Here is a 55,235-nt window from a genome sequence, read left to right on the forward strand (position 1 = left end):
AGCAGGCGTCGAACATCGACCCGTGTTTCGGACAGATGATCTGGCCGTCGCGCATCGCGACCCCGCGGCCCGTATCGAGCCGCTGTGCTTCGTGCGTGCAGCGGTTGATCCACGCTTCGACCCCGTCGTCGGGAGCGTCAGCGACCGAGGGCTCGGAAGACGCGGAGCGCCTTCCGGTGTCGTCGTCCCCGGACCGACTGCCTGTCGAACCGTGCTCGACACCGTCTTCGCAGGGAACGAGGACCACTTCGTCGGGCTCTCCGTACTGATCTCGAACCGTGAACAGCCACGAGCGATTCTCGTAGACCGTCTCGACGGTCGTGAGTCGTGTTCGCACGCTCATCTCGAGCGGACGGTACGTGCGTCGCATGGAAATACGCTCGGCATCCCCCGACATTTCGTATAGCGGTTATCGGTTCATGTCTGATTTTGACGGGGACACTGTCGGCGAAAACGTCAGCGTTACGGCGGGCCGACGGCCAGTTCGCGTATGGAAGTCCCGTGCGTTCGCGTCGCGCCCGAGAACGGAGAAGCCACGCGCACGGCGCTCGCCGACGCGGACCTGATCGACGACGAGTACGAAATCGCCGTCGAGGACGGCTGGCTCTACATTCCGGTCATCGATCCCGATTCCGTTCGGGACGTACTCGAGGACGCCGACGTCGTCTCGCGCACGGTCGCCGAGCGCGAGAGTCAGACGACGCCCGCCGATCTCCTCGCGTTCGACCCGACTTACGAGCGCCTCGGCGAGGCCGCGCTCATCGACGAGGACGATTCAGAACGCGCGCGCGCAATCGCGGACGCCGTTCTCGAGTCCGATCTCCCCGCGGAGACGGTTCTGAACAAGGCCTCGAAGGTCAAAGGCGAGACGCGAGTCCGAGACTGGGAGCTGCTCGCGGGCGAGAACACGGAGGTCGTCCACCGCGAGTACGGCTGTGAGTTCCTGCTGGATCTTGCCGAGGTCTACTTCTCGCCGCGGCTCGCGACCGAACGACACCGCGTGGCCGAGCAGGTCGATGCGGGCGAGCGCGCCTTCGATATGTTCGCCGGCGTCGGTCCGTTCGTGATCCCGTTCGCGAAACGCGGCACGGAGTGCGTCGGGGTCGATATCAACGCGGACGCGATCGACTACCTCCGCGAGAACGCGCGCCGAAACGGCGTCGACGATCGGGTAACCGCGATCAACGACGACGTCCGCGAGGTCGCCGCCGAGTACGAGGGCTGGGCCGACCGAATCGTGATGAACCTCCCCCACAGCGCGGACGAGTTCCTCGAGTCAGCCGTGACCCTGGCGAGCGAGGACTGTACGCTCCACTATTACGACATTCAACACGAGGATGACCCCTTCGGGCCGGGCGAACGCGCGATCCGCGCGGCCGCGCAGCCGGAGTACGAGGTCACCGTCGAAACCCGCCACACCGTCCGGTCGTACGCCCCACACGAGCTGAACGTCTGTCTTGACGTCCGACTCGAGCGATAACCGGGCGTCTGAGCTCGGTTCTCGAGTCGCGTAACTCACTCACACGACCGGATCGATTCGCAACCCTTATGGACGATATCGATCGTACAAATGAATGCGCGCCGGTGTAGCTCAGACTGGCAGAGCGAATCCTTCGTAAGGATTAGGTCGAGGGTTCAAATCCCTCCACCGGCTTATTCTGTCGCGAACAAACTCGTGAGCGACGAATATGCCCTGGAGGGATTTGAATCAGGGAGCAGCTTTGCTGCGACCGTGGTTCATAATCCCCTCCACCGGCTTTCCTCGGTTTCTACACTACTCAGCGGGCAGCCTCTCATTCGAGCGGGTAGTCTCTCGATTTCCGTCGGAATCGCTGTGTAACCGGATAATTGCAACTGAGATGTGACCGATCTCGAGCGCCACCCGGTCGCCGGCTCGAGCGAGGCGATCGCGACGAGACCGGAGGCCTCGAGTAACGGACTGAAATCGGGATGTAGACACGCTGTCCGGCAGGTTCAATTTAGTAGAGCGATCCAAGTCGGGCTTGTAGAGAAGGGACAGCGACCCCGTTCAACACGGCTATAAACTGGATACGGCGATATCAAATCGTACGAACCGGACGATCGGTGCATCATAGCCGATCGCGGAAATCGGACGAGAGGAGTCTCTCACAACCGGTCTGGACCGTCGAGAACGGCCGACGGACAGTCGAAATCCGCGATAGCAGGGGCTGAAGCAGTGATCGTCGCGAGAAGGGGAGTATGGGGGGTACGACGGCAGGACGTGCGTGTATGGCGCGGTGATGATGTGGCTTCCTGCCGTACTCTCGAGTATATGCTCGATCGGCATAGGGGTCTCTCCAAACACGTTTGGTCCGTCGATGGTGACGGTCTTCGGCGGAAGAGTGACGACCGTTTCGGTCGTTCCGAGACGGTCCCCCGGCATGACGGCCAGGGAACTGACGTTGTCCCTCGAGTTCGAGAGGAGCTGAGATAGGTTCGCCGTCAGACGAACGCGGAGCACGCGAGGGTGACCGCGAGGACGAGCACAGGGTAGTCGGCCCGCGAGAAGGTCAGCGGCGGGAGGGTGGGGTTCCACGCGAAGCATCTCGCTTGCAGCGCGAGCGAGAGTCGATCGGCACGGTCGAAGGCCCGTGTCAATCCGAGCACGCCGACCGTGCTGGCGCGGTCGACCACCCCGCGTTCGGTCCCCAGCCGGGCGGCCATCGCCTCGCGGATCGTCCGGAGGTCGCCCCGAAGCACGGGGAGAAATCGGAAGACGAGCCCGACGCCGATGCCGAGTATCTGCCCCGGTTTGCCGGGAATCGTTCGCTGAATCGCCGCTCGAGAGTCCCGAACCGGGGTCGAGCGAACGTAGGCCGCACTGACGAGCAGGATGAGCAGGACTCGGTAGCTCGCCAGCGCCGATGTCGTCGCGGCCGAACGATCGAACCAAGGCGCGCCGAGCGTCACCCCTGAGAGCAGCGGTGCGAGCGCGAGGATGAACAGCGCGAACCGGTAGGCCGAGAGCGCGCGGCCGAGCGGAACGCGCGCCGCGACCAGCGCGACCGCCGTCACCGCCGAGAGGACGAGCAACGCTCGCGGCGTCGGATGCGCCAGGGCGGTGGCGGCGAACCCGATCTGCACTGCCAGCTTCGTCCGGGGATCGAGCCGGTGTGCGAACGTGTCGTCGGGGTCGTAGGTCAACATCGGTTCTCGCTCACTCGCCGCGTCGGCAGGTCGGTTGGCCCGCTTCGATCGCCCGCGGAACGCGCCGTCATCGGCCGGGAACCCGCACCTTGAGGCCCTCGAGTGCCCCCAGCGCGTCCTCGGGCGGTCCGTCGATGGCGACGCGGCCGTCGCGCATGGCGATCACGCGATCGGCGAGCCCGCAGACGTCTCTGAGGTCGTGGGTCGCGAGCAAGACGCCGGTGCCGTCGGCCGCCAGCGCTTCGAGTCGCTCGAGGACCGAGCGTCGGGCCGGTTCGTCGAGCCCGGTGAAGGGTTCGTCGAGGACGAGGTGGGTCGGCTCCATCGCGAGCGTGCCCGCGATCGCGACGCGGGACTGCTCGCCGCCCGAGAGGGCGTCGATCCGGTCGTCGTCTCGGCCGGTCATGTTCACCGCCTCGAGCGCGGCCGCGACGCGGCGATCGATCTCGTCGCGCTCGAGGCCGAGGTTCTCGGGACCGAAGGCGACGTCCGCGCCTACGGTCGCCGAGACGAACTGGTCCCGTGGGTGCTGGAAGACCATGCCGACGCTCGAGCGGGCGGCGATCAGATCGTCTTCGACGGGCGTGCCGTTGACACGAACCACCCCGGAATCGGGGGTCAGCAGGCCGTTGCAGTGGCGCAGCAGCGTCGTCTTCCCGCTGCCGTTGGCCCCCGCCAGCAGGACGAACTCGCCGTCGTCGATCGACAGCGAGACGTCCTCGAGGACGGGAACGTCGTCGAACGAGTGGGAAACTGACTGAAACTCGATCATCGAGCCGACTCCCGTAGGGTCGCCATCACGTTGGATCGATGCGGCCGCTTTTGACGATCGCGATCGCGGCGGCGATCTTGAGCAGGTCGCCCGGGATAAACGGAACGACGGCGAGTTGGACGGCTTCGATCGTGCCGAGCTCGAGAACGTATCCGAGCCAAGTCGTCCCGAGCGCGTAGATGATGACGAGCGCCGCGAGTAACACCGCGGCGAGGACCGGGGTCGAGGTCTTGGTCGGGTTCTCGAGGTTCCCGCGGCCGTGGACCAGGGCCCCGATGACGAACGCGGCGATCGGGTACGCCCAGAGGTATCCCGCGCTGTCACCGACGAGAACGCCGATCCCGCTCGTACCGGTGGCGAATACCGGGAGTCCGACGGCCCCTGCGGTCAGGTAGAGCCCGGCTGAGACCGGTCCCCAGACCGGGCCGAGGTAGAGCCCCATGAGGTAGATGACGAGGACCCCCAACGACACCGGTACTGGCGAGAACGGGATCGGAATCGATCCCACGACGGCGGCCGCGCCCATCAGCGCTGCGAGAACAGCCGCCCGCGCGAACGACCGGACGACCTCGTCGTCGACGCGTTCGACCGAATTCTGATCTGTTGCCATACCCCGCCACTCTCGTAAACCCGGATCAATACTTCGGTTTCCGAGACTATCGGAAAGCGGACTGACACGTCGTCTCGAGTCGATTCCGTCGCAGATGACGGTTCGGGACCGAGCCGAAACAGCGGGCTTCCTTCCGGTTTCGGCGACGGTCGCTCACGATGTCCGGTTACTGGTCGCGCCGGGAGACGGCCGTCGCTCGGCCGTTCGCGCTGACTGCGCACTCGAGCGGAGCGGGTAATCACTGATTGTCTCGTCTCGCTAACCGAAACGACCGGCGGTCTTATGCGTTCGTTCCGCCCCGTGGTGGAAAAATGCGAACCGGTAGTACGAGGGCCGTCGATTGGGGGAATCACGTCGCGAAAGTGGGTGTCAGACGAACCGACGACGGACCGGAAGTCCGATATTGGAGCGGACGTCGGATCCGCGATCATGCGAGTCGCGGACGGAACGGCGGGGTCGCGACGGGGACGAGCGACGCGACAGGAGGACTCGTTCGATGAGGCGGACGCGAACTATCGCCGTCGTTCTGATCACAGCCGCGATGATCGGCAGCGTCGTCGCGTTGCCGGCACTCGGGGGCGGCCTCGAGCGGGTCGCGCCGGACGACGCTTCCGACGCGGCCGTCGAATCGCCCACTGGAGACGAAATGCAGGCGGCGCTCCAGAACGAGAGCGCGCGGGCGAGCACGCAATCGACGACCGGCACCGACCTCGAGTTCGAGCCGATACCCATGGGGCCGTCCGCGACGGACGGCGTGTCGACTACCGCGGACGGCGGAGCGGCCGCGCAGACGTCGGTCCAGCAGGAGTACGAGGACGCCGTCGAATCGGGCGTCAGCGAGGGGATCGCGCTCGTCCAGTCCCAGGGCGTCGAGGTGACCCAGGAGCAGCGAACGGCGGCGCTCGAGGGTGCTCAGGGATCGGCCTCCCAGTATCAGTCCGTCGAGGCCGAGCAGGTTCAGGCGGCGACGAAGGGCGCGGTCCACGGCGCGCTGATTCAGGAACAGTCGGTGAACGCGACCCAGATCCAGTACGCGGTCGGCGGCGCGACCGCCGGCGGGCTCTCCCAGTCCCAGTCGGTGAACGCGACCCAGTTACAAAGCGCGACCTGGGGGGCAGCACACGGCGCGGTCGCCCAGAGCCAGCGCGTGAGCGTCGAGCAGTTGCAGGTCGCGACCCGCGGTGCGGCCGCGGGCGCCGCGAGCGAGGCGGGCGCGAAAGACGTCGGCGAGGTGCCGAAGATCCAGGAAGCGGCGCAGGGAGCGGCCTACGGCGCGCTGACGCAGTACCAGTCGATATCGATCGAACAGCGCCAGCGGGTGACGCTCGAGCACGTCCAGCACGCGGCAGCCGGTGCCGCAGCCGGCTCGCTCGAGGGGAGTACGCGAGCGGCGTTCACACAGGAACAGCGCGTCGAGGTCGAGCAGCGCCAGCGGGTGACGATCAAGCAGATTCAGAAGGTCGCCGCCGGGGCGGCGAAGGGCGCGCTCGTACAGGAACAGGAGGTCTCCGTCGAGCAGACGCAGGCAGCGGCCCGCGGCGCGAGTCGAGGGTCGCTGAAACAGGTGCAGTCCGTCAGCATCGAACAGTACCAGCGAATCTCGATCACGCAGGTCCAGGAGGCGTCCTACGGCGCGGCGAAGGGGGCGATCTCTCAGAGCCAGGAGGCGACCGTCGAACAGATTCAGGCGGCCGCTGACGGGAGCGCGGGCGGTGCGCTCGTCCAGCGCCAGACGGTGTCAGTCGCGCAGGTGCAGTCGGCCGCGACCGGTGCCGCAGAGGGTGCGGTGACGAGCGCGATCCAGCGGCAGGAAGTCACCGTCCAGCAGGTGCAAGCCGCCGCGTTCGGTGCCAGTCAGGGATCGGTGACTCAAACGCAGATCGTCGATGTAACGCAGGTCCAGCGCCTCGCACGGGGCAGCGCGAGCGGAGCACTCGTCCAGTCACAGGCGGCGTCGGTCACGCAGATCCAGAGCGCGGCGAGTAGCGCCAGTCAGGAGACCGCTCGCGTCGTCCAGTCCCAGCAAATCAGTATCACGCAACTCCAGACGGTGACCCAGGAGACCGCGGCCGACGCGGTCGCATACGCAGTCCGCGAGGAGACCGCCGACGTGACGGTGATCTCTCAGCACGTCGAGGTCGAAGTCGTCCAGCGGATCGAGACGATCGACCGGATCGAGGGGACGGCCTCGATCGACTTCCCCGATCAGGAGTCCGCGGGCGAGACGGTCAGGATAGAGGACGTCTCGCTCTCGGAGGGCGGCTTCGTGGCCGTCTACGGCGGCGTCGCCGTCGACGCCGATCCCGACGATATCGTCGGCGTCTCGAGCGAGCTCGAGGCCGGCGAGCACGAGAACGTCACGGTCGAACTCGACGAGCCGCTCGCGGAGAGCGACGCGCTCGTGGCGGTCGTCCACCACGATACGAACGACGACGGAACGTTCCAGTACGCCGAGTCCGACGGCGAAGAGGACGTGCCGTACGCCACCCAGAGCGGCGCACCGGTGCTCGACGGCGCGTTCGTGACCGTCGCGGACGAACCCGACGAACCGAACGCGACGCTGTCGGTCGACGACCAGACGGGCGACGGTGAAACCCTCGCCGTCGCCGAAGCGAACGCGTCCGTCCCCTACACCGTGACCGCGGCGTACGACGGTGCGACCGTCGAGAGCGACACCTTCGCGGCCGGCGCGGGAGTCACGAACCTCACGCTCGACCTCGAGCCGCCGCTCGAAGAGAACGCGACCGTCGACGTCTCGGTCGTCGGCGAGGACGGGACGGCGCTCGCGAACGAGACGATCGAGTACACTATCGCCGACGACACGAACGAGACCGATGTCGTCGACTCCGCGCCGGAGGCAGAGGGGATGCTCGCCGTCGTCGATTACAATATCGATGTCGGCGAGGAGAATCCGGAGGATGAGTACGTCGTCTTAGAGAATACGGGTAACCGTACGCTCGACGTCACCGGGTGGACCTTGCAGGACCGCTTCGATGAGGGTGTCGTCGACGGGTCAGGATACAACCCCCTGACGTTCCCCGAGGGCTTTACCCTCGAGCCTGGCGAGACGGTGACCGTCGTCACTGGTCCCGGTGAAGACACGGAAGATACCCTTCACTGGGATATCGAAACGCCCGTCTGGAACGCGTCCGGAGACGATGTCGTCGTCCTCGACGGCAATGGCGATATCGTCCTCGAGCAGTCGATCGGCGAGGAGCAACCCGAAGCAACGCTTTCGGTCGACGACCAGGAGGGCGACGGCGAGACGCTCGAGATCGACGCGGCGAGTGCGTCCGTGCCGTACGTCATTACCGCGGAGTACGACGGCCAACGGGTCGACAGCGACCCCTTCGAGGCCAACGAGTCAGTCGCGGAGCAGACCCTCGAACTGGAGCCGCCGCTCGAAGAGAACGCGACCGTCGACGTTTCGGTTCGCGCCACAGCGGACGACGCGGTGCTGGCGAACGACTCCATCGAGTACGCGGTCGCGGAACCCGATCCGACGGAGCCGACGGCGAACCTCACGGTGGCCGATCAGACGGGTGACGGCGAGACGCTCACCCTCACCGCGGCCAACGCGTCGGTCGAGTACGCGATCACCGTCACCGACGAGAACGGGACGCGACTCGCCGAGAGCGACACCTTCGCCGCCAACGAAACGATCGGCCCGACGGAGTTCGACCTGGAGCCGCCCCTCGAGGAGAACGCGACGCTCGAGGCCGCGGTCGTCGCGGCAGCGGACGGGACGCCAATCGAGACGGACACCGTCGAGTACACGGTCGACAGCGAGCTCGAGGAATTCGACGTCGAGTTCACGAACTGCTCGCGCGCGGTGGTCACCGCGTCGCTCGAGGAGGGCGACCAGGTCGCGGCGAGCACGGGATTCTACGATTCCGTCGGCTTCGGAAACACGATCATCGAGGACGCGGTCACCGCCGGTGACGAGATCGAGGCACCGTTTACCGGGACGATCGTCTTCGAGGTCGGCGACGAACGCAACGTGACGTCGGAGGGCGACGAGGTACTCGTCGAAGTGCCCGACTACGGCACCTTCGGAACGTACATCTCCGGTATCAGTTCGCCGGAAGCGGTGCCCTTTGCGTCGATCGACTACGCGAATCCCTCGGCGAGGGAGTGCGACGAGCAGGCTCGACCGGCGCTGCCATCGCTTTCGGTCGAGGAGACGACGCCCGCCGAGGACGGGAACGCCATCGACGTGACCTTCGGCTACGAGAACCCGAACGACGCGACGATCTCCGGGAACAGCCAGTTCGTCGAGGGGACGACGGCCGACGAGCCGCCGTCCGAACTGGAGCCCGGCGAGGGAACGGTCACCGTCGAGTGGACGCCCGAGAGCGACGACGAACGGCTCGTCTGGGCGATCGACTTCGCGAACTACGGGTACGACGACCCCGTGACCGCGGCGACGCCGCCGGCCGGCGAGATTCGGCCGTCCGAGCCCGCTGAATTCGGCGTCTCCATCGAATCAGTCACCAGTCCGGTCGAACGGGGCGAGCAACTCGCGGTCGAGACCCAGGTCCAGCACGTCGGCGGCGAGGCGGGCACGCAGAACGTCACGCTCTCGATCGGCGAGACAGCGGTCGACTCGCAATCGGTCTCGCTCGAGCCCGGTGAGACGGAGACCGTCTCGTTTACCGCCGAGACGGACGGCCTCGAGCCCGGCGAGTACCCGCTCGCGGTGTCGACCGACAACGAGACGGCTGAGACGACCGTCACCGTCGAGGAGAGCGGTGAGCCCGCGACCTTCGGCGTGGTCGACGTTTCCGCGCCCGCCAGCGGTGACCCCGGCGAAGAAGTGACGGTGGCGGCGACGGTCGAGAATCAGGGCGACCTCGAGGGAACGCAGACGGTGACCTACAGCGTCGACGGCCAGCCCGTCGCCGAGTCCACCGTCACGCTCGCGGGCGGGCAAACGGCCGAAATCCCGTTCTCGTCGACGTTGCCGGAGGGAACGTCGACGCATACGGTCGCGACCGACGACGATCAGGCGTCGGTGACGATCGATGCGGCCGCGGCGGAGTCCGAGGGAGCGAACGGTGACGCGGGACCGGACGGCGAATCGGAGACGGAGACATCACCCGAGGAACCGGGCCCACCTGACGACGCTGGACCGCCCGATAACGCGGGACCGCCTGACGACGCGGGACCGCCCGATAACGCAGGGCCGCCTGACGATGCAGGACCACCTGATAACGTGGGACCGCCTGACGACGCTGGGCCGCCCGATAACGTGGGACCATCTGACGACGCGGGACCGAATGACGACCTAGACGCCGATCCGGTCGAGACGCCGGATGACCCGAGTGCGGGAGCCACGGAGGAATCTAACGGAACCGAAGAAGCCGTCGGCTAAGCAGACAGCGGTACACGACGCCTCGATTCCGTCACGCTCTCGCGTGGAATCGGTCGCTTTCTCAGTGACGCCGGATGCGAAAAGACAGTGCGGAGACTACGCTGCGCTGATCCGCGCGTCGCGGCCGTCAGTGCTGGTGCCCGGTCGCTTCGCCGAACGTGACGCCGAACCGCTCCTCGAAGAGATCCATCACGCGGGCCTCCTGGGCCTCGAGTTCCTCGTCCGCGTCCTCGCCGTGGTGGACGATGTGGTGTGCGCGGCTGGCGAAGGAGAGCAGCATGACGTCGCCGACGGTTTCGGCGTCGCTCTGGTCGCCTTCGGCGACGAGGTCGAGGAGACCGGACGGGATCGTGATTTCGTCGGTCGCGCCGTCGTCGGAACTGATCGAGAACGTCGTCGTCTGGACTTCGTCGCTCATATAGCTACGGTCGGGAACCGTCCGTAAAGATGCTGTGGCTTGCACCCGGGACGCGATCGAAGCCGAAACGCGTCGGGCCGTGATTCGCCGTGGTACTTTTGCGTCTCGGCGTCGGAACTCCAACTATGCCATCCGTCGAACTCGAAGAGGAGACGATCGACCGACTGGATGCACTGCGCGTCGACGACGAGTCCTACGACGAACTCGTCAACGAGCTCATCAACATCTACGAAACCAGCGAGTACACGCTCTTTCACGCGGGCGACTGACGGCGAAGAGGTGTCGCGTTCGGTCTCGGCAGTGCGAGAGACGTCGTCCTACTGGTCGTCGGCTTGGCGCCGAATCATCTCCCACTTCCCCTTGGACTCGAGGTGGGACTGGAGTTCCTCGGCGTACTGCTGCGTGAGTCGTTCGGCCGCTTTCCGCTGTTCGTCCTCCGAGGGGCCGCTACTGCCCCCGACGCCGAGCGCGCCCATGATCGAGTCGAAGACGCCGCCGCTCGAGGAGCTCGACCCGCGGTCGGCTCCCCCACCGGCCATCGCGCCCATCCCGGCCTGGACGTTGTCGAGTTCGGGAATGACCCCGTCGAGTTTGTCCGTGTTGGCGACGATCCGCGCCCGCTCGGGATCGTCGGGGTGTTCGATCTCGAACTCCGTGGCGGTCATGATCAGGCTCCACTGCTGGTTGGAAAACTGCGACGCCTCGATCTGCGTCGAGAACTCCTGATCGACGGTCATTCGCTCGCCGACGATCCGGTCCGTCCACGGGTTGTCGCTCATGGCCCCCGGTTGGACCGGCGGCTGTATCAGCGTTTCCCCTCTCGCCGCGTTCTACGGTTCACTCGGCGGTGAGAGCTCCGAATCGGTTCTCGGAAAGCTGTCGTCTCGATCGGAAGTCACGGCTACCGTAATAACGTTAATGTAGTCCCTTGTTGTATGATATCACGTAACGCAATGTACGACTGCATCCTCGTCCCGACCGACGGCTCGCGCGAGGTCGAACGCGCGCTCGAGTACGCCTTCGAACTCGCGCGAACGCACGACGCGACGATTCGCTCGCTCTACGTCGTCAACGCGGCCGGCTACGGGGGACTACCAATGGAGACGGCACTCGACGGCGTCAGCGACGCGCTCCGCGACGAAGGCCGAGCGGCGGTCGACCGGGTCGAGGAACTCGCACCGGCGGACGTCACGGTCGAAACGAAGGTTCTCGACGGTGCGCCGAGTCAGGTCATCGTCGAGGAGGCTGACCCTGCCGAATGCGATCTGATCGTGATGGGGACCCACGGCCGCGGCGGGATCGATCGGCTGTTGCTCGGCAGCGTCACGGAACGCGTCGTCCGTCGGGCCTCGGTACCGGTACTGACGGTACAGGTCGATCCCGACGAGGTCGACGACCGCTCCGAAGAGCCGCGGCTCGCCGCCGAGTAACGGACTGCGTCGGCCGACCGACCGAGAGGAATGCAGTCACTTCTCCGTGCCACCGCTCGTCGCCCGCTCGAGCGCGTTCTCGAGACCGATCAGACGGGACGCAAATGCTCGCAGTCGCCCGCCGACACCGTCACTCGCCCGTCGTCCGTCTCGACGACGAGCGCCCCCGATTCCGTGACGTCGATCGCCTCGCCAACGATCTCGCCCGCGGGGCGATCGACCCGGACGCGCTGGCCGATCGTCAGCGCCAGGTCGCGCCACGCCGGCACGACCGCCTCGAGGTCGCCCCGATAGCGGTCGAACGCCTCGAGTAATCGCTGAACGAAGCGCCGACGGTCGACGTCGCCGGCCTCGTCGCGAATGCTGGTGGCCCCTTCCGGGAGAGCATCGGCATCGAGGTTGGCGTTGACGCCGACGCCGACGACGAGCCATTCGACGCGGTCCGTCTGGCCCTCCATCTCGGTGAGAATCCCCGCGAGCTTCCGGTAGTCGTCGTCCTCGCCGACCGGGACGACCACGTCGTTCGGCCACTTGATCCGGGCGTCGACGCCCGCCTCGCGAGCGACGTCCGCCGTCGCGACCGAGGCCGCGAGCGTGTACAGCGGAGCCTGCGCGGGCGTGATCGTCGGCCGCGTCACGATACTCACCCAGACGCCGCCCGCGGGCGCGGACCACTCGCGCTCGAGGCGACCCCGACCGCCGGTCTGTTCGTCCGCGAGGACGGCGACGTTCGTCGCGCCCTCGCCCGCCAGTTCGCGCGCTCGATCGTTCGTACTGCCCACCGAGTCGTGGTACTCGACCGAGAACGGGGCCTCGAGTTCGAACTCGACCGCCGGGGCGTTGTACGCCTCGACGGCGGCGAGCTCGTAGCCGGTCGGTCCGCTCTCGATCTCGAAGTCGGCCTCGCGCAGGCCCTCGATGTGCTTCCAGACGGCCGCCCGCGAGATATCGAGCGACTCGGCCAGTTCGGGGCCGGACACCGGCCCGTCCGCGAGCGCCGCGAGGATCGCCCGTCGCGTGTCGTTCATGACTCCGCTCGGGGGCCGCTCGCACTTCAATCGGCTGGATCACCGCCCGTTGCGATCGCCACGCTGGGTAGTCGTGCTATACCCACTCGAGATACCACGTATACATCTCGACGATCTCGGACTGCTGCGTTTCGATGATGTCCGTCGCCATCGCTTCGACTGCGGGGGACTGTCCCTCCCGAAGGACCAGCTGTGATAGCTGAATCGCGCCGCTATGGTGGTTCGCGAATTTTTCGATGAAGCGCAGGTCGAATTCCGTCCCCTCGAGCGAGCGTAGGTACGCGAGTTCGTTCGGTCGCAGGTTGCCGGGAATCGAGGTCACCATGTCCCTGACGGCGTCGAGATCGATCTCGAGCAGCGGTCCGGGCTCGAGGCCGGCTTCGACGAGCAGCCGTTCGATGCGCGCGATACCCTGCCGCTGGGCTTCGATCACGGACTCGGCGAACTCGGCCAGCGCGTCGTGGTTCGTTCGCTCCGGGACCAGCGAGGCGGCCTCGATCCCGCCGCGGTGGTGATAGGCCATCAACTGGAGGAAACCGACGTCGGCCAGGTTCAGTTCGGTGGCTCTCGAGCCGTCGCTCTCGATCAGTCCGTCGGTTCCGGTCGGTCCGTCGTCCGTCGCGGCGGCCGGTGCCGCACCCGACAGCCCCAGTGCGAGGCCCGCCGAGGCGAGCGTCCCGGTCTGCAGGAAGGAGCGGCGCGATGCGTCGTCTGCTGATCCGTCGGATTCGGTTTCGCGTCCCATGATCGGCCGGACCTCCACCGAAGGCACGGATAAGAGTGGTCGTAGTCAGTGAGAGAAATAATCCGTTTCCGGTGCTCGAGCGGCTGCTATTTCCCGTTTACAGCGATAGTCTCTGGCTACGCGACCGCTCCGCGAGCCGGTACCGGTGGGCCCGCGCCGCTCCCGCGACGCGCCCGATTGCCGTAGCGCGGTCGATCGACGATGCCGTTCTTCTGGCTCTCGCTCGTTCCGCCGTCGCTCTCGGTGACCCGAGCGTCGCGGTCGAAACGTCGCTCCGAACTGGACGGGAATACCGTGACAGGGCCCACAGCGGAGTCAGAAGACGATACCCGGCGCTTGCCATGCAAGGGGAAACGGACCAGTACTGCGGAATCGTTACTAACGCATGGAAAGCAGAGCCCGTCGGACGAAAAACACCGTGGAAGTCGAGTTTCACGTCCGCAATTCGGCGTATCCGTTCGTCGACGCATCGCAGGCTGAGGATTGCCGACTCGAGCTCGAGGTAATCTTTCCGCATTCCGACGACGGGTTCGTCGAGTACTTCACCCTCGACGGTGCGCCACCGGAGCGAGTTCTGGACGCGATCGACTGGACCGACGGCGTCGACGCGGAACGCGTCGCCCGACACGCCAACGGCGGTCGACTGCAGTTCCACGTCCGGGACCGCTGCGTGGCGATTACCGTCGTCGATTTCGGGGCGATCCCGCGAGTCGTCGCGGCGGACGGCGGTGAGGGCCGCGTCGTCGCGGAAGTGCTCTCACGGGACGAGGCCGCCGAACTCGTCGATCGCTTCGAACGCGACCACCCGACAGTGACCGTCGACGACTGTCGCGAGCGGGAGCGAGCGACGCCGCTCTTCGCGCATCACGATTTCAAACAGGCCGTTATCGATGCGCTCACTGACAGGCAGCGAGAAGTGTTTCTGACGGCCTACATGAACGGCTATTACGACTGGCCGCGGAAACACGAGGCCGCCGAACTCGCCGAACTGGATATCACGCCGGCGACCTTCTCACAGCACCTCCGGGCCGTCGAAGGGGAGATCTTCAGTCTCCTCCTCGACACCGACGACGAGTGCGTCTTCGTCGAGTGACCGCGACGCTCGAGGGCTCGATCAGCCCCGAATCTCGCGCAGCTTCTCGCGGCCCGGCGCGATCAGTTCGTCGAGGGAGCTCGCGAGCGTCCCCTTCGCATCCGCGGGGTGGAGCTCGCCTGACTCGAGGTCCTCGGCGAGGGCCTCGTACTCCGCGTAGGTCAGGTCGCCGCCGTACTTCTCGGGACGCTCGACGACGACTTCATCGAACCGCGGGAAGACGTGGTACTCGAAGAGTTCGAGGACGGGGTTCTCGAGGTCGTTGCCGTCGTCGTCCGGCTCCGGATCGCGGGTCGGCGGGCAGTACGCCGAGTTGACCTTCTCCTCGAGTTCCTCGGTCGAGTCCTCCATCGAGATGGTGATCCCCTCGCTCGAGGACATCTTCCCCTTCCCGTCGGTGAGATTGGCGACGATCGGGGTGTGGATCGCCGGCCGGACCTCGTAGTCGAGTTCGGGCAGCTTCTCTCGGGCGAGCATGTGGACCTTGCGCTGGTCCAGGCCGCCGACCGCCAGATCGAGGTCGAGGTACTCGATGTCCAGGGTCTGCATCAGCGGGTAGACGAGGTGGCTCACCTTCGCCGTCTCGTCGCCCTGGATCTCGGCCATCGCGCGCTGGGCGCGGTTCATCGTCGTCTCGCGCTCGAGGTGGTGGAGATCGAGGGTGTAGTCCTCCTCGAGCTGGAAGGTCGAACCGTAGACGAACTCCGTCTGCTCCTCGTCGAGGCCGTAGGCGAGGAACTGGGCTTTCATCTGCTCGGCGGTCTCCCGGATCTCCTCGAAGGACCCCTTCTCGTTGAGGTAGGCGTGGACGTCCGCCAGCAGGACGACGACCTCCATGCCCGCGTCCTGCAGGTCGATGAGCTTGTTCGCGGTCAGGAGGTGGCCCAGGTGGAGCACGCCGGAGGGCTCGTAGCCGACGTAGGCCCGCTTGCCCTCGGGATCCTCCGCGAGGTCGCGGACTTCCTCGTCGGTGACGACCTCCTCGGCGTTTCGCGTGAGTAACTCGTAGGCGTCCATGCGTGACAGGAACCGGAGGAGGAATTTATACCTCGTGAAAAGCGGTCGGACTCGTCGCGACTCGAGTCCCGATCGCGGGACCGTCTCAGAACGGCTTCAGGACCGATTCGACTCGATCTCGCGCCGTGCCGGCGAGATACCCCGTCGCCGCGCCGACGCCGGCCCCGACGGCACCGCCGGCCGGGCCTGCCACGCCGCCGACTTTCCCGCCGACTTTCGCTCCCTCGGCCGCGCCGCGGGAGGCGTGTTCCGATCGCAGACATGGTGGTTCGAGCGATGGCATCGATCGTCCGTTCGGACCAGTGACAGATAAGCGTTGGTCTCGCGGGGTCGCCTCGAAACGGATCCGTCTTCCCGCTCGTCTGTTCTCGAGTTCCGTCGAGCGTCCCGCAAATCGACGAAATCGATCGATCGCGCTACGCCGATAGTTCGCGGACCGTCGCCGTCCCGTCCTGCTCGACGTGGATCCGGTAGCCGTGATAGGAGAACGCGAGGTTCGCATCGACGTGGGTCGGTGGCGGGGAGCCGAAGAGATCGGAGACAAGGCCATCGACGGAGCGATAGATCGGTGCGAGGTCCGTCGGTTCCCTGTCGTCGAGTTCGGCGACGATTTCGACGAGTTGAATCGTCGTGTCGCCCCTCTCGGTGTCCAGTTGCCGGCGCAGCACGACGGTCTCTTCCGGGAACTCGCTCGGCCCACTCATTGCTACCGAGGATGTCGCTGTGCAGGCGTGTAACGATTGCACCGGCCCTTGCGTGCCGGTAATCTGCTCCGGGCGTCTCAGGCAGTAAATCACAGTCGTCCTCTCGGAGCCGACAGTGGTCGGCGAGTCATCTCGAGCGGCCGTCCGGCCGACTCGTGAGGTGCGACCGAACACTCATACGGCCGGTCGCCGTAGCCACGCCGATCGATGATCGACAGCGAGGACGCGATCAACGCCATGCGTCGAAGCGCCCTCCCGCAACTGCACTTCCTCTTGCGGGGGACGTTCGGCTGGTACGCGGTCAGCCACACGACCGCCGACGAGTACGTGCTCACGGCGCACTGCTCGGAGGCGACGATCGAGACGGTCCTCGATCGTCTCGGCTTCTCGCGCAATCCGATCGCCGCGCTCAAGGTTCGCGTGGACGGGAACACCTCCGAAGGGTCGTGGGTGTGGCGACCGTCGCCGTTCGCCGACGAGCAGTTACACGTCGTGATCCACGATCTCGAGAACGAACCGGGCGTCGACGTCTACGCTCACTGGGAGTACTCGTGGATCCGCCACCCCTACAAACACTACCTCGCGCGGGGCTACGACGCCGAGACGGGCGTCGCCATGGCGAGACGGTGGCTCGTCGACGGCGACGAACTCGCGGTCGGACCGGGCGTCGAGTACGAGATCGACCACTCGCTCGCGCGACGAGCCAGCGAGGTCCTCTCGCTGTCGTACTACCGCGTCGAGGAGACGGTGGCGGCGATCAAGTCGAAACTCCCGTTCGTCGACCCGGTCGACAGACCCCGGATCATCGACCGCGACGGCGCTCGAGACGCCGTCTCGCCGTCGATCACGGGAAAGCTCTGACGGTGATCCGCTGCGACCGATCAGAGGTCGCCCGAGCGGATCCGCTCTTCGGCCGCCTCGAGCGCTCGCTCCCGGTCGAAGGCCTCGATAATTGCCCGCAGTTCGTCTTCGTCGGCGTCCGCCAGGTCCCGCGCGTGCTCGGTGATGTTCGGCACCGCGCGGATGATGTTGTCGACGATCGGGACGTCGGCGACCTGCGGGGACCGCGACAGCGGGTTGAGGTCGATTACGATCTCGGTCTTGCCCATCTCGTTCAGGGCCTCGGCGCGGTCGCCGTCCTCGAGGGGTACGAGCACCACGTCGGCCGCGTAGATCCCGTCGGCGTCGACCTTCGACCGCTCGTGGTCTAGGTTCGGGATTCGCGCGTCGGCCTCGAGGCCCTTCACGTCGTCCGCGCCGTGCTCGCGCAGGTGGTCGGCGATGGCCTCGAGTCGCTCGGGCGTGCGATTGAAGAGGTTGACCTCGAGATCGGCGTCGACGGCGTCGGCGAGGGCGGCCATCTCGCCGGGGACCAGCGCCGCGACGTTGCCGTTGATCGAGAGCACGGGCCGGTCGGCCAGCAGGAGGTGTGCCGCGGCCGCTCGTTCCGCCTCGTCGGCGCTCGGGATCGTCTCCTCGCCCAGCAGGTAGTCGAATGCGCTGCCCCGTCCCTCTGCGTGCATCCCCTGGAGGTGCGTGATCCCCTTCTCGACGCCCGCCTCGATCCGGTGGCGGGTCAGCAGGTCCTGATATCTGGGATGGTCCTCCGGGATCTCCTCCTCCGTCTCGACGTCGGCGGAGACGCTGTCGTAGTCGCTCACGATCGATCACTGGTGGTAGTCGATGAAAAACGGCCCGATCGCTCGACGGGCGAACCACCGGCCTGACCGAGCGCTCGGCGAACGGGGCCGCTATCCGGCGGCTCCGTCGATCGCGCTCGGCCGCAATCGATCGCGGGCACCACTGATCCCGTATAAATACCCGATAGATTTCGCGTGAAGTTACTCACTCGAGCCGATCCACGTCCGACTATGGCCACGGAACGCCGAGAGCGGGACCCGTCGACGGGGACGTCCGGTTCGGACGGGGAGTACGAGGCGCACCTCGAGCGGAGTCGGACGGTCTGGGACCGCTGGAGCGACTGGTACGGCATGAGCGAGCGCGACTTCGAACCGATCCGGGAGGCCGCCATCGACCGGCTGGACCTCGAACCGGGCGATCGCGTGCTCGAGATCGGCTGCGGCCCGGGCGTCAATTTCGAGCGGGTCCGACGCGAGATCGGCCCGGACGGCGAACTCGTCGCCGTCGATTACAGCCCGGAAATGGTCGCGAACGCGCGAGAGCGGATCGAGACGCACGGCTGGGAGAACGTCCGGGTACGCCGAGCCGATGCAACGACGATCGCGTTCGACGAGCCGTTCGACGCGGCGCTCGCGACGCTCTCCCTGTCAGTCATGCCCGACGTCCGCCGCGCCGTAGAGAACGTCTCCCGATCGATCGTTCCCGGCGCACGCCTCGCGGTCGTCGACGTTCGGCCGGCCCTGAGCGGCCCCGCTCGAGTACTGAATCCACTCGTCCGGCGGTTCTTTCGCTGGTACGCGAACTGGAATCTCGACGGCGACGTCGCGGGCTCGCTCGAGGCCGTCTTCGATGAGCGCGGTGCGCCGGCGGGGGATCGAGACGGAGGACGTGCGGACAGAAGCCGTTCGAGAGACGGCGTAGCCGCCGGCGGCTGCGAAATCGTGGACACGCACTTCGCTGGTATCGCGTTCACGGCGATCTGTACGAAACGAGACGCCGACTGATCGGCCCGTCCTACGGCCCGTCCTCGAGCACGCGGTCGACCGCGTTGGCCTCGCCGCGGCGGACGAGTTCCGACGCCGTCGAGACGGCACAGTCGAGTTCGTCGGCGACCGCCTCGATCCCGCCCGTCCGCGGGATCTCGTAGAATCCGACCTCGCGGGCCGCTCGGAGCGCCGCCAGCTGGCGGTCCGAGACCGGTGATCCGGTGACCGTCACGTCGTCGCTCACCCACTGGACGTCCAGCTGTAGTCCCTCTGGAACCTCGTCGACCACGGCCGTCAGCGCCGACGCATGCCCGACGACCGTCAGTCGGATCGTCCGATCGGATCGGACCTCGATCGGCGGTACGACCACGACGGTCTCCCGTGCGAGCGCGTTCAACAGCGAGACGCCCTCGGAGCCGAGTTCCCGGCGGAGGTAGCAAAAGAACCCGTCGTCGGCCGGCGTGATGTCGTACTCCAGGACGTTCTCTCGGCCGACCAGCAGGGGCTCGTAGGCCTCGGGGTCGCCGTCGACGAACGACGTGATCGTCTCGACGCCGTCGACCGCCTGCCCACCCACGATCACCTCTCGCTCGATGTCGGGCGACTCGCAGAGCCCCTCGTGGAGCGGCGGAATCGCTTCCGGTCCGTACTCCAGCACGAGACGCATCGACTTCATGGCTCGACCATGTCGGCCAGAGGGCATAAATGCCCGATAGCTATCGGGAGTCGCTGCCGGCGAGATTCCCGCGCAGAGTACTCGATCGCGGCGTCGGCCCTACTTCAACACTGCGCCGGCCGGATGCGTCGCGCAGACAGACGGCTCGTACCCGGCGTCGGAGAGCCCCGTTCCGAGCGCGAAGACCGTCTCGCCGAGCATCGCCATCGAGGCCTGTCCGTCGGCCTCCGAGACCTCGGTGATCGTTTCCGCGACCTGCTCCGTGAGCAGGCCGGCATCACGCGCGAACAGCCGCGAGGCGTACATAAAGGACAGCAGCGTCGGTTCCTCGACGACGCGAGCGAGCGCTTCCTTCCCGGTGGCCGTCAGCTCTTCGGTGTCGCCCGAGAGCACGTCGGCCGTCGAGAGCTCGCCGAACGAGACGTACTCGACGCGCGCCCGCGACGGAATCGCGTCGAGTTTGTTGTCCTGCGGGCCGCCGGGCTCGAGGCGGATCGGAACGCCGCCGTGTGCCTGTGCGACCACGTCGCCGAGTCCCGTTCCAGCCTGGACCTCGGCACCGTGGGCGATCGTCACGAGTTCGTTCGCGGAGAGTTTGCGCTCGAAGACGCGGTTCACCGCGAGGGCCGTCCCGAGCGCCATCGCTCCCGAGACGCCGAATCCGGCCCCGATCGGGAGGTCGGAGTCGGCCTCGACGCGGGCGCTCGCATCGAGCGTCTCGAGGACGGTCGTCACTGGATCGACCTCGATTTCCGTCCCGTCGAGGACGATAGTTGACTCTTCTGCCGGTTCGACCGTTACTTCGACACCGTCTGTGAGCGTCAGTCCCGCTCCCCGTGAGCCGGCTTTCGTCGGATCCTCGTCCGGGTGTGCACTGAAAAATCCCGTAACGTGTCCAGGGACGAACGCCGTCGCCTCCTCTCGCATTACGCCCCCGCTTTCGGGCCGAACGATATAACCTTGAAGGTTCCCCGCGACGCATCCGTCCCGAACGGGCCCGGAACTGCCGCCGGCCCCATCGGTCCACCACTCTGTAGCGAACGTTCCATCAGAGACGTCTTCAATAGACTCTGTATAGAAGAAGAAAACACAATCATTAATCCCCATAATTAATGGTTGCGCTATGGTAACTACGAACGATCCAGACGAGCGGCCGACGGACGAATCGACGACCGACCGACGAACGATCCTGAAGACCGCCGGCACCACGATCGTCGCCGGTGCGGGGCTGGCCGGCGCGTCCGGTTCCGCGTCCGCGCAGTTCGGTGGTCCCGAAGTAATCGAAGTCGACGACGGGCTCTTCGGCTGGAGCGCCGACGGCAGCCTCCCGGTCACGGACGAACTGTTCGTCTTCATCCACGGCTGGTTCGGCGACACCACCGTCTCGAGTCAGGCGTCGGACGTTCAGGACTCCCTCGAGTCCGGCGGCTATACACCGGATGAGGCCGTCGCGATCGAGTGGCCCGCGACCAATTTCAACTACCTCGGCGCGGAGGGAGACACCGAGGACGTCGGCGAGGTCGTCGCCGGCCTCATCGAGGACTTCGACGACGGCGGCGGCGGCAACGTCCGTCTCGTCGGCCACTCGCTCGGTGGCCGCTGCGTCTACTGGACCGCGACGAAGCTCAGCAGCGGCTACGAGATCGAGACCGTCGCCGGCCTCGGCACTGCGGCGGACGGCTCGGAGATCTGTGACGATCCGTGGAACCCCGGGCTGAGCAACGCCTGTGAGGTCCGCAACTACCACTCGCAAAACGACTCGACGGTCGGCTCGGCCTACGGCGGTTTCGGTGACACCGCACTCGGCACGGAAGGCGCTGGCTGCAACCCAGCGTTGAACTACACCGATGTCGACGTGACCGCCAGCGTCGGCAGCCACCTCGAGTATCTGGGCGACGACGCGGTCGGGTCGGACCTCGCCGACGCGATCAACAGCGGCTCCTGTGACGGCGATAGCGGTAACGACGACGGCGACGATGACGACGGCTGGTGGAGCTAGTGAACGCCTGCAAGTGAGCACCGTCGTCCCGCGACCCTCTCGGACGTAGGCGACCACAATCGACGTTCACTGCGCCTGAGCGTCCGATTCTCACCGATTTTCAGAGCTGAACGTCGAATCACGGTTCTCCTGGTCGGTCGCTCCTGCTCGGAATGCGCCGCTCGAGACCGACGACCCGAGTGGCAAGAAGTGCCGATACCGTGGTATTCGGGCCCGCACTCGCGCAGTGCGATCGCGGGCCCCGATCTCGCAACGGCTTCGCCCTACGGGCTCAGCCGCTGCCGGTCCGGCGAGACTCGCTGCGCTCGTCTCGCTGGCTCCCAGCGTCTTCGTCAGGGACTCAGACGCTGGCGATCCCGCGGGAAGAGAACCGCTTCTCGGATGTTGTCCAGTCCGAGAATCGTCATGATCAGGCGCTCGCCGCCGAGGCCGAAGCCTGCGTGGGGCGGCATCCCGTACTTGAACATCTTGGTGTAGTACTCGAACTGGTCGGGGTCGAGCCCCTGCTGTTCGAAGCCCTCGATGAGCTTCTCGTGGCGGTGTTCACGCTGGCCGCCCGAGACCAGTTCCATGCGCGGGTGCATCAGGTCGAAACCGGTCGAGAGTTCGGGGTCGTCGTCGTGGTCCTTGATGTAGAACGGCTTGATCTCGCTGGGCCAGTCGGTGATGAAGTAGTGACCGCCGACGTCCTGACCGAGGGCTTCCTCGGCCGGCGTCGAGAGGTCGTCGCCCCAGACGAGCTGCTCGTCGAGTTCGCCCGTCGCGTTGATTCGCTCGATGGCCTCCTCGTAGCTGATGCGCGGGAAGTCACCCTCGGGAACCTCGAAGTCCTCGGCGAGGTCGAGTTCCTCGAGTTCGTCGCCGAAGTTCTCCTGAACTGCCTCGTAGGACGCTTTGACGATGCCTTCGGCGACGTCCATGGCGTCGGTGTGATCGCAGAACGCGCCCTCGAAGTCGATCGAGGTGGCCTCGTTCAGGTGCCGGGGCGTGTTGTGTTCTTCGGCGCGGAAGATCGGACCGATCTCGAAGACGCGCTCGACGTTCGAGCCCGCGATCAGCTGCTTGAACAGCTGCGGCGACTGGTTCATGAAGGCCTCCTCGCCGAAGTACGTGATCGGGAAGAGTTCGGTGCCGCCCTCCGTCCCGGTGGCGACGATCTTCGGCGTGTTGATCTCCGTACAGTCGAAGTCGCGGAACTGATCGCGGACCGCCCGCAGCACGTCCGAGCGAACCTCGAAGATCGTCTGGACCTCGTCCTTCCGGAGGTCGAGAGTGCGGTTATCCAGTCGCGTCGAGAGGTCGGCGTCGACCTTCTCTGAGGGATCGAGCGGCAGTTCGGGATCGGCGGACGCGATGACCTCGACGGAGTCGGGCGTGATCTCGACGCCCGTCGGCGCGCGCGGCTCCTCCTCGACCGCGCCGGAGACTTTGACGACGCTCTCGCGGGAGGCGTCCAGTCCCGTCTCGACTAAGTCGTCGTCCATCTCGTCTTTCTCGAACTTGATCTGGATCTTGCCCGAGGTGTCCCGGAGAATCAGGAATGCGATGCCCCCGAGATCGCGAGTCTCGTGGACCCAGCCGGCGACCGTCACGTCGTCGCCCGGCTCGGCGTCGGCAGTGTAGGTTCTGTCCTGCATACCACCCGATTCACGCAGGCGGAACTTAAGCACAGTCGTTCGGAGCCGCCGCTCTTCGAGAGATGATAGCGACCCTCGTGGGACCGCTCGAGACGGCCGACTTCCCTGGGAACACACCACGACGAGTTTTCAGCGTTCGGGACGACTATCCGGTATGGACGACCTCGAGCGACTCGCCGACGAGATACGGCGCGCAGACACGGCCGTCGCCTTCACCGGCGCGGGTATCTCGGCCCCGTCGGGGGTGCCGACCTTCCGCGGGGACGACGGCGTCTGGGAGAAGTTCGACGAGGGCCAGTTCGCCTACGGCAGGTTCCAGCGCGATCCCGAAGGGTTCTGGTCGGATCGCGTCGATCTTCAGCGAGAGATGTTCGACGAGGAGTACGAGCCGAACGCGGCCCACGAGGCGCTGGCCGCGATGGGACGGGACGGCGACCTCGAGGCGATTCTCACCCAGAACACCGACGGACTGCACGGCGAGGCGGCCGACTCGGTTCGCGAGGAAGCGGCCAGCGATGGAGACGAGACGACCGTCCTCGAGCTTCACGGCAACTCCCAGCGGGTCCGCTGTACCGACTGCGGAAAACGCCGGGACGGTGATCCGATCTTCGAGCGCGCGGCCGACGGCGAACTGCCGCCGACCTGCGAGTGCGGCGGCGTCTTCAAACCCGACGTCGTCCTCTTCGGCGAGCAGCTCCCGGGAGCCGTCATCCAGCGGGCCCGATCGCTCGCCCGCGAGAGCGACGTCTTCCTCGCGATCGGGTCCTCGCTGGTCGTCGAGCCTGCGGCCTCGCTCCCCCGACTCGCCGCGTCGGCCGGCGCGACGGTCGGCATCGTGAACCTCGAGTCGACGCCGTGCGACGATATCGCCGACGCGGTGCTCCGCGAGGACGTGACGGGAGTGCTCCCCCGGCTGCGGGACATGGCCGCTGAGTGAGGGTCGATCCCGTGTCCCGGCGCGGCCTCACTCGACGAGTTGCTGGTCGATCAACTGTGCTTGGCCGCGCCGCAGCCGTTCGCTGACGGCCTGTTTCGAGATCCCGAGCTGAGCGGCGATCTCGGAGAGCCCCGTCTCGCGGGGCACCTCGAAGAACCCGTGCTCGTGGGCCAGCGTGAGCGCCTCCCGCTGGGCGTCGGTCAGAGCGGATCGGTGTCCGCGGCGTCGCCCCCCGTCGCCGTCGGCGAGGCGCTGTAACTCGAGCGAGACGCCCTCGCTCGCGAGGAACTCGTGATAGCGGCCGAACGAGTCGCGATCGGGGAACCGCATCTCGACCTCCCAGCGGCCGTTCGAGCCGCGACACTCGAGTAGCTCGCCGCCGGCGTCGACCCACTCGCGATACGCGCCGATGACGTCCGTCTCGCTCCGTTGGAGTCGGTAGAGGCTCTCGCCGTCGGCACCACCGATCCGCTCGAACTCGTCGATCGTGTCGTCGGCCGCGAGCGCGCGGTCGAGTCCGTCGCGGTCGCGACAGCGAACCCGACAGAACGCGATGGGCCGGTCGGGATCGAGGGCGTACTGACGCTCGAGTTCGACGTCGACCGACGGCAGGGCCTCGAGGGTCGGCCCGAGGACCAACGCCGGCGACGACGCCTCGAACGCGGCGAAGAGACTCATGCAGTGACGTCCACGACGAAGTGACAAAACAGTTGAGGCCACTGTCCAGTCCGACAGTAGATCGCGGACGTCTCCCGTAGTCGATCGGAACCGAATCGATGCGACCGATGTCCGATCGCCGGTCAGGCGTCGTTGGCCGCGTCGACGGTCTCCCGAACCGCCTCGATGCCCTCGTCGTGTGCGAGATCGCCGACGACGATGACGTCGGCGTACTGGGCCATCGCGTACGCGGAGTCGTAGTCGTGGATGCCGCCCCCGTAGAACAGCGTCGACTCGTCAGTCGCCTCGGCGGCGGCCTCGACGACCGCTTCGTCGCCGAGCATACCGGAGTACTCCACGTAGACGATCTCCTGTCCGAACATGTGCTCGGCGACCGTCGCGTAGGCGGCGACGTCGTCGGCACCGAGATCGCAGTTGGCCTCCGTCAGCTCCGCGACGTCGGCCTCGGGGTTCATCACGATGTAAGCCTCCGTCGTCGTGCGCTCCCAGTCGAGTTCGCCCTCGAGCCGGACCCACTCCTTGTGGGCCTCGGTGATCCAGAACGGCGATCCGGCGTTGAAGACGGTCGGAATGAGATAGCCGTCCAGCGCGTCGTCCTCGAGGACGACGTCGGGATTCGAGGGCTCCTGATAGAGGGCGACGTCGTGTTCGGCGCAGGCCTCGATGACCGCGCTCATGTTCTCCTCGGTGATGCCCATGGTACCGCCGACTTCGATCGCGTCGGTGCCCGTCGCACAGAGATCGCCGTAGGTCACGCCCTCGGGGAGCTCCTTGTCCGGGTCGATCTTGAGAATGTGGTTCCAGTCGTCCCAGGGGGTAGTCATACCGCGTCGTTTCCCGACAACCAGCAAAAGCGCTACGGAACGCCCCCGTCTCGCGGATCGCGCGCTCGAGCCCGTCCGCAGGCTCGGTCCGCCGACGGCCGCTGGCCCGGTATGGTAGCCAGCAGCGTCCGATTTCGATCCCCCCGCCTATCGGCGATCCGGCCGGTCATCGCGCGACGGCACAGTGTCGGTCCGGGACGGACGGAGCGTTCGACGTCCGGCGTGCGCTTAGAGTTGCTCGGCGCTGACGGCTCGCATCGAGCTGTCGTTCTCGACTTCCCAGATCCGGAGCACGAGGTGTGCCTTACAGTAGTATTCGGCGGTCTCGAGGCCAGTCTGTCCGTTCTCGAGGACGAGCTGGCACGAGACCCCGTTCGAACACTCTGGTGAATGTTCACACATTTGAACTCGGTCCCTCTACTCGTCTCGGAGACAAGGCTCTGTCGGTGAAAGGGTTCGGCTCTCGCGGTCGACCTGCTCCACTGATAGCGGTTAGACGACCGCTACCCGGCGATATCACCGGCTACTGCGGTTTTCGCCTACACGCCCTGACTCATCAGATGACTGCGCAACACGTCGGCCTCCTTGTTGCCCGCGCCAGTGTTGACGATGACGACCGTCTCCGAGCCGTCGAACGCGCCGTGCTCCGCGAGTTCCCACGCCCCGCTGGCGGCCGCCGCCGCGCTCGGGATCAGTTCGAGCCCCTCCGCCTGGGCCACCCGCGCCGCGGACTCGAGGATGTCCGGATCCTCGGTCGCGACCGCGCCACCGTCGCTCTCGCGGATCGCCTCGAGGACCCGCGGGCTCGCCGTCGGGTCGGGGATCTCGAGTTCGCCACAGATCGTGTCGGGGTGTTCGACCGGCTCGTGTTCGTCGCGGCCGTCGTCGACCGCCTCGACGATCGGCGCGCAGCCGGCCGCCTGGGCGGCGTAGAGAGCGGGTAGCTCGTCGGTCAGCCCGAGTTGGCGGAACTCCCGCGCGGCCTTCGCGAGTCCGACGAGTCCGGTCCCGGCCCCCGTCGGATAGGCGACGACGTCGGGCACGGTCCACTCGAGTTGTTCGACGAGTTCGTAGAACAGCGTCTTCGCGCCCTCGTGGCGATACGGCGTCTCGAAGGCCCGGAGCGAGTACCAGTCGTCGTGTTCCGCGAGCCCCTCCTCGAACGCGCCGACGGCGTCGCCGTAGCGGCCGCCGACGACGTTCATGTCTCCGCCGTGGACGTTGACCATGGCCTTGTTGGTAAAGCCGGACCGCGAGGGGAGGTATGCGTGGGACTCGAGTCCCGCGCGGGCCGCGTAGGCCGCGGCGGCCTGTCCACCGTTGCCCGGCGACGGGAGCGCGATGTCGCTCGCGCCGTGGGCGGCGGCCGCGGTGACGGCCACCGACGCGCCGCGGTCCGTGACCGAGCCCGTCGGGTTCCGGCCCTCGTCTTTGATCAGTACGTGCTCGACGCCGAGTTCGGCGGCCAGATCGGGGCAGTCGACCAGCGCCGTCGCCCCCTCGTTCGTCGTCACCGCCGACTCGCGGGCGAACGGCAGCAGTTCCGCGTACCGCCACTGCGAGTCGAACGGCCGGGCGGCGAGCGTCTCGCGATCGAGATCGATCGCGTCGTAGTCGTAGCTCGGATCGAGCGAGCCGCCGCAGTCCGGACAGCGGTGGGTCTCGGCGGCGTCGACGGTAGCCCCGCAGTCGACGCACTCGAGGCCGGCGAAGGCGTCTGTCGGTTCCATACGCGACCCTTCGCGGCGTCGAACTAAGGGCTGTCCATCGACACCGTGGCCTCAGTAGAACGGTATCGATCACCGGCACTGGAATCGAGAACAGCGGCCGCTACGTCATCGATCGAAAACCGGCAGAACCGAACGAGAGAACGGAGAGATCAGTTGTCGCCGGACTTCGACTGCCACTCGTAGCCGCGTCGTTTGGCGGACTTGCCGAAGCCACACGACGAGCACTCTTTTTTCTTCGTGTGATACGATTTCTCACCGCAACGACGACACTTCGTGTGGGTCGTCGTGTTCTTCTTTCCTTGGCTCGGGGTTCCTGCACCAGTCATGGAGTGATCGAAACGACGTTATCGCCGCGTATAATGGTTGTGTCTTCGGCCGGCGGCTCCTCTTCGACTTCGCCCTGGACGGGAATCGTCACGTCCTCGAGCACCAGATTCATGTGTTGATCGTAGCCGGCGAGATCGCCGACGTACTCGTCGCCACTCTTGAGTCGCACTGTAACGCGTTCGCCGAGTGACGCCTCGAGGACGTCCAGCGGTCGTCCACTCATACGAAAGACCGCAGGTGACGGACACTTAATCGTACCGGTCCGGAGTCCGATTTCGACATGACGGGAGCCGCTACCGCGTCCCGTGGGCGAGAGCGCCACGGAACGGACTCGCCGCCCCTCGATTTCGAGGGCGGTGATGGCGAGCGCGACGGGACGGCGACTGCCGTAACCATCACCTACACGCTTCAATAGCGTGGACCTAACCAAACGGCTAAGTGTGCACTCGTTGACCGTCCGCTCATGGGCGACAAGAAGTTTACCCTCGTAGAGTTGCACATCGACGGCGAGACGCGGCTCGATCTGGGATCGATCGGCAAGTCGCTGCCGATCGGCGGGACCGAATCGGCACCCGAGACGGACCGCGAGTTGGAGACCGAGACCGACGAGGACACGGACGACGAGTCGGGCGGCAAAGGCAAGAGCGCCGTCGGCGCGCTGATCGCGCTCGTCGTCCTCGTCGGCATCGCCGCCGCCGCCAAGAAGTTCCGCGGCGGTGACGAAGAGCCGGAGCTCGAGGCCGAGGAGGAGCCCGACGTTATCGTCAACTAACCGCCCGCCGGCGATCCGTTCGGCTGTGTTTCACTCGCGGGCCGAGCCGAACGTTTTTGCGCGTCCTCGCCGTACGGACAGTCGTGAATCTCTATCGTAGCGCCCGGGCGGTTGCCGGGGCGTCCGGTGACGATGCGATCGACTGGCGGTCGGCCGCCGACGCCGCCAAGGCCGCGACGGATCCCGGCTCGCTCGATCTCGAGCACGGGGAGAGCGAGGCCTACGCCCGCGACGTCCGGGACGCCCGGGCGGCTGTACGAACGGTCTCGGGCGTCGACTTTGACGTCCCCGAGACCGTCGAAATCCAGAACCGTCACCACTGGATCGACGCCAACGTCGCCACCTTCGAGCGCGTCATGGGCGCGCTCGAGACCCATACCGGCGCGTTCCCCGGCGTCGCCCGGACGATCAATACGGGAACGATGACCGTCCTGCTCTCCTTCCTCGGACGGAACGTCCTCGGCCAGTACGATCCGCTTCTCCTGGCCGACGCGCCCGCCAACGATCACGCGCTGTACTTCGTCCGGCCGAACATCCTCAACGCGGCCGACAAACTCGACGTGGACGCGGACCGGTTCCGCCGCTGGATCGCCTTCCACGAGGTGACCCACGCCGCCGAGTTCGGGGCCGCGCCGTGGCTCTCCGACCACCTCGAGACCCGCATGGAAGACGGCATCGCGACGCTGTCGGAGGGCTCGTTCGATCGGGACGCCTTCCGCGACCTCGACGCCGCGATGACCGTCGTCGAGGGGTACGCCGAACTCCTGATGGACCACGCCTTCGACGACGAGTACGAGGACCTGCGGCGCAAACTCGACGCGCGGCGGCAGGGCCGAGGCCCGCTCCAGAAGCTCTTCCGCCGGCTGCTCGGCCTCGGCCTCAAAGAGCGCCAGTACGAGCGCGGCAAGAACTTTTTCGAGCACATTGTCGCCGTCCGCGACCTCGAGACGGCGAGTCTGGTCTGGGAGGGGCCCGAGAACCTCCCCAGCCACGACGAACTCGACGCGCCGGGGACGTGGATCCAGCGCGTCGATCGCCGATAGGCGACTGCGTCTCGAGTGAGTCGTCTCTCGAGTCGAAGCGTCGATTTCTCGTCTACTGCTGAGCCGCCCGTCGTATTACCGAAGCCGAATTTCCTGCTCCGTAGCGGCAGAGAATCGCCACGCCCTCCGCAGCCGATTTCTCCTCGCGGGCCCTCCGTGCCCGTCCGCTCACGGCGGCGCTACCGCCGTCCGTTCACGGGCCGTCAGCCCGTTCGCATGATTTGCGAGGCCGGCGGCCTCGTACTATCGCAGGATCTGTGAGACCGGCGGTCTCGCACTATTCGGATAGGGCGTGGGACCGGCGGTCCCACGCTATCGCTCGGTCATGCTTCCCCGCTCACCCACAGGAAGACGCTTCGCGTCTTCCGCGCCGTCGTTCACTCCGTTCACGAAGACCTCGCGCACGTTCGTTCCGCGACTCGCCGGTCGCTCGTCGTGGCACAGCACGCGCCACTGCACGCGGACTCGACATCGAGGTTCGGTCAGGTCGTAATCCAGAGCAGATACCAGAGCAACGCCCCGCCGGCGACGCTGCCGCCGAGTATCGCCGCGCCGATGACCAGCAGCGAAGCGTTGCTCTGGAGGGCGACCAAGCCACCGGAGAGTCCGACCAGCAGGACGAAGACCGCCTTGAGCTGACCGCTTCCGTCCGCTACATCGCTCGAGCGCGAGGGACCCCGCCCCGGACCGCGACCCCGGCTCATAGGTCGTGCGGCGCGCTGACGTGCATCGCGACGAACTGCCAGTCGCTCGCGCTCGAGCCGTCGTCCGAAGTCCGTTCCACCAGCGTTCCGCTCCAGCGGCTGTCGAACCGGTACCGTTCGCCGGTCGTCACGTCCGTCCAGGCCATCGTCACCTCGTCGGCGAACGTCGCGACGCCGTCGCGGTCGGTGACGACGAGATTCCCGCTCTCGACGACCCACTCGTCGGTCGTCTCGGTCTGTTCCTCGAGGGCCGCGGCGACCTCGCTCCCCCCGAACAGGGACTCGCTGATACCGAACTTGACGGTCGACTCGGCGTCCGAAAAGAAGGGTGTGAGGGGGTCGCCGTCGCGGAGTGCGTCGTAGTAGTCGCGGACGGCGGCCTCAGCGCTCGCGCTCGGTGGCATGGCTCAACCGTCGAAGCCCGCTCCCAAAGAGTCATCGGACGCAGACGCAGGCGGCGACGAGGACGGCCGGGCGTCTCCGGTGGATCCGCCGAAACGGATCGCGTTCACATGAAGCCGCGACCGTTCACATGAAGCCTCGGTCGACCTCGTCGGTCTCGATCAGGTCGTCGAGTTCCGCGTTCAGCAGTTCGTCGGCCTCCTCGAACCGCTCCGAGAGGTCCGCGAGCTCGTCGGGACGGTCGTACTGATCGTACTCCATGGGCCCGAAGGCGGGGCTCTCCATGGCCTCCATCACGTCGTCGAAGAGGTCCTGGGGCCGGGTCGGCGCGTCCGCGTGCGTCTCGAGGACGGTCTCGAGGCGCTTGCCGACCGTTTCAGCCTCCGATTCGTCCTCGGGCGGAGACTGGACCGCGAAGCGGCCGCCCGAGTCCCGTTCGGGCATGAACGAGCCGATCTCGTCGTCGAGGTTGCGGGCGACCCGTGTGCCGACGCCGCGGACCTCGAAGGGATTCTTCGCGTACGTTTTCAGGAAGAAGACGCCGGCCCGGGGATGTGCGAGGTACATGTCTTCGCCGACGCCGCCGGCACGGTCACCGGCGACCGCGCGCCAGTCCTCCGGATCGACGTTCCGTTCGGTGACGTCCTCGAGTACGTCCTGCCACTCGCGAATCCGCATACGCGACGGTTCGGCCGCCGACAGAATGAACGTGTCGGTTACGCCGAAAGACGCCACAGGGATTCTGTCGGTCGTCAAAACGACTGATTTGAACCAAAAGGAATACGGGGGCTCCCCCGTCAGGAAACGTAACTGACGCTTTCCCTATGTCCGTCCGCCACTCACTCTCGCTCGTCGAACTGTTTCGCGCTACCCCGGCCAAGAGCGCACTGCTGACGCTCGCACCGGTCACGCTGGCGCTCGGTCAGTTATGCAATAGTTACGTCAACGGCGTCTCGCCTGCCGTCTCGATCACGTTCGCCGCAATCATGGTCGGCTTTTCCGTCGTCGCGATGGGGCACCACGCTGCCGAACACCACGTCCGTCGACTCGAGACCGAGTACGGCCCGGGGAACGCCTAAACGCCCGGCCCGGTCTCGGTCGCGACGGTTCTGGCCTCGCGGGCTTCGTAGGCGTTATACCCCGCTAGCCCGGCGATCAGAAGCCCGGTCGCGAGGGTGCTCCAGAACAGCCCACCGGCCATCTCGAGCAGCGCGGCCGAAACGATCAGCCAGACGCCGAGGACGGCGATCAACGACGCGATACCGGTACTGAGCGGGACGTCGTTGGACACCCGGTAGTAGTTGTAGCCGGCGGCGACGAGGACGACGAGTCCGACCAGCACGTCGTTCCACAGCGGTGCCGGATCCGTCTGGAAGACGAGCACGGAGAGGGCGACCCACGCGCCGAGGACGGCGACGAGCAGGCTGATGACCGAGGTCTTGCGCCGGCGCTCCTCGTTCGCGACCTGTACCGACTCGTCGCGCGGATCGCGGCCCCCGGAGCGCTCCCCGTCTCCGACGCCGGTTCCGGAGTCGATGTCGGCGGCCGCCTCTTCTCGCCGATTGGTCGGCCCGTCGTTCGTCCCGGTCCCGACGTCGGCTCCGGACTCGTCGCTCGTCCGACGATCGTCGCCGTTCGGGTCACTCATAGCAGCGAACGTACGGCTCGCGTTCTCAAAAGCGCCGCGTCCGTTCCAATCGTTGTGTCGATTCGAGCGGAGCCGAAACCGTGGGTAACACGGTATTACCGACCCGGCGCGTCGATCGCCCGACCGATTCGGTTCGAGCGGACGGCCGGCGAAAGCGCGTGCCGACGCGACCGATAGCGTTTTTGATCGCTCGCCCGTGACGATAGCTGTGCACGTACGCGGAACCGTCGCGGGCGAGGTCGACGTGCGGTCGGTGTCGACGAGCTACGGCGAGAGTGACCTCGCCGAAGTCCCGATTCGACCGGCCGACGACGCGCCGACCGGCGATGCATCCCTCGCTCGAGGCGACGGTGGAACGGCGACGCTCGCGGACGGCCGCGAGACGACGACGGTGACGCTCTGGAACAAGTGGACCGAGTCGGCCGAACTGCTCGAGCCGGGGATGGAACTGCTCGTGACGAACGTCAAAGAGGAGGAGTACGACGGCGAGACTCAGTACGCGACGACGGGCGAGTCCTACGTCGTCGTCGAGCCCTCCTTCCTCGTGAGCGTGACGTCGATCCGCAACTGGGTCGAGTGTCCCCGACTCTACTACCTGAACAAGCTCTCCGGGGTGCCGCTGAACTACCCCGTCGTGAAGGGAACGCTCGTCCACGAGGTCTTCGGCGATCTGTTGCGCGGGCGCGACCTCGAGGAATCGATCGAGACCCGCGTCGAGGAACGGGGCCTCCAACTGGGACTGCTGGGCGAGACGGCCGACGCCGTCGCCGAGGACGTCCGAGAGAACGCGACGGCGATCGAGGGCTGGCTCCAGCAGGGCCGGTTAGACGAGGCGGAAGACGAGTGGCGCTCGGAACAGTTGCTCATCAGCGAGACGTTCGGCATCCGCGGCCGGGCCGACGCCGTTCGCCGCGGGGCACCGGTCGAACTCAAGACCGGCAAGAACCTCAAGAAGGAACCGCGGTTCAAGGACAAGGTCCAGGCCGCCTGTTACGCCCTCTTGCTCGAGGAACACGGCGGCGACGTCGACATCGGAACCCTGCTCTACACGAAGAACTCGGTGTTAGATCGCAACGAGGAGACCGGCGATCTCAACCCGGCGAAGGAGTTCTCGATGGGTGACGGGCTCCTGAAGTACGTCGTCCGGCTCCGGAACGAGATCGCGGCGAAAGAGGTGTCGGGCGATATCCCGACCGGCTACGAGGCCGAGGCGAAATGCGAGTACTGCTTCGAACAGGACACCTGCATGGTCGTCTCCGGCCGGCTGGATCAGGAGTCGAAAGCCGGCCAGATCGGGCAACCGCTGCCCGACGAGGAACTCGAGTACTTCGACCGCTTCTATCGGGCGATCGAAGAGGAGCGCCGGGAGGTTCACCACGAGTACGCCAAGCTCTGGGAGCAGAGCGCCGAGGAGCGGGCCGACGACGACCGCGCGCTGATCGACCTCGAGTTCGTCGAGAAGCGTGAACTCTCGGAGGGGCGCTGGGAACTGCGGGCCGAGCGGCCCGGCGGCGCGAACTCGAAGCTCCGGGAGGGCGATCTGGTGCTCGCGAGCGACGGTGACCCGGTCCGTGGCGATTCGGAGTTAGCGCGGATCGAGCGACTCGACGACGAGATCGTGGTCACGGCGGACGAGCCGGTCGAAGTCACGCGGCTCGACGTCTATCCCTCCGAACTGACGACGGATCGGCTGCTCGTCGCGATGCACGACGCGCTCCTGAAAGGCGACGAGCGGCGCAAGGACGTCCTGTTCGGCCGGGCGGATCCCGAATTCGAGGAGATCGGCGAAGAGTTCATCGGCAACAACGAGCGCCAGAACGAGGCCGTGACGAAGGCCGTCGGCGCAGAGGACTGCGCGCTGATCCACGGCCCGCCGGGCACCGGGAAGACCTACACCATCGCTCGAGCCATCCGCGCGATGGTCGAACGCGACGAACGGGTCCTGCTCTCGGCCTTTACCAATCGCGCCGTCGACAACGCGTTGGAGGCCTTACTCGAGCAACTCGAGGACGTGATCGACGAAGAGCGAGTCGTCCGCGTCGGTTCGGAGAGCGGAATCCGCGACGACATGGAGCCGTACCGCCTCGAGCGAGCGGGCGATCCCGAGGATCGCGTCGCGAAACTACAGAACGCGCAGGTGGTGGCGGCGACGACGTCGACCTGCGGATCGCGAGTCATGAAGGAACAGCAGTTCGACGTCGCGCTGGTCGACGAGGCTGCGCAGTTGACGGAACCGGGAACCTGCGCGGCTATCAATCTGGCCGAGCGGTTCGTCCTCGTGGGCGACCACGAACAGCTCCCGCCGGTCGTTCGCGCCGAGAACGACCTCACCGAGTCGCTGTTCGAACGCCTCGTCGAGCGCTATCCCGATGCCGGCGTCATGTTGACCAAGCAGTACCGAATGAATCAGCGAATCCAGGTCTTCGCCTCCACCGAGTTCTACGACGGTCGGCTTCGGCCCGCGACGCCCGCAGTCGCAGGGCGAACCCTGGACGACCTCGAGGGCGTCTCCCGCGACACGCTGCCCGAGACGCTGCGAGATCCCGTCTCGTTCGTCGACGTCGCGGGCGACGGGAGCCGGTACACCGACAGCGAGGAGGCCGCGCGGATCGCGGACCTGATCGAAACCTACGAGGACGCGGGCCTCGAGCGATCCGAGATCGGCGTCATCGCCCCATTCCGCGCGCAGGTCTCGGAAATCTCCAAGCACGTCCCGGACGACGTGGCCGTCGACACCGTCGACCGCTTCCAGGGCTCGAGCCAGGAGGTCATCATCGTCTCCTTTACCGCGACCGGTTCGCTCGAGGGGCCGATCTTCGAGGACTACCGCCGGATCAACGTCGCCCTGACCCGACCCAAGCGCGCGTTGGTGCTAGTCGGCGACTCGCAGGCGCTGGCGTCCGATCCCGTCTACGAGCGCATGCTCGAGTGGGCGCGGCAGTGAGCCGACGCCACGCGGCTCGGCGCTGAACCGGGACGGACTGCGAGCGACTCCCCACATTTATCTTCCCGTGAGAGTAACGACCGGTGACATGCGACTCGAGGAGCAGAGCACGGCCGTTCGCGACGCCGTTCCGGTCGAATACGCTGATCTCGTCGTCTTCGTGACTGAACTCGGCGGGACGACAGCGCTCATGCTCTTGCTCGCGGTCCTGTTCTGGTGTGTGGACCGCCGCCGCAGTGCGCTCGTGATCAGTTACGCGATCGCCGGACTGGCGCTCCTGCTGTCGCTCAAGGCGCTCTTCGGGCTGCCGAGACCGCCGGCGGACGCCACGCTGATCGCGCTCGAGGGCGAGCGAGAGGGGTACGGCTTCCCCAGCGGCCACGCGTTCGCGGCGACCGTCGTCTACGGCGGCCTCGTCTCGGCGTACGACCGACTGGGAGACCGGCGAGCGGTCACCGGTGCCGGTGTACTGATCGCCGCCGTCTCGCTGTCCCGGGTCGCGCTGGGCGTCCACTACCTCGGTGACGTCCTCGTCGGGGTGGCCCTGGGAATCGCCTTCGTCGCGGTCATGGAACGGGTCACGCGCGGCGACCCGACGATCGGGTTCGCGATCGCGCTCGTCCTCGCCGTTCCGGCCACCGTCGTCGCGGGGACGGACGACTCGCTGCTCGGACTCGGCGGCTCTATCGGTGGGGTACTCGCCTCGCGGCGGCTCCCGGCTCTGCCGGCGCTACGATCCCGACTCGAGGCCGTCGTGCTGGTCGGTCTCGGCGGCGGATTCGTCGCCCTCGTCATGGCCGTCGAGTCCGTCGTCGCGACGGTCGAGCCCCTGCTCGTCGTCCTCTACGCGGCGCTCCTCGCCGGAATCTTCCTCGTACCCGCCGTCGTCGGCCGACTCGAGATCGACGGCCTCGAGTCGCGACGGGCGTAGTCCGACTCTTCCCCGTCCGAGGTCGTCGTCACGAGGAGCGGCAGGTGGTGGCAACAGCGAAGCCGCTGCCGGACTGCGGTCACTAAACTATATAAATATCAACAGGTGTCGTTGCAAAAGCAGGGGCCATCTTTAGTGCGTTATTTCGTGTGGCTTGTTTCCGAGGATTCCACAATGAACGGTAGTCACGCGGCGAAATCGGCCGAATCGAATCGAGACGAGAGCGACGGGAGGGTCCGATGAGGGCGCTCACCTGGCACGGCGAACAGGACGTTCGCATCGATGACGTCCCTGAGCCCGAGATCGTCAATCCGACCGACGCGATAATCGAGATCACGGCGACCGCCATCTGCGGCTCCGATCTCCACCTCTACAACGGCTACATGCCCGGGATGCGGGAGGGGGACGTGCTCGGCCACGAGCCCATGGGGGAGGTGATCGAGGTCGGCGACGAGGTCGAGACCCTCGAGGTCGGCGACCGGGTCGTCGTTCCCTTCACGATCAGCTGTGGCTCGTGTTGGTTCTGCGAGGAGGAGCTGTACTCGCTCTGCGATAACTCGAACCCGAACGCCGAGATGGCGAGCAAGATGATGGGCCACTCGCCGGCCGGTCTGCTCGGGTTCTCCCACATGTTGGGCGGTTACGCGGGCGGTCAGGCGGAGTACCTGCGGGTGCCGTACGCTGACATCGGTCCGATCGCGATCGAGTCCGACCTCCCGGACGAGCAGGTCCTCTTCCTCTCCGACATCTTCCCGACGGGGTATATGGCCGCCGAAAACGCCGAGATCGAGGAGAACGACACGGTCGCGGTCTGGGGCTGTGGCCCGGTCGGCCAGTTCGCGATCCAGAGCGCGTGGATGCTCGGTGCCGACCGGGTGATCGCCATTGACAGGATCCCGGAACGGCTCGAGATGGCCAGAGACCACGGCGACGCGGAGATCATCCACTTCGAGGAGGACGACGTCTACGATCGGCTGATGGCGATGACCGGCAACCGCGGCCCGGATCGCTGTATCGACGCGGTCGGGACGGAGGCCCACGGCACGGGCGTCATGGGCATCGCCGATCAGGTCAAACAGGAGGCGCGCCTCGAGGACGACCGGCCCCACGTCCTCCGACAGGCGATCAAGTGCTGTCGGAAGGGCGGGACGCTCTCGGTACCGGGCGTCTACCTCGGCCGCTCCGACAACCTCCCGTTCGGTTCGGTCATGAACAAGGCTCTGACAATCAAGACGGGTCAGACCCACGTCCAGCGCTATCTGAACCCACTGCTCGAGCGGATCGAGGACGGCGAGATCGACCCCTCGTTCGTCATCACCCATCAGGTCGGCCTCGAGGACGGCCCGGAGATGTACGAGACGTTCAACAACAAGGACGACGACTGCATCAAGGTCGTGATGACGCCCTGATTTGGCCGATCGGCGGACCGCTGCCGTCTACGCCGACGAGTAGTCGACTCTCCCTTCCTCCTCGCTCATTCGGATCCAGTACAGGCGCGTGTACGGCAGGTGGATGAAGCCCTCGTCCTCGAGTCGAATCCGAACGCCCTGGACCTTTCCTGAGTCGGTGATCTGGTCGGCGTCGATCTCCTTCGACGTCGTCCCCTCGGGGCTTTCGTACGCGATCTTGGCCATGTCTCTAGGTGCAAATCCCTGTCAATAAGTCCCAACCAAGAATACGCACACGGAACGGTCCCGCATTCGTCGGGTCGCAGTCCGAGCTGGGACTCCGTGCCCCCTGCGCCGAGCGATCACTCCTCGCTGTCCGCCCGCTCCCAGAGGGGATAGAGGTCGTCCTCGATCGGCTCGGTGATCGACTCGTCGTCGAGGCGGAGTTCGGGGTCGCCGCCGTCGAGGGCTCGCACGGTGCCGATTTCGGCGGTCGCGAGCCCCGCGTCATCGAGCGCCGCGAGACAGTCGGCGACCGCGTCGGCGGGGACGGTCGCGAGCAGCGCGCCGGAGCCGAAGATCCGCAGCGGATCGACGCCCGCGGCCTCGCACAGCGCCGCGGTCTCCTCGCGGATCGGCACGGCGTCGCGGTCCACCGCGAGGCGGACGCGCGAGGCGCGGGCCACCTCGAGCAGACCGGCCGCGACGCCGCCCTCCGTCGGATCGTGCATCGCCGTCGCGAAGTCGCGGACGACCCGAGCGTCGGGAACGACGCTGATCTCCCCGAGGAACGCCTCGGCGCGCTCGCGGACGTCGGGGTCGACGTCGAGTTCGTCGCCGAAGTCCGCCGCGAGGATCGCCGACCCCTCGAGCCCCGCCGCCTTGGTGAGGATCACGGCGTCGCCGGGCGCTGCGCCGCCGGTCGGGACGAACCGGTTCGTCGCCCCCATCGCCGTCAGCGAGAGCAGCGGCCGCTCGAGCTGGTCGACGTACTCGGAGTGGCCGCCGACGATCGACGCGCCGACCTCGCGGGCGGCGGCGTCGAGGTCGTGGGAAATCTCCTCGAGCAGGGAGCCACCGGAGTCGGTGCCGTCGGCGGTGGCATCGCTGTCGGCGGTGGCATCGCTGTCGGCGGTGGCATCGCTGTCGGCGGCGTCGTTGTCAGCACTATCGGCGTCACTCGGGAGCAAGACGACGGCCGTCAGCCAGCGCGGGTCCGCCCCCGAGACGGCGACGTCGTTCGTGGCGACGTAGACGCCGAGCTCGCCGACTCCCTCGGCGGCCAGCGAGATCGGATCGGAGCTGACCACGAGCGTGCCCTCGCCGTCGGGCCAGTCGATCGCGGCGGCGTCCTCGCCGTCCGCGGGGCCCTGTACAACCGTCTCGTCCGTCTCGGCCGCCCCGGTCCGCTCGAAGACGTGGGTCAGCAGGTCGTCCGGACTCACCTTGCCGGGCATACCACGAACTGGGACGATGCGCGGCTTGTAGCTGTCGAATAATTCGTTTCTCGTCGGAAACGGAGGAGCCACTTCCCAGTAGATAGTGGCACGGTTTCTTTATCCAGAACTGGTCGTGAAATTCCCTCTCAATAGAGGTAACCGACGTATCACTCCAAATTGATCCTCCAGCCCGCGGTGGCGCGCGCTGTCGGCCGTCCGAACGAAGTGAGGGCGGCCGCCGATACTGCGCGAGGGATGAGCGAACGCCGCAGGCGTGAGCGAATCGGCTGGGGAGGGCGTGGCGATTCCCTGTTGCCACGGTAGCAGGACACTTCTCTCGCTCCCTCCCGTCGGATCCCACTGCCCGATTTACAGCTGTAGTCACCAACTCCGGCGTTTCAGTACAGTGACGGAGAAACAGATTCGATCTCGAGACTCGCTCAGTTACCGGGCGCGACCGCGTCCATCGTCTGTCGGACCTGTTCTTCGCTCGCGCCGCGCGGGAAGCTGACCGCGATGGCGTCGAGACCGTCGACGGCCTCGTACGCCTCGAGTTTCTCGCGGGCGGTCTCCGGGTCGCCGGCCGCACAGAGGTCGTCGAGGATGGTCTCGTCGACCAGTTCGAGGGCGTGCTCGCGGTCGCCATCCTGCCAGGCGTCGTGGATTTCGGTGGCCTCGTCGTATCCCTGTCGCTCGAGGGCGTCGCGGTAGAACGTGCCCATGCCACCGATATAGAAGCCGATGTGCTGGCGGGTGAGTCTGCGGGCCTCGTCGGGGTCGTCCAGCGCACAGCAGGTGACGCCGGTGGTGACCTGGACCTCGTCGGGATCGCGGTCGCCGAGTTCGGCACCGCGTTCGATGTCCTCGAGTCGGTCTCTCGTTCCGTCGGGGGTGAGCATGATGCCGTGCCAGCCGTCGGCGAAGCGGCCCGCGAGTTCGACCGCCTTGGGACCCATTCCAGTGACCTCGATCGGCGGCGTCGTCTCCGGCGGGTCACAGCGCAGGCGAAAGCCCGAGAGGTCGAAGTCGTCGCCGTCGTAGTCGACGGTCTCGCCCGAGAGCACCTGCCGGACGATCTCGACCGTCTCGCGGGTCCGCCTGAGCGGGTTGCCGTACTCGACGCCGTGCCAGTTCTCGATCACGACGGGACCGCTCGGGCCGAGTCCCAGCCGAAATCGGCCCTCGGAGAGCTCCTGCAGCGTCGCCGCCGTCTGTCCCAGCAGGGCCGGCGACCGCGAGTAGGTGTTGAGAATGCTCGAGCCGATATCGATCGAGTCGGTGCGTTCGGCCATCGCCGTCAGGACGGTGACGCCGTCTCGCCCCCAGGTTTCGGGGAGCCAGGCGCAGTCGTAGCCGCCGTCCTCGGCCGTCCGTGCGTAGTCGACGATCGAGTCGATCGTCGGCTGTGCGGCGACGGGAAGGTGGACATCTCTGTCAGTCATCGTCAGACACAGACGGAACGGGACCTTTTGGGTGTATGGGAACCGGTGGCGTGAGGGAGCCAGTTTATAATTCGACTCGAGCACGGGCGAATTTCCGCCGTCGAAGAGCAATTGTCCCTCCAACCTTCCCGCTCGGTACCGAAGGGGTTGATAAATATCTACCCCGTGGTATCAGATAACAGTGTGATAGTTTCATCTACTAGTTCGGTGTAAGAGAGTGTGGGTTTCCCGTCGGTATCTCGGCAGTCGGGACTGGGCTGAATAGCGAGCGGGGGATCCACAGGGGATCGAAATGGTATCGACTGATACGCAATCGGAGATAGAAGAGTACCTGGGACGGGTACCCAGCTGGATCGAAGCGCTTCCGGAGCCGGCCGCGGACCACAGTTGGCGGCTCGTTCGCGATTTCGAGTTAGGCGAGACCGAACTCGAGCAGCGAGAGAAGGCGTTGATCGGTCTCGGGGCGGCAGCGGCGCTCCAGTGTCCGTACTGCGTTCACTTCCACAAAGCGGAAGCGAAACTCGAGGACGCGACGGACGAGCAACTATCGGAAGCGGTCGGCATCGCGAGCGGCGTGCGATACTTCTCGACGGTGCTCCACGGAGCCGAGGTCGATCACGAGGAGTTCGCCGCCGAGACCGAGGAGATCGTCGACCACGTCAGAGATCAGCGAGCGGCAGCATCGGGCGACGACTGAATGACCGGGCAACCGGTCGGAGTATTTTTTCCGACGGCACTCATGGGGGTGTTAGCATCCACACGTACGCCACGTGGTTCGCCCGCGAACGCACCGCTGTGAGGGTCCGAGAACGAGCACAACGCGGATTCGAGGCCGTCATAACGCGGATTCGGGGCCGTTAAACGATGTCGACGGCCCGGGTGTCACGGTCGAGTCGACTGCAGGAACCGCGTTCAGACCTCGTGCTCTTCGTCGATCTGGGGGACGCCCTGTGCCGTGATGGTCTCACCGACGAGATACGACGAGGCGGGACTGGCGAGGAACTGCGTCACGTCGGCGATCTCCTCGACGGTTCCGATGCGGCGGGCGACCGCCTCGCGGTCGATATTGTCCGCGGAGACGCCCATCTGGCTCTCGACGCCCGGCGTCGCAACGAAGCCCGGCGCGATGCAGTTGACGCGGACGTCGTCGTGGGCCCACTCGTAGGACAGCGTCGTCGTCAGGTTGATTACCGCGGCCTTGGCCGCGCCGTACGGGCTCATCAGCGGCGAGCCCCGCTGGCCGGCCACGCTGGCGAGATTGATTACGGATCCGCCGCCGTCCTTGAGATGCTCCGCCGCGGCGTGCGTGCAGTGATACGTGCCGTTGACGTTGATGTCCATGATCGTCTTCCAGCCGTTCGGTGAGATGTCGTCGAAGTCGGCCATGAACGAGGCTCCGGCGTTGTTGACCAGCACGTCGAGCGCGCCGAACTCCTCGACGGTGGCCTCGACGAGCGCCTCGACGGCCTCGCGGTCGGTCACGTCGCACTCGACCGCCAGCGCCCGCCCCGGACTGTCGCTCTCGTTGATCTCCTCGGCGACCGGATCGACGTTGTCCTGCTCGCGCGAGCAGACGACGACGTCGACGCCGTCGTCAGCGAACCGCTCCGCGATCGACTTCCCGATCCCGCTCGAGGACCCGGTAACGATAGCGACGTCGCCGTCGACGCTGAACCGGTCGGTACTCATACGCGCTCACCTACGACTGTAACATGCGACTGATTTGTTACCATTGTTAGCTCCACTCGACTATTTGCAGCAACTGTTAATAAAGATGGGTATGGATACCGTACCGTTAAGTGAGTGGCAATCGCTGGCACAGGTATTCACGCGACGGCGATCGATCGGCCGTCACCGAATCTATCCATGACACCTGGCACACCCGACTACGGACTGAATCGACAGACCGAGGTCTCTCTCAGCGGGACGCTCGAGGAGGAACCTCCCAGTTTCCCGTCTCCGACGAGAGTCTCGAGGAGCGCGCCCGCGAGGAACGCAGCGAGGAGGCGTTCGCCTCCGTCGCGGGCGGTCGCGCTCGGTGCCGACGCAGTCCTCTTCGGTCGGCCCTATGTGGTCGGGCTATCGGGGTGTATGAGCCTCGACGACGTCGATCGCTCGGCGATCCGGAGGGCAGACCGATGAGCGGGGAGCCGTCACCGGACGGCAGTGGCGACGCAGCAGTGAACGACAGCGCGGACGGCTCCACCGACACCGAGTGGGAGGCCGTCTTCTGGGACATCGGCGGCGTCATCTTGGCGCTCGATTCGGTTCAGGGTGCCCACGCCGAGTTCATCGCGGAGCTATGCGAGCGCCACGAGGTCGACGCGACGCTCGAAGAGGCGATCGAGACGTGGCGGACCACGGTTGGAAACTACTTCCGCGAGCGCGAGGGTACCGAGTTCCGGTCCGCGCGCGACGGCTATCACCTGGGCGTCGAGGCGATCGCGGGCGAAGAGATCCCGTGCGAGGAGTGGGAACCCCGATTCGACGAGATCGTCCGCGATTCGATCAAGCCGATTCCGGGCGCGCCCGAGACGATCGAGCGCCTCGCGGATCGAGACCTCCACGTCGGCGTCATCAGCGACGTCGACGACGCGGAGGGGCGAGCGATGCTCGAGCGCTTCGGCGTCCGCGAGCACTTCGATTCGATCACGACCTCCGAGGAAGTCGGCCGGACGAAGCCCGATCCGGCCATGTTCGAGACGGCGCTCGAGAAGGCCGACGTGAGTCCCGAGCGGTCGCTGATGATCGGCGACCGCTACGACCACGACGTGAAAGGAGCTGCCGACATGGGGATGCACGGCGTCGCGTTCGGGGCCGAGGACGGGCCGGCGGTCTCGTATCGGATCGAGTCGCCCGCGGAGGTCCTCGAGATCGTCGACGGACAACGAGAGCGGACGGACTGACCGAGCGGAATTCTCAGGGCCGGACCGGAACCTATGCTAACGGACGTGAACATTGTAAAATAAGAAAGACAGCGTAACTATTTTCGTTAGGCAGCGTAGTTATGGTACCGTATACCATGTCGAGCGCGAACCGATATCCAACGGCAGACATCGTATCGATCGTCCCCACGGACGGTACACTCCGTAGAACGCCATGAGCGAGACCTACTACGAGCGTCTCGTCGACGAGGACGCGCTGGTCGCGTATCTGGAAGATCACCTCGGCAGCGTCGACGACTACGAGATCGAACGCCATCAGGAGGGCCACTCGAACGAGACGCTGTTCGTCACCTGGGGCGACCGCGAACTCGTCATCCGGCGGCCGCCGCCGGGCGAAACGGCCGATACGGCACACGACGTCCTCCGCGAGTACCGCGTGACGAACGCGGTCGCCGACACCGACGTTCCGGTCCCGAATCCGGTGCTCGCCTGCGAGGACCACGACGTCATCGGCAGCGACTTCTACGTGATGGAACAGCTCGAGGGCGACGTGCTCCGCGAGGGCGAACCCGAGCGGTTCGCCGCGCCCGAGCACCGCCGTCGAATCGGCGAGGAACTCGTCGACACGCTGGCCGAAATTCACGACCTCGATTACGAGGCGATCGGACTCGGCGAGTTCGGCCGTCCGGAGGGCTACACCCAACGGCAGGTCGACCGCTGGGGGAAACAACTCTCGTGGGCGTTCGAGGTCACCGAGGAGGAACGCGAGATTCCGGACCTCCACGAGGTGGGGGACTGGCTCCGCGACAACGTTCCCGAGGAACACCCCCACACGCTCGTCCACGGGGACTACAAGCTGGACAACGTCATGTTCGGCCCCGGGACGCCGCCGGAACTCGTCGGCGTCTTCGACTGGGAGATGGCTACGCTGGGCGACCCGCGTGCGGACCTGGGCTGGATGCTCTCCTACTGGCGCGATTCGAAGGATCCCGACCCGGAGATTCCGGAGCTCGTCACTCGCTTCATGGAGCAAGAGGGGTATCCGACCCGCCGCGAACTGGTCGACCGCTGGGAGGACCGGACCGGCTACGAGTTCGAACAGGAGCGGTTCTACCGCGCGCTCGCCGTCTACAAACTCGCCGGCCTCGGCGAGATGTTCTTCCGACGCTACCTCGAGGGCAACAGCGACGATCCGATGTACCCGAAGATGGAAGACCGCGTGCCGGCGCTGGCCGCGCGAGCGAAGCGGATCATCGAGGGCGACGAACCGCTGTAGTCGGTCCGACCGGTCATATTCGAGCCAACACCTCGATTTTCCCTGTTGAACGCGCGTCGGCGACGGCGTCCGAAGGAACGAGAGATCGATCGTCGGAAACGGGAAGGAACATTACAGAGGTTTCCCGGGGACGGCGAGAGATATACGGTTGTTATCGACTCGGATCAACTCTTAACAATGGAAAGGCGGTGTCGGTGGAATTAATACATTTCCCGCCGATGCCACGACCATGTCACTCGAAAGCATTGACCGCGTTGCCGTTCTCGGCGCGGGGAACATGGGACACGGGATCACCGAAGTAACGGCCATGGCCGGCTACGACGTCACGATGCGCGACATCAAAGACGAGTTCGTCGAGGACGGCTACGAGTCCATCGAGTGGAGCCTGCAGAAACTCGAGGAGAAGGAAATGATCGACGAGTCCGCCGACGAGGTCCTCTCGCGGATCGAGACGACGACGGACCTCGAGGCGGCCGTTTCCGACGCCGACCTCGTCATCGAGGCCGCACCCGAGGACCTCGACCTGAAACACGAGATCTTCAGCGATCTCGAGGAGTACACCAGCGGCGACACGCTGCTGGCGACCAACACCTCGAGCCTGCCGATCACGGACATCGCGGAGGCGGTCGATACGCCCGAGCGCGTGCTGGGACTGCACTTCTTCAACCCGCCGGTCAAGATGGACCTCGTCGAGGTCATCTACGGCGAGGACACGAGCGACGAGGCCGCCGAGGCCGGCTACGAGTGGGTCGAGTCGATCGGCAAGACGCCGATCTACGTTCGCAAGGACGTCCGCGGCTTCGTCGTCAACACCATCGTCGGACCCTTCGGCGGCGAGCCCGCGTTCATGGTCTCGAACGGCGAAGCGACGATCCGCGAGGCCGACGCGACGATGGTCCACGAGCGGGGCTACCCGATGGGGCCGTTCGAACTCGCCGATCTCACCGGCATTGACGTCGGCTACCACGTCCGCAAGGAGGGCGACAGCCCGATCCCGCCGATCACGGAGGAGAAGGTCGAAGCCGAAGAACTCGGCCAGAAGACCGGCAAGGGCTTCTACGACTACGAGGACGGCGACGGTGCCGACTACGAGCCCGAGGACGCGGGCGACTTCGACTGGCTCCGCGTCGAGGCGCGCATGATCAACCGCGCCGCCTTCCTCGTCGGCGAGGACGTCGCTACCCCCGAGGAGGTCGACACCGGCGTCCAGCTCGGACTCGGCTTCCCCGAGGGTATCTGCCGCCGCGCCGACAAGATCGGTCTCGATACGGTCCTCGAGAAGCTCGAGACCCTTTACGAGGAGACCGGATCCGACCGATTCGAGCCCCATCCGTATCTCGAGCAACTCGTCGCAGAGGGCAAGACCGGCGAGGACGCTGGCGCCGGCTTCTACGACTACGGCGACGACGAGCTCGGTCCCTACCACGACCTGAACTACGAACTCGAGGACGGCGTTCTGCGGGTCGAACTCGACCGCCCCTCGCGGATGAACGCGCTCTCGGAGGACCTGCTCGGCGAGATCGACGACCTCTTCGACTCGGTCGACACCGACGAGGTCCGGTGTGCGACGATCGAGGGGAGCGGCGACCGCGCGTTCAGCGCCGGCGCGGACATCTCCGGCTTCAGCGACACGGATCCGACCGACATGATGGATGTCACGCCCGCCTTCGAAACGGTCAACGATTTCCCGCGGCCCGTCCTCGCGAAGATCGACGGCTTCTGTCTCGGCGGCGGCCTCGAGCTCGCGCTGGCCTGTGACCTGCGGATCGCCACCGACCGCTCCTCGTTCGGTGCGCCCGAGATCGGTCTCGGCCTGATTCCCGGCGGCGGCGGGACCCAGCGGCTCACCCGCATCCTCGGCGAGACCCGCGCGAAGGAACTGGTCTTCCGCGGCAACCACATCGACGCCGACCGCGCAGAGGATTGGGGCCTGATCAACCGCTCCGTCGAGCGCGACGACTTCGACGACACCGTCGACGAGTTCCTCGACGACCTTCGCAACGGCCCGCCGATCGGCCTCAAGGTCGCCAAGAAGGTCATGAACGAGGGTCAGGACGCCAGCCTGGACGCCGCACTCGCCATGGAGAGTCAGGGCTTCGGCCTCCTGACGAGCACGGACGACGTCCTGGAGGGCACCGCCGCGTTCGCCGAGGACCGCGAGCCCGAGTTTGAGGGCGAGTGACATGAGCGGCGGACCGGCGGACGCGTCGGACTGGCCCGAATGGCAGTCGTTCGTCGCGAGCCACGGCTACCTGTCGTGGCTCGATCTCGAGGTCGACCATCTCGAGGACGGCCGCGCGGTCCTCGTGCTCGAACGGAACGAGGACTTCGAGAACCCGATCGACACCGACGGCCCGAACCCGGTCCACGGCGGCATCGTCGCGACGCTGATCGACACCGCGAGCGCGTTCGCTCTGCGGAGCACGTTCGAAGATCCCGGGAAGGCCCACCTGACGACGACGGATCTCAACGTCTCGTATCTGCGGCCGGCGACCGGCGACCTGCGGGCCGAAGCCGAGGTGCTCCGGGCCGGCGGCTCGACCGGTGTCACCGACGTGACCATCGAGGGTGCCGACGGCGAGGCCGCCGTCGGCCGCACCACCTACCGACTGTTCCGAGACGGCATCGGTGGCGAGTGATCGCGTCGCTGTAATTCGGACTCCTCGAGGTCGGCCACGATTACGAAAGGCGTCCGTGGCCGACGACCGGTCGCGCTCTCGTGCGAGTTGTTACTGCTCGTCGGATAAAACGCCCGCAGCGAGCGATTACCCTTCGCTGCGGTCTTCGCCGAGCTCCTCGAAGATCCGCGGATCGGTCTGGAACTTGAGGACGTTGTGGACCGCCGAGTTTCGAATGTTCGAGATGACTTTCCCGTAGTCCCGATAGCAGTCGTGGATCCACTGGGAGATCTCCTGGCGGTCGCGGAACATCATCACCGTCTTCCACTGGTACTCGCCGTCCGAGAGGAAGAAAAACAGCGTGTGTTTGTCCGCCTTGATGTGCTCCATCGCCTCGCGCCAGTTGTCGTCGAAGTGTTCGGGATTGAACTTGAACTCGAACAGCGCGAAGATGTAGTACTCCTCGTTCGGAATGATCGCCTCGCGGAAGACGCCCTCGTCGCGCATCCGCCGAATCGATTCGCTGACGGTGACGTGGGAGACGTCGATCCCGTACTCGGACTCGAGGACCTGCGTGAGCTCCCGCGAGGAGAGCTGCGGGTCGTTCGAGAGCTCGCTGAGGATCGCGATGTCGCGGTCTTTGAACTCCCAATTCGGTGATTCGTCGCTCATGCTATCGTGACACTCGTAGCTGCCATGATGTTACGCTTGCGCTCCGGCAAGGAACTCGCGGAGGCGGTCGGCGTAGGCCGCCGACCGATCCTCCGGAACCCAGTGATAGGCCTCCGATAGCGGCGCGAGTTCGGCGTCCGAGATGTCCTCGGCCAGTCGCTCGGCGTAGTCGTAGGGCTGCATCACGTCGTCTTCGCCCCACAACAGCAGCGTCTCGGCTGTGATCGCGCCGACATCGATCTCGGTCGTGTGGTTCGTGTTCGTCGACACGGCATTACGAACGAGCGAGACGTGGCCCTCGTCGGTCAGCCACGGCGCTTTCATGCCGTCGACGAACTCGGGGTCGGCCTCGCCGTAGGCTCCCTCGACGAACGCCGAGTCGAGCCGCCCCTCGAGTTCCTCGCGGTCTATCTCGGCGGTCGACGGGAGTCCGAGATTCGAGACGAACTCGACCGGCCAGGAGTCGTAACAGACGGCGTTCGATAGGACGAGCTGGTCGACCATCTCGGGATTGTGCGCCGCAAAGCGGAGCGCGACGCCGCCGCCGATGTCGTGGGCGACGAGCGCGATCTCCTCGACGTCGAGGTCGTCGAGCAGGGCCTCGAGGACCCTCTCCTGTGCGCGGATCGAACGATCGAAATCGTCGCTCATCGCGGAGTTGCCGTAGCCGACCATGTCCGGGGCGATCGTGCGACGGTCGTCGGCGACCGACGGGACGATATCGCGCCAGAGGAACGACCAGGTCGGAATGCCGTGGACGAAGACGACCGGCGGCGCGTCGCTCTCGTCGGGGCCGTCCTCGTGATAGGCGACCTCGAGGTCGCGGCCGTCGACCGATACCGTCGTCGACGACTGTCGCTCGCTCCAGGTCTCGTGGTCGACCATTTATTGCCCTCCGTTCGCAGCGACGGTCGCCGGGAGACGAGTCGCGCCGATCTGCCAGCGGGACGTGCGGTGACGGACAGTTCGTGCGGAGTGTTCTCGCATCATGATTGGTGTCACACCGCTATTTCAGTTTCCAACATAAAGTCTGTTTGGGCGAGTGCTACCGATGTTAACCACGACTTCGAGAGGTGAGTCTCGACGACTCGAGCGTTCCGGCCGATCGGTTCGGTGACCGAGGTCGGAAGCGGACGCGATTCGACGGCGCTATTCGTCGTCCGATCCCGCCGTCAGTCCCGCCAGCGATTCGTCGCCGATTTCGTCGAGCACGCGCTCGTGGAACGACTGGAGGGCGGCGCTCTCGTCTTCCGCGAGGACGACGTCGCTGGCCGACAGCGTCGCGAGGCCGAACGCCCGCGGCGTCGGCGAGTCGAGTAGCTGGCGGGTCACGGTGAGGTCGCCGGCATCGATTGCGCCGACGATGTCCTCGATCTCGCTCACGTTCAGTTTGTCCTCGAGAATCTCGCGATAGGTCTCCTCGATCACCGCGAACTCCTCGAGGTCCTCCGCGAAGCCGAGCAGCATCTCGCTGGAGACCTGCTGTTCGCTCGCGGACTTCTCGTAGCCCTTGTAGCGTTTGAGGATCATCAGCGAGCGGGTCGCGTTGATCCGGAAGTAGCGCTGGAGCAGGTCCGTTCCGGAGAGCGACGACCGGAGGTCCGCGCGCACCTGCTCGGCCTCGAGGTCGTCGATGATCCCGTCGATGTCGACCTTGCGATTCAGCGGCATCGAGAGGACGAAGCCGTTGTCCGCGACGGCGACGCGGACGTTCGCGGTCGCCTCCTGTGCACAGCGGTAAGCCAGCAGCCGCGAGAGGCCGTCGTTGACCTTGCGGCCGTACGTCGAGTGGACGTAGTAGTGGCGTTCGTACTCCTCGCGGTCCCGGACGACCTCGATCGCGAGGCGGTCGAGCGTGCTCACGCTCTCGGTGCCGGCGTACCGACACTGGTGGTCGAACAGGCGGGCGATGGCCCGCACGCTGTTATCGTCGAGTGGGAATTCTCGGAGCCACGCGCGGACCCGCGGCGGACCGCCGGCCTCGTAGCGCTCGAGGAGTTCCCCCTGAAACGCGAGGATTTCGCGGCCCAGATCGTACGAGAGCGGCAGTCGCTCGGAGTACCACGAGGGAACGGTCGGGCGGGCGCTCGTGCGGTCGACGTACACCTTCGACCCCCGTCGGTAGCGGTACTCGAAGTTGTTCCCGCCGAGGACGAAGACGTCGCCCTTCTCGAGCGTGTCGAGGTACTGTTCGTCTAACTGGCCGACCCACTCGTCGCCTGCGCGCGTGTAGACGTCGCAGGTAAACGAGTCCGGAATCGTCCCGATATTAGTCATGTAGATGACCCGCGCGAGTCGACCCCGCTTCCCGATCAGGGGTTCGCCGACGGGGAACGTCTCGTGGTGGTGCTGGCCGTCGGGCGGGTCGTTCTCGTCGCGCCAGACCTTCGCGTAGACGTTCTTCTCCTCTAGCCCGGCGTACTCGGCGGTGAGATACCGCATGAGGGACTCGTACTCGTCCTCGCCGTAGTTCCGATAGGGGTAGGCCCGACGGAGGATTCCCGTCAGTTCGGCCTCGGGCCGAATCTCGGCGATCGCCATCCCGTAGACGTGCTGGGCGGCCACGTCCTGGGCGTTCTCGGGGATCGACACCGAGTCGACGAACCCCTCGGTGGCCTTCTTGAGCATGACCGCGCACTCGAGGAGTTCGTCCCGGTCGAGCGCGATCACGCGCCCGGTGACGGTCTGGCCGACGCGGTGGCCCGCGCGGCCGATCCGCTGGAGCAGGGACGCGACGGACTTGGGCGAGCCGACCTGGACGACGAGGTCGACGTGGGGCATGTCGATTCCCAACTCGAGGCTCGTCGAAGTGGTAACCACCTCGAGGTCGCCGTCTTTCAGCCGTCCCTCGATGTCCTGTCGGACGTCCTTCGAGAGGCTGCCGTGGTGACAGCCGGAGTTTTCCTCGTCGTAGGCGTCGAAACGCTCCCGGAGGTTGTGGAGGACCCGTTCGGCTCCAGAGCGCGTATTAGTGAACACAAGGGTGTTCGTGTGGTTCTGGACGTGCTCGTGGAGGGTTCGGTAGAACCGCTCCTGGACGACCTCGCGAGGCGTGTTGATCAGGTCGTCGGTCGGACACTCCAGTTCCATGTCGAACTCGCGGGCGAAGCGGGCGTCGACGATCTCGTACTCGCGGGGCTCTCCTCCCGGTTCCTCGCGGCCGACCAGGAACTCCGCGACGCGAGAGAGCGGCTCGATCGTCGCCGAGCAGCCGATCCGCGTGACCTCCCCCTCGGCCATCGCTTCGAGTCGCTCGAGGCTGACCGTGAGGTGGGTCCCCCGCTTGCCCGCCGCCAGCGAGTGGATCTCGTCGACGATGACGTACTCGACGGTCCGGAGCTTCTCGCGGAACTTCGGCGAATTCAACAGGATCGCCAGCGTTTCTGGAGTCGTGTTGAGAATGTGGGGCGTCTCCTCGAGCATCTTCTGGCGATCGCTCGAAGAGGTGTCGCCGTGGCGGATCGCGTGGCGGATCTCGCCCATCGACCCCTCGCCGTCGCGCTCGGCGACGACGTCCTCGATGCCTGACAGGGGTACCTCGAGATTGCGGTGAATGTCGTTCGCGAGGGACTTGAGGGGGGAGACGTAGAGGCAGTAGACGGAGTTCTCGAGGCCGTTTTCCGAGTCGCGATCGAGCTCGTACAGGTAATTGATGATCGAGAGGAACGACGACATGGTCTTTCCCGAGCCCGTCGGCGCACAGACCAGCGTGTTCGTCCCCTCGTGGATCTTCGGGATCGCACCTCGCTGTGGCGGCGTGAAGAAGCCGTCGTTCTCGGGGACGAACTCGCCGAACTCTTCTATCCACCACTCCTGTACCGCGGGCTCGAGCGACTCGAACACGTCGCCGTCCTCGATGGTCGCGTCGGCCGGATCGAAGGGGAGATCGTCATCGTCGACCGGCAGCTCGAGGCGCTCGGTCCCGTCCATTACCGTCGTTTCGGGGGCCGGTGTGTAAGAGGGTTTGGACAGCGGGGTGAAAGTGAAACGGTCGGTCGGAAACGGAATCGAACCGCCACCGCTCGCGCGCACTCTCGCGGACGTACTACTCTACTGACAACCACAATACAGATATTCAGTCGTACCTTACATTCAAGAAATGCTATCGTCGCGGGTACTCGGTATCCCCGTCCTCGTTCTCGTGGTCGGGTTCCTCACGGTAGGGCTCGTCGGGGGAACGACGGTCGTCGACCCCGACGGGGACGGCGTCCCACCGGTGGTCGAGCTTCGCGACGGGACCGCGGTCTTCGACGGCGATACGGACGGTGACGGGCTCGACGACGGTGCGGAAAAGCGATACGGGACCGATCCGACCGTCGGCGATACGGACGGTGACGGACTCGCGGACGGCGAGGAGGTCCGCGAGCACGGAACGGACCCGCTCGAAGCGGATACCGACGGTGACGGGCTCGACGACGGGACGGAAAGACGCGAGTACGACACTGACCCGACCGAGACGGACACGGACGGTGACGGACTCGCGGACGACGAAGAGGTGTTCGAGTACGACACCGATCCGACCGCGTCGGACTCCGACGGCGACGGGCTCTCCGATTTCGAGGAACTCGAGGCGTACGGAACCGACCCCGAGACGCCCGATACGGACGGTGACGGCCTCCGTGACGGTCCCGAAGTCACCGAGTACGAGAGCGATCCGCTGGCGACCGAGACGGACGGCGACGGCCTCGACGATGGCACGGAAGTCCACGAGCACGGAACCGATCCGGCGGCGTCGGACACCGACGACGACGGGCTCCCGGACGGTGCGGAGATCCACCGGCAGGATCTGTATCCTGACGCCGATCCGCTCAAGACGGACATCTACGTCGAAATCGATACCATGGAGGGAGTCGACCTCGAGCGAACCGAGGTCGAGCGGATCGTCGCCGAATTCGACGCGGCCCCGCTCGAGAATCCCGACGGATCGATCGGTGGCGACCTTCACATGCGCTTCAACGAGACGATTCCGCGGGAGCCGTCGACCGACACCGGCGACTTGAACGGGTATCGATCGCGATATTTCGATCGGGAGGGCACGGGATACCACTATCTGGTTATCGTCGACGAGATCGCCAGTGAGCGGCGTCACGGAAACGTCGTCGGCAAAGCCGGACTCGGGACGATGATGGTCGAAGCGCAGTCGGGTCGCGACGAGACGGGGTCGACCGTGATGCACGAGTTGGGTCACTCGCTCGGCCTCTCGAACACCGATTTCGAGGGGATCGACACCGACCAGTACAGTTTCGCCAGCTACACGAGCGTGATGAACTACAATTCGCCGCCCGATTACTACGGCTTCGCCGCGGGCGACCTGTTCAACGAGTTCGACGACTGGGCGTACATCGACGATCACATGTTCACGCCGGCGACGTCGTTCGTCACCGTCGACGAGTGATCCAGATATCGGTTCGCGACGACGGTTGCCGGACCGTCTCCGCTCGGACTGCTGTGAGCGGCGTTATTCGACCGCAGTCGAACTACCGGGGTCCTCGGTCGCCGCCGTCACCTCGATCTCTCCCGAATCATCGATGCGAACGTGCGTTCCGCGATACGTGAACTCGACGGCCACGCTCGAGTCGTGCGTCGACCGAAACAACGCGTCCAGCGCGTCCGTATCGACGACCTCGTGTAACGGCGGTTCGAGGTCAATCGGTTCGACGTCTTCGTACGCCGCCACCCCCTGTACAACCCTGATACTGGTCGGAACCGTCTTCGACATATATCAACTGCCAACGACGCCCTAAATAATTCTCCCGATACTTTGCTGACGCGCGGCAGACGCGCGTCAGACGATTCCGGCCGCCGGAGAGTCGAGAATCGAGTCGAGCCAACGACTGCGAACGCGAGCGCACTTTGCAATCCAGAACACGTTTATACCAGTTTTGGTTAATAGATAACAGCCCGTAGCCGCGACAGCGATCGATAACCCGCGGCCGAAGGCTGTCAGAGGCGTTCCACCCACCATCGGACGGTAACCCACCGGAGCGAACACCGTTCGCTCGAGACCGTCTGCAAATCGCATTTTTCGATCACCGGTACTTCCTCGTCGGCCGTATTTCGGAAGTTGATATTCGACGTTCAACGGCAACGACCCTGGTACATACGGTTGGACGAGGACGCGGTAGTATGATCGAATAGCCGCCGTAAGCAGTTGAAACAGCGGTCTCGAGGTTCATTCTCCCATACCTGGCCGGCGAGGAACATCCCCTCATGTCGTCGACCGCCTACGGAATCGGCAAACGGACGCTCTAGGTCGCTGCCGACGGGGTCGCATGCCGGCCCGGAGACCAACCGACGACCATCGACTCCCTTCGGCTCCCGTGGGTCGTCGATGATGAACAGGTACAGAAGATGTTCGTCAATACCGAGCGGACGCTGGCCGGACTCGAGGACGCCGGGGAGCTCCACACCCAGCGCGCCTCGCTGTTTCCCTCCGACCACGTCTCGGACGCGGTCGATCTCGTCCGCCAGGTGTCGAGGCGGATTTTGGCGGTTACGAGCGCATCTGGGTGTCTGTATCCGACTCGAACGTCGAGATACTCTGTCTCGAGGTCGCCGCGGAATGCTTTCCTATACTGCCGGTCGCCGACGTTGTCGATGGTGACTACACGGCGCTGGTTGATACCATGACGGCCGAGACGCTGTTCAACTGGGTCCCCGAGTGGGCTGGCGGTAACTGACCTAGCGCTCTGCTTCGAGTGCCCGACAGAGACGATATTCCGTTCGGTGATCGACACGCCCGGAAAGATGTTCATGAGGGGGAATTCACAGTTCACTGTACGCAGCGGATCGTCAGAACGAACGCGCGCTCGGAGCCGAGCATGTTCTCGGAGGTCAGATGGCGGAGCACACTCGAGGTGGCAGCCTTCTAATATTTTCCGGGCAAATCTGATAATCGCATGACAGCGTGACTTCAAGGATCCGCTGGAACTCCGATAGTCTCCCCTGATTCTCAGTTTTGAAAGCCATTCATCGTTCACAGACTATCACTATCCCTTACTTATATATACAAATGACTTCCTCGGTGCTATTAGCATCGGTGACGACATGTGAGAAAGCGGGACACGAGGTTGGTTCCAATCCCCTTGGTCCGCCACGCCTTGCTTTGCTGAGGCAGTAGATAAGCTTTCTCACCGTTCACAGCCGATGGGTAACAAACATGGATTTGAAAGGACTTAAACCAAAGTTGGTCGGATCAGACGATGAACGTGCAGTGTCACCTGTCATAGGTGTCATCCTGATGGTGGCAATTACGGTTATTCTTGCTGCCGTTATCG

General features: G+C 65.8%; 57 protein-coding genes and 1 tRNA gene (2 of these 58 cut by a window edge). 25 read left to right on the top strand and 33 right to left on the bottom strand.

What is annotated here, in order from left to right; translation table 11 throughout:
- Positions 1-343: the 5' portion of a Rieske (2Fe-2S) protein gene (locus LDH66_RS06070; protein WP_226480168.1), read on the bottom strand. 176 nt of this gene lie to the left of the window's left edge; only the first 343 of its 519 coding nucleotides appear in the window; the start codon lies at positions 341-343; its stop codon lies beyond the left edge, outside the window.
- A 147-nt stretch (positions 344-490) separates the two neighbouring features.
- On the opposite strand from LDH66_RS06070, the gene LDH66_RS06075 reads away from it, so the two are divergent.
- Together LDH66_RS06075 and LDH66_RS06080 are read left to right on the top strand one after the other, a co-directional pair.
- On the top strand, positions 491-1,480 hold the full coding sequence (locus tag LDH66_RS06075; RefSeq protein WP_226480169.1) for a class I SAM-dependent methyltransferase: 990 nt from the start codon (positions 491-493) through the stop codon (positions 1,478-1,480).
- A 100-nt stretch (positions 1,481-1,580) separates the two neighbouring features.
- A tRNA-Thr gene (locus tag LDH66_RS06080) sits at positions 1,581-1,654 on the top strand.
- 809 nt (positions 1,655-2,463) lie between these two features.
- On the opposite strand, the gene LDH66_RS06085 is transcribed toward LDH66_RS06080, so the two are convergent.
- From LDH66_RS06085 to LDH66_RS06095, 3 genes are all read right to left on the bottom strand, one after another.
- A complete protein-coding gene (locus LDH66_RS06085) occupies positions 2,464-3,168 on the bottom strand; it encodes an energy-coupling factor transporter transmembrane component T family protein (protein WP_226480170.1) in 705 nt (234 codons plus the stop codon).
- 67 nt (positions 3,169-3,235) lie between these two features.
- A complete protein-coding gene (locus tag LDH66_RS06090; RefSeq protein WP_226480171.1) occupies positions 3,236-3,940 on the bottom strand; it encodes an energy-coupling factor ABC transporter ATP-binding protein in 705 nt (234 codons plus the stop codon).
- Positions 3,941-3,965: 25 nt separating this feature from the next.
- Positions 3,966-4,550 carry a biotin transporter BioY gene (locus LDH66_RS06095; protein WP_226480172.1) on the bottom strand — a complete coding sequence of 195 codons (585 nt, stop codon included), beginning with the start codon at positions 4,548-4,550 and terminating at the stop codon, positions 3,966-3,968.
- A 496-nt stretch (positions 4,551-5,046) separates the two neighbouring features.
- Between LDH66_RS06095 and LDH66_RS06100 the strand changes: the two genes are divergently transcribed.
- Entirely contained in the window at positions 5,047-9,924 is a 4,878-nt protein-coding gene (locus LDH66_RS06100) for a DUF7282 domain-containing protein (RefSeq protein ID WP_226480173.1), read from the top strand.
- Between the two features lie 127 nt (positions 9,925-10,051).
- Here LDH66_RS06100 and LDH66_RS06105 read toward each other — a convergent pair whose 3' ends face one another.
- Positions 10,052-10,342: a DUF7545 family protein gene (locus tag LDH66_RS06105; protein ID WP_226480174.1), complete on the bottom strand. Its 291-nt coding sequence runs from the start codon at positions 10,340-10,342 to the stop codon at positions 10,052-10,054.
- Positions 10,343-10,467: 125 nt separating this feature from the next.
- Between LDH66_RS06105 and LDH66_RS06110 the strand changes: the two genes are divergently transcribed.
- Positions 10,468-10,611, top strand: a complete 144-nt coding sequence (locus LDH66_RS06110; RefSeq protein WP_226480175.1) for a DUF7557 family protein — start codon at positions 10,468-10,470, stop codon at positions 10,609-10,611.
- A 48-nt stretch (positions 10,612-10,659) separates the two neighbouring features.
- Here LDH66_RS06110 and LDH66_RS06115 read toward each other — a convergent pair whose 3' ends face one another.
- Positions 10,660-11,121 carry a DUF5799 family protein gene (locus tag LDH66_RS06115; protein ID WP_226480176.1) on the bottom strand — a complete coding sequence of 154 codons (462 nt, stop codon included), beginning with the start codon at positions 11,119-11,121 and terminating at the stop codon, positions 10,660-10,662.
- A 174-nt stretch (positions 11,122-11,295) separates the two neighbouring features.
- Between LDH66_RS06115 and LDH66_RS06120 the strand changes: the two genes are divergently transcribed.
- On the top strand, positions 11,296-11,772 hold the full coding sequence (locus LDH66_RS06120; RefSeq protein WP_226480950.1) for a universal stress protein: 477 nt from the start codon (positions 11,296-11,298) through the stop codon (positions 11,770-11,772).
- An 89-nt stretch (positions 11,773-11,861) separates the two neighbouring features.
- Here LDH66_RS06120 and LDH66_RS06125 read toward each other — a convergent pair whose 3' ends face one another.
- Together LDH66_RS06125 and LDH66_RS06130 are read right to left on the bottom strand one after the other, a co-directional pair.
- Positions 11,862-12,800, bottom strand: a complete 939-nt coding sequence (locus LDH66_RS06125; protein WP_226480177.1) for a biotin--[acetyl-CoA-carboxylase] ligase — start codon at positions 12,798-12,800, stop codon at positions 11,862-11,864.
- A 76-nt stretch (positions 12,801-12,876) separates the two neighbouring features.
- On the bottom strand, positions 12,877-13,545 hold the full coding sequence (locus LDH66_RS06130; protein WP_226480178.1) for a DUF305 domain-containing protein: 669 nt from the start codon (positions 13,543-13,545) through the stop codon (positions 12,877-12,879).
- A gap of 418 nt (positions 13,546-13,963) precedes the next feature.
- Between LDH66_RS06130 and LDH66_RS06135 the strand changes: the two genes are divergently transcribed.
- A complete protein-coding gene (locus LDH66_RS06135) occupies positions 13,964-14,638 on the top strand; it encodes a helix-turn-helix domain-containing protein (RefSeq protein WP_319004344.1) in 675 nt (224 codons plus the stop codon).
- Positions 14,639-14,659: 21 nt separating this feature from the next.
- On the opposite strand, the gene LDH66_RS06140 is transcribed toward LDH66_RS06135, so the two are convergent.
- The 3 genes from LDH66_RS06140 to LDH66_RS06150 form a co-directional block, all read right to left on the bottom strand.
- Positions 14,660-15,655, bottom strand: a complete 996-nt coding sequence (locus LDH66_RS06140; RefSeq protein WP_226480180.1) for a tyrosine--tRNA ligase — start codon at positions 15,653-15,655, stop codon at positions 14,660-14,662.
- A gap of 85 nt (positions 15,656-15,740) precedes the next feature.
- Positions 15,741-15,938: a hypothetical protein gene (locus LDH66_RS06145; RefSeq protein WP_226480181.1), complete on the bottom strand. Its 198-nt coding sequence runs from the start codon at positions 15,936-15,938 to the stop codon at positions 15,741-15,743.
- Positions 15,939-16,071: 133 nt separating this feature from the next.
- Positions 16,072-16,359, bottom strand: coding sequence for a HalOD1 output domain-containing protein (locus LDH66_RS06150; RefSeq protein WP_226480182.1), 288 nt, complete (start codon positions 16,357-16,359; stop codon positions 16,072-16,074).
- 207 nt (positions 16,360-16,566) lie between these two features.
- Here LDH66_RS06150 and LDH66_RS06155 point away from each other — a divergent pair, with 207 nt between their 5' ends.
- Complete coding sequence (locus LDH66_RS06155) at positions 16,567-17,220, top strand: hypothetical protein (protein WP_226480183.1); 654 nt, start codon at positions 16,567-16,569, stop codon at positions 17,218-17,220.
- A gap of 20 nt (positions 17,221-17,240) precedes the next feature.
- Here LDH66_RS06155 and LDH66_RS06160 read toward each other — a convergent pair whose 3' ends face one another.
- Entirely contained in the window at positions 17,241-18,020 is a 780-nt protein-coding gene (locus LDH66_RS06160; RefSeq protein WP_226480184.1) for a 4-phosphopantoate--beta-alanine ligase, read from the bottom strand.
- A gap of 210 nt (positions 18,021-18,230) precedes the next feature.
- On the opposite strand from LDH66_RS06160, the gene LDH66_RS06165 reads away from it, so the two are divergent.
- A complete protein-coding gene (locus LDH66_RS06165) occupies positions 18,231-19,004 on the top strand; it encodes a class I SAM-dependent methyltransferase (protein ID WP_226480185.1) in 774 nt (257 codons plus the stop codon).
- 10 nt (positions 19,005-19,014) lie between these two features.
- Here LDH66_RS06165 and LDH66_RS06170 read toward each other — a convergent pair whose 3' ends face one another.
- Together LDH66_RS06170 and LDH66_RS06175 are read right to left on the bottom strand one after the other, a co-directional pair.
- A complete protein-coding gene (locus LDH66_RS06170) occupies positions 19,015-19,662 on the bottom strand; it encodes a helix-turn-helix domain-containing protein (RefSeq protein WP_226480186.1) in 648 nt (215 codons plus the stop codon).
- Positions 19,663-19,761: 99 nt separating this feature from the next.
- Entirely contained in the window at positions 19,762-20,589 is an 828-nt protein-coding gene (locus LDH66_RS06175; RefSeq protein ID WP_226480187.1) for a pantoate kinase, read from the bottom strand.
- 196 nt (positions 20,590-20,785) lie between these two features.
- Between LDH66_RS06175 and LDH66_RS06180 the strand changes: the two genes are divergently transcribed.
- The gene (locus tag LDH66_RS06180; RefSeq protein ID WP_226480188.1) at positions 20,786-21,661 is read left to right on the top strand and encodes an esterase/lipase family protein; all 876 of its coding nucleotides are present in this window, start codon (positions 20,786-20,788) and stop codon (positions 21,659-21,661) included.
- A gap of 332 nt (positions 21,662-21,993) precedes the next feature.
- Here LDH66_RS06180 and aspS read toward each other — a convergent pair whose 3' ends face one another.
- Positions 21,994-23,298, bottom strand: a complete 1,305-nt coding sequence (aspS, locus tag LDH66_RS06185; protein ID WP_226480189.1) for an aspartate--tRNA(Asn) ligase — start codon at positions 23,296-23,298, stop codon at positions 21,994-21,996.
- A 154-nt stretch (positions 23,299-23,452) separates the two neighbouring features.
- Here aspS and LDH66_RS06190 point away from each other — a divergent pair, with 154 nt between their 5' ends.
- Entirely contained in the window at positions 23,453-24,235 is a 783-nt protein-coding gene (locus LDH66_RS06190) for an SIR2 family NAD-dependent protein deacylase (protein ID WP_226480190.1), read from the top strand.
- Between the two features lie 27 nt (positions 24,236-24,262).
- On the opposite strand, the gene LDH66_RS06195 is transcribed toward LDH66_RS06190, so the two are convergent.
- The 6 genes from LDH66_RS06195 to LDH66_RS06220 all read right to left on the bottom strand — a co-directional run bounded on the left by LDH66_RS06195 (position 24,263) and on the right by LDH66_RS06220 (position 28,017).
- Positions 24,263-24,913 carry a helix-turn-helix domain-containing protein gene (locus LDH66_RS06195; protein ID WP_226480191.1) on the bottom strand — a complete coding sequence of 217 codons (651 nt, stop codon included), beginning with the start codon at positions 24,911-24,913 and terminating at the stop codon, positions 24,263-24,265.
- A gap of 122 nt (positions 24,914-25,035) precedes the next feature.
- A complete protein-coding gene (locus tag LDH66_RS06200; protein ID WP_226480192.1) occupies positions 25,036-25,737 on the bottom strand; it encodes a phosphoglycerol geranylgeranyltransferase in 702 nt (233 codons plus the stop codon).
- Between the two features lie 228 nt (positions 25,738-25,965).
- Positions 25,966-26,139 carry a hypothetical protein gene (locus LDH66_RS06205; RefSeq protein WP_226007535.1) on the bottom strand — a complete coding sequence of 58 codons (174 nt, stop codon included), beginning with the start codon at positions 26,137-26,139 and terminating at the stop codon, positions 25,966-25,968.
- A 137-nt stretch (positions 26,140-26,276) separates the two neighbouring features.
- Positions 26,277-27,467, bottom strand: coding sequence for a threonine synthase (locus LDH66_RS06210; RefSeq protein WP_226480193.1), 1,191 nt, complete (start codon positions 27,465-27,467; stop codon positions 26,277-26,279).
- Positions 27,468-27,616: 149 nt separating this feature from the next.
- Positions 27,617-27,793, bottom strand: a complete 177-nt coding sequence (locus LDH66_RS06215) for a 50S ribosomal protein L37e (protein ID WP_226480194.1) — start codon at positions 27,791-27,793, stop codon at positions 27,617-27,619.
- Positions 27,790-28,017, bottom strand: a complete 228-nt coding sequence (locus LDH66_RS06220; RefSeq protein ID WP_226480195.1) for an LSM domain-containing protein — start codon at positions 28,015-28,017, stop codon at positions 27,790-27,792. The genes LDH66_RS06215 and LDH66_RS06220 overlap by 4 nt, the downstream gene beginning before the upstream one ends.
- A gap of 57 nt (positions 28,018-28,074) precedes the next feature.
- Between LDH66_RS06220 and LDH66_RS22880 the strand changes: the two genes are divergently transcribed.
- From LDH66_RS22880 to LDH66_RS06230, 3 genes are all read left to right on the top strand, one after another.
- Positions 28,075-28,209: a hypothetical protein gene (locus LDH66_RS22880; RefSeq protein ID WP_264182215.1), complete on the top strand. Its 135-nt coding sequence runs from the start codon at positions 28,075-28,077 to the stop codon at positions 28,207-28,209.
- Between the two features lie 48 nt (positions 28,210-28,257).
- Complete coding sequence (locus LDH66_RS06225; protein ID WP_226480196.1) at positions 28,258-28,566, top strand: hypothetical protein; 309 nt, start codon at positions 28,258-28,260, stop codon at positions 28,564-28,566.
- Positions 28,567-28,649: 83 nt separating this feature from the next.
- Entirely contained in the window at positions 28,650-29,609 is a 960-nt protein-coding gene (locus LDH66_RS06230; protein WP_226480197.1) for a zinc-dependent metalloprotease, read from the top strand.
- A 482-nt stretch (positions 29,610-30,091) separates the two neighbouring features.
- Here LDH66_RS06230 and LDH66_RS06235 read toward each other — a convergent pair whose 3' ends face one another.
- The 3 genes from LDH66_RS06235 to LDH66_RS06245 all read right to left on the bottom strand — a co-directional run bounded on the left by LDH66_RS06235 (position 30,092) and on the right by LDH66_RS06245 (position 31,393).
- Complete coding sequence (locus tag LDH66_RS06235; protein ID WP_226480198.1) at positions 30,092-30,313, bottom strand: hypothetical protein; 222 nt, start codon at positions 30,311-30,313, stop codon at positions 30,092-30,094.
- Positions 30,310-30,717: a nuclear transport factor 2 family protein gene (locus LDH66_RS06240; protein ID WP_226480199.1), complete on the bottom strand. Its 408-nt coding sequence runs from the start codon at positions 30,715-30,717 to the stop codon at positions 30,310-30,312. Before LDH66_RS06240 ends, LDH66_RS06235 begins: the two co-directional genes overlap by 4 nt.
- A 124-nt stretch (positions 30,718-30,841) precedes the next feature.
- Positions 30,842-31,393 (bottom strand): hypothetical protein, encoded by a 552-nt coding sequence (locus LDH66_RS06245; RefSeq protein WP_226480200.1) that lies wholly within the window; start codon positions 31,391-31,393, stop codon positions 30,842-30,844.
- Positions 31,394-31,539: 146 nt separating this feature from the next.
- On the opposite strand from LDH66_RS06245, the gene LDH66_RS06250 reads away from it, so the two are divergent.
- Positions 31,540-31,794: a hypothetical protein gene (locus tag LDH66_RS06250; protein ID WP_226480201.1), complete on the top strand. Its 255-nt coding sequence runs from the start codon at positions 31,540-31,542 to the stop codon at positions 31,792-31,794.
- On the opposite strand, the gene LDH66_RS06255 is transcribed toward LDH66_RS06250, so the two are convergent.
- Entirely contained in the window at positions 31,791-32,363 is a 573-nt protein-coding gene (locus LDH66_RS06255; RefSeq protein ID WP_226480202.1) for an SPW repeat domain-containing protein, read from the bottom strand. The genes LDH66_RS06250 and LDH66_RS06255 overlap by 4 nt on opposite strands.
- Before the next feature lie 208 nt (positions 32,364-32,571).
- Between LDH66_RS06255 and LDH66_RS06260 the strand changes: the two genes are divergently transcribed.
- From LDH66_RS06260 to LDH66_RS06270, 3 genes are all read left to right on the top strand, one after another.
- Complete coding sequence (locus tag LDH66_RS06260; protein WP_226480203.1) at positions 32,572-35,307, top strand: AAA domain-containing protein; 2,736 nt, start codon at positions 32,572-32,574, stop codon at positions 35,305-35,307.
- 88 nt (positions 35,308-35,395) lie between these two features.
- Positions 35,396-36,238: a phosphatase PAP2 family protein gene (locus tag LDH66_RS06265; RefSeq protein ID WP_226480204.1), complete on the top strand. Its 843-nt coding sequence runs from the start codon at positions 35,396-35,398 to the stop codon at positions 36,236-36,238.
- Positions 36,239-36,477: 239 nt separating this feature from the next.
- Positions 36,478-37,647, top strand: a complete 1,170-nt coding sequence (locus LDH66_RS06270) for a zinc-dependent alcohol dehydrogenase (protein WP_226480205.1) — start codon at positions 36,478-36,480, stop codon at positions 37,645-37,647.
- A gap of 27 nt (positions 37,648-37,674) precedes the next feature.
- Here LDH66_RS06270 and LDH66_RS06275 read toward each other — a convergent pair whose 3' ends face one another.
- From LDH66_RS06275 to LDH66_RS06285, 3 genes are all read right to left on the bottom strand, one after another.
- Positions 37,675-37,872, bottom strand: a complete 198-nt coding sequence (locus tag LDH66_RS06275) for a hypothetical protein (RefSeq protein ID WP_226480206.1) — start codon at positions 37,870-37,872, stop codon at positions 37,675-37,677.
- Positions 37,873-37,988: 116 nt separating this feature from the next.
- On the bottom strand, positions 37,989-39,083 hold the full coding sequence (locus LDH66_RS06280; protein ID WP_226480207.1) for an AIR synthase family protein: 1,095 nt from the start codon (positions 39,081-39,083) through the stop codon (positions 37,989-37,991).
- 422 nt (positions 39,084-39,505) lie between these two features.
- Positions 39,506-40,507 (bottom strand): TIGR04024 family LLM class F420-dependent oxidoreductase, encoded by a 1,002-nt coding sequence (locus tag LDH66_RS06285; RefSeq protein WP_226480208.1) that lies wholly within the window; start codon positions 40,505-40,507, stop codon positions 39,506-39,508.
- Between the two features lie 292 nt (positions 40,508-40,799).
- Between LDH66_RS06285 and LDH66_RS06290 the strand changes: the two genes are divergently transcribed.
- Positions 40,800-41,204, top strand: a complete 405-nt coding sequence (locus LDH66_RS06290) for a carboxymuconolactone decarboxylase family protein (protein ID WP_226480209.1) — start codon at positions 40,800-40,802, stop codon at positions 41,202-41,204.
- 215 nt (positions 41,205-41,419) lie between these two features.
- On the opposite strand, the gene LDH66_RS06295 is transcribed toward LDH66_RS06290, so the two are convergent.
- The gene (locus LDH66_RS06295; RefSeq protein WP_226480210.1) at positions 41,420-42,196 is read right to left on the bottom strand and encodes an SDR family NAD(P)-dependent oxidoreductase; all 777 of its coding nucleotides are present in this window, start codon (positions 42,194-42,196) and stop codon (positions 41,420-41,422) included.
- Positions 42,197-42,645: 449 nt separating this feature from the next.
- Here LDH66_RS06295 and LDH66_RS06300 point away from each other — a divergent pair, with 449 nt between their 5' ends.
- The 4 genes from LDH66_RS06300 to LDH66_RS06315 all read left to right on the top strand — a co-directional run bounded on the left by LDH66_RS06300 (position 42,646) and on the right by LDH66_RS06315 (position 47,307).
- Entirely contained in the window at positions 42,646-43,413 is a 768-nt protein-coding gene (locus LDH66_RS06300; protein WP_226480211.1) for an HAD family hydrolase, read from the top strand.
- A 193-nt stretch (positions 43,414-43,606) separates the two neighbouring features.
- The gene (locus tag LDH66_RS06305; protein WP_226480212.1) at positions 43,607-44,668 is read left to right on the top strand and encodes a phosphotransferase family protein; all 1,062 of its coding nucleotides are present in this window, start codon (positions 43,607-43,609) and stop codon (positions 44,666-44,668) included.
- Positions 44,669-44,897: 229 nt separating this feature from the next.
- Positions 44,898-46,850 (top strand): 3-hydroxyacyl-CoA dehydrogenase/enoyl-CoA hydratase family protein, encoded by a 1,953-nt coding sequence (locus LDH66_RS06310; RefSeq protein WP_226480213.1) that lies wholly within the window; start codon positions 44,898-44,900, stop codon positions 46,848-46,850.
- Between the two features lies 1 nt (position 46,851).
- Positions 46,852-47,307, top strand: coding sequence for a PaaI family thioesterase (locus tag LDH66_RS06315; RefSeq protein ID WP_226480214.1), 456 nt, complete (start codon positions 46,852-46,854; stop codon positions 47,305-47,307).
- 126 nt (positions 47,308-47,433) lie between these two features.
- On the opposite strand, the gene LDH66_RS06320 is transcribed toward LDH66_RS06315, so the two are convergent.
- The 3 genes from LDH66_RS06320 to LDH66_RS06330 all read right to left on the bottom strand — a co-directional run bounded on the left by LDH66_RS06320 (position 47,434) and on the right by LDH66_RS06330 (position 51,888).
- Positions 47,434-47,958, bottom strand: a complete 525-nt coding sequence (locus LDH66_RS06320; protein WP_226480215.1) for an Lrp/AsnC family transcriptional regulator — start codon at positions 47,956-47,958, stop codon at positions 47,434-47,436.
- Positions 47,959-47,988: 30 nt separating this feature from the next.
- Entirely contained in the window at positions 47,989-48,843 is an 855-nt protein-coding gene (locus tag LDH66_RS06325; protein WP_226480216.1) for an alpha/beta fold hydrolase, read from the bottom strand.
- Positions 48,844-49,107: 264 nt separating this feature from the next.
- Positions 49,108-51,888, bottom strand: coding sequence for an ATP-dependent helicase (locus LDH66_RS06330; RefSeq protein WP_226480217.1), 2,781 nt, complete (start codon positions 51,886-51,888; stop codon positions 49,108-49,110).
- A gap of 169 nt (positions 51,889-52,057) precedes the next feature.
- On the opposite strand from LDH66_RS06330, the gene LDH66_RS06335 reads away from it, so the two are divergent.
- Positions 52,058-53,353 (top strand): zinc metalloprotease, encoded by a 1,296-nt coding sequence (locus tag LDH66_RS06335; protein WP_226480218.1) that lies wholly within the window; start codon positions 52,058-52,060, stop codon positions 53,351-53,353.
- A gap of 63 nt (positions 53,354-53,416) precedes the next feature.
- On the opposite strand, the gene LDH66_RS06340 is transcribed toward LDH66_RS06335, so the two are convergent.
- Positions 53,417-53,677, bottom strand: a complete 261-nt coding sequence (locus LDH66_RS06340; protein WP_226480219.1) for a HalOD1 output domain-containing protein — start codon at positions 53,675-53,677, stop codon at positions 53,417-53,419.
- 790 nt (positions 53,678-54,467) lie between these two features.
- Here LDH66_RS06340 and LDH66_RS06345 point away from each other — a divergent pair.
- Together LDH66_RS06345 and LDH66_RS06350 are read left to right on the top strand one after the other, a co-directional pair.
- Entirely contained in the window at positions 54,468-54,638 is a 171-nt protein-coding gene (locus LDH66_RS06345) for a hypothetical protein (RefSeq protein ID WP_226480220.1), read from the top strand.
- Between the two features lie 479 nt (positions 54,639-55,117).
- Positions 55,118-55,235, top strand: partial view of a type IV pilin domain-containing protein gene (locus LDH66_RS06350; protein WP_226480221.1) — the 5' end (the start) only. The gene runs 329 nt beyond the window's last position; only the first 118 of its 447 coding nucleotides appear in the window; the start codon lies at positions 55,118-55,120; the stop codon falls past the right edge of the window.

This window comes from Natrinema amylolyticum, from assembly GCF_020515625.1.
Taxonomy (GTDB): Archaea; Halobacteriota; Halobacteria; order Halobacteriales; family Natrialbaceae; genus Natrinema; species Natrinema amylolyticum.

Coding starts and splice junctions, on each gene's coding strand:
- LDH66_RS06315 (WP_226480214.1), top strand. CDS start 46,852: ATGAGCGGCGGACCGGCGGACGCGTCGGACTGGCCCGAATGGCAGTCG.
- LDH66_RS06145 (WP_226480181.1), bottom strand. CDS start 15,938: ATGCCATCGCTCGAACCACCATGTCTGCGATCGGAACACGCCTCCCGC.
- LDH66_RS06175 (WP_226480187.1), bottom strand. CDS start 20,589: ATGCGAGAGGAGGCGACGGCGTTCGTCCCTGGACACGTTACGGGATTT.
- LDH66_RS06285 (WP_226480208.1), bottom strand. CDS start 40,507: ATGACTGACAGAGATGTCCACCTTCCCGTCGCCGCACAGCCGACGATC.
- LDH66_RS06320 (WP_226480215.1), bottom strand. CDS start 47,958: ATGAGCGACGAATCACCGAATTGGGAGTTCAAAGACCGCGACATCGCG.
- LDH66_RS06215 (WP_226480194.1), bottom strand. CDS start 27,793: ATGACTGGTGCAGGAACCCCGAGCCAAGGAAAGAAGAACACGACGACC.
- aspS (WP_226480189.1), bottom strand. CDS start 23,298: ATGCAGGACAGAACCTACACTGCCGACGCCGAGCCGGGCGACGACGTG.
- LDH66_RS06255 (WP_226480202.1), bottom strand. CDS start 32,363: ATGAGTGACCCGAACGGCGACGATCGTCGGACGAGCGACGAGTCCGGA.
- LDH66_RS06305 (WP_226480212.1), top strand. CDS start 43,607: ATGAGCGAGACCTACTACGAGCGTCTCGTCGACGAGGACGCGCTGGTC.
- LDH66_RS06115 (WP_226480176.1), bottom strand. CDS start 11,121: ATGAGCGACAACCCGTGGACGGACCGGATCGTCGGCGAGCGAATGACC.
- LDH66_RS06120 (WP_226480950.1), top strand. CDS start 11,296: ATGTACGACTGCATCCTCGTCCCGACCGACGGCTCGCGCGAGGTCGAA.
- LDH66_RS06075 (WP_226480169.1), top strand. CDS start 491: ATGGAAGTCCCGTGCGTTCGCGTCGCGCCCGAGAACGGAGAAGCCACG.
- LDH66_RS06235 (WP_226480198.1), bottom strand. CDS start 30,313: ATGAGCCGGGGTCGCGGTCCGGGGCGGGGTCCCTCGCGCTCGAGCGAT.
- LDH66_RS06270 (WP_226480205.1), top strand. CDS start 36,478: ATGAGGGCGCTCACCTGGCACGGCGAACAGGACGTTCGCATCGATGAC.
- LDH66_RS22880 (WP_264182215.1), top strand. CDS start 28,075: ATGACGGGAGCCGCTACCGCGTCCCGTGGGCGAGAGCGCCACGGAACG.
- LDH66_RS06225 (WP_226480196.1), top strand. CDS start 28,258: ATGGGCGACAAGAAGTTTACCCTCGTAGAGTTGCACATCGACGGCGAG.
- LDH66_RS06245 (WP_226480200.1), bottom strand. CDS start 31,393: ATGCGGATTCGCGAGTGGCAGGACGTACTCGAGGACGTCACCGAACGG.
- LDH66_RS06100 (WP_226480173.1), top strand. CDS start 5,047: ATGAGGCGGACGCGAACTATCGCCGTCGTTCTGATCACAGCCGCGATG.
- LDH66_RS06190 (WP_226480190.1), top strand. CDS start 23,453: ATGGACGACCTCGAGCGACTCGCCGACGAGATACGGCGCGCAGACACG.
- LDH66_RS06125 (WP_226480177.1), bottom strand. CDS start 12,800: ATGAACGACACGCGACGGGCGATCCTCGCGGCGCTCGCGGACGGGCCG.
- LDH66_RS06330 (WP_226480217.1), bottom strand. CDS start 51,888: ATGGACGGGACCGAGCGCCTCGAGCTGCCGGTCGACGATGACGATCTC.
- LDH66_RS06200 (WP_226480192.1), bottom strand. CDS start 25,737: ATGACTACCCCCTGGGACGACTGGAACCACATTCTCAAGATCGACCCG.
- LDH66_RS06150 (WP_226480182.1), bottom strand. CDS start 16,359: ATGAGTGGGCCGAGCGAGTTCCCGGAAGAGACCGTCGTGCTGCGCCGG.
- LDH66_RS06325 (WP_226480216.1), bottom strand. CDS start 48,843: ATGGTCGACCACGAGACCTGGAGCGAGCGACAGTCGTCGACGACGGTA.
- LDH66_RS06110 (WP_226480175.1), top strand. CDS start 10,468: ATGCCATCCGTCGAACTCGAAGAGGAGACGATCGACCGACTGGATGCA.
- LDH66_RS06140 (WP_226480180.1), bottom strand. CDS start 15,655: ATGGACGCCTACGAGTTACTCACGCGAAACGCCGAGGAGGTCGTCACC.
- LDH66_RS06265 (WP_226480204.1), top strand. CDS start 35,396: ATGCGACTCGAGGAGCAGAGCACGGCCGTTCGCGACGCCGTTCCGGTC.
- LDH66_RS06155 (WP_226480183.1), top strand. CDS start 16,567: ATGATCGACAGCGAGGACGCGATCAACGCCATGCGTCGAAGCGCCCTC.
- LDH66_RS06095 (WP_226480172.1), bottom strand. CDS start 4,550: ATGGCAACAGATCAGAATTCGGTCGAACGCGTCGACGACGAGGTCGTC.
- LDH66_RS06310 (WP_226480213.1), top strand. CDS start 44,898: ATGTCACTCGAAAGCATTGACCGCGTTGCCGTTCTCGGCGCGGGGAAC.
- LDH66_RS06290 (WP_226480209.1), top strand. CDS start 40,800: ATGGTATCGACTGATACGCAATCGGAGATAGAAGAGTACCTGGGACGG.
- LDH66_RS06085 (WP_226480170.1), bottom strand. CDS start 3,168: ATGTTGACCTACGACCCCGACGACACGTTCGCACACCGGCTCGATCCC.
- LDH66_RS06090 (WP_226480171.1), bottom strand. CDS start 3,940: ATGATCGAGTTTCAGTCAGTTTCCCACTCGTTCGACGACGTTCCCGTC.
- LDH66_RS06250 (WP_226480201.1), top strand. CDS start 31,540: ATGTCCGTCCGCCACTCACTCTCGCTCGTCGAACTGTTTCGCGCTACC.
- LDH66_RS06195 (WP_226480191.1), bottom strand. CDS start 24,913: ATGAGTCTCTTCGCCGCGTTCGAGGCGTCGTCGCCGGCGTTGGTCCTC.
- LDH66_RS06275 (WP_226480206.1), bottom strand. CDS start 37,872: ATGGCCAAGATCGCGTACGAAAGCCCCGAGGGGACGACGTCGAAGGAG.
- LDH66_RS06105 (WP_226480174.1), bottom strand. CDS start 10,342: ATGAGCGACGAAGTCCAGACGACGACGTTCTCGATCAGTTCCGACGAC.
- LDH66_RS06295 (WP_226480210.1), bottom strand. CDS start 42,196: ATGAGTACCGACCGGTTCAGCGTCGACGGCGACGTCGCTATCGTTACC.
- LDH66_RS06220 (WP_226480195.1), bottom strand. CDS start 28,017: ATGAGTGGACGACCGCTGGACGTCCTCGAGGCGTCACTCGGCGAACGC.
- LDH66_RS06165 (WP_226480185.1), top strand. CDS start 18,231: ATGGCCACGGAACGCCGAGAGCGGGACCCGTCGACGGGGACGTCCGGT.
- LDH66_RS06335 (WP_226480218.1), top strand. CDS start 52,058: ATGCTATCGTCGCGGGTACTCGGTATCCCCGTCCTCGTTCTCGTGGTC.
- LDH66_RS06280 (WP_226480207.1), bottom strand. CDS start 39,083: ATGCCCGGCAAGGTGAGTCCGGACGACCTGCTGACCCACGTCTTCGAG.
- LDH66_RS06340 (WP_226480219.1), bottom strand. CDS start 53,677: ATGTCGAAGACGGTTCCGACCAGTATCAGGGTTGTACAGGGGGTGGCG.
- LDH66_RS06180 (WP_226480188.1), top strand. CDS start 20,786: ATGGTAACTACGAACGATCCAGACGAGCGGCCGACGGACGAATCGACG.
- LDH66_RS06210 (WP_226480193.1), bottom strand. CDS start 27,467: ATGGAACCGACAGACGCCTTCGCCGGCCTCGAGTGCGTCGACTGCGGG.
- LDH66_RS06170 (WP_226480186.1), bottom strand. CDS start 19,662: ATGAAGTCGATGCGTCTCGTGCTGGAGTACGGACCGGAAGCGATTCCG.
- LDH66_RS06205 (WP_226007535.1), bottom strand. CDS start 26,139: ATGTGTGAACATTCACCAGAGTGTTCGAACGGGGTCTCGTGCCAGCTC.
- LDH66_RS06300 (WP_226480211.1), top strand. CDS start 42,646: ATGAGCGGGGAGCCGTCACCGGACGGCAGTGGCGACGCAGCAGTGAAC.
- LDH66_RS06130 (WP_226480178.1), bottom strand. CDS start 13,545: ATGGGACGCGAAACCGAATCCGACGGATCAGCAGACGACGCATCGCGC.
- LDH66_RS06240 (WP_226480199.1), bottom strand. CDS start 30,717: ATGCCACCGAGCGCGAGCGCTGAGGCCGCCGTCCGCGACTACTACGAC.